Genomic DNA, 55538 nt, shown 5'->3' on the forward strand with positions numbered 1-55538 from the left:
GTGCCGGAAGTACCCGACGTACCGGAAGTACCCGAAGTACCCGAAGTCCCCGACGTACCGGAGGTGCCAGAGGTACCGGAAGTGCCCGACGTACCGGAGGTGCCCGAGGTGCCGGAAGTCCCCGACGTACCAGAGGTACCCGAAGTAGTCCCCGACGTGCCGGAAGTCCCCGAGCTGCCCGAACTACCCGACGTCCCCGAACTACCGGAAGTCCCCGAAGTCCCCGAGCTGCCGCCCGTCCCGGACGTGCTCGGCTTGATCGTCGGCGGGGTCGTCGGTCCATCGACCGAGCCGCAGCCGTACAGCGCGAGCAGTGACGAGACGGCCATCGTTACCGTCGTCTTCTTGAAGAATTTATGCATGTTGGCCTCGACATTGGAAGTGTGTCCAAGCCTCCTCTGCAAATTCCGCGCCACGAAAGGTTTAGCGAAACGGTGTCGCGCTTTGTTGCGAAAATCGGGAATATCGACGCGATTTAAACGGAGTAATGGCGGTTTCCCGCGACGGGCACGTACGGTGCGCGGGCGAGGCCGTCGCGATGTTCCCGTCAGTCGACGTAACGCACGGTGCGATGTTACGTAGCGTCCGACATAGCGGGACACGGGCGGCCGCGAACCGAGGGCCGCGTCTTTGACGAAACGCGCGGGGCCCGGGAACATGGCCGGACAACGCCCGGCTGCCGGCGAAGCCGAAGCGGCCACGACTTCAACCAGGACACGGACATGAGCGAACAGGACAGGGAATCCGGCAAGGCGCGGCGGATCGACGTGATGGGCGAGGCATTCGTCGAGCGCGCGATGCGCGACCTCGACGGATTTTCGCGTCCGTTGCAGAACTGGCTGAACGAACATGCGTGGGGCAGCACGTGGCAGCGGGGCGGGATCGACCTGAAGACGCGCAGCCTGTGTACGTGCGCGATGCTGGCGGCGCTCGGCCGCAGCACGGAACTGAAGGGCCACATTCGCGGCGCGCTCAACAACGGCGCGAGCCTCGTCGAGATCCGCGAGGTGCTGCTGCACAGCGCGCTCTATGCAGGCGCGCCGGCTGCCGTCGAGGCATTCCGCAGCGCGCGCGAGGTGATCTCGGATCTCGGGCTGTCGGTGCCCGACGACGAAGCCTGATTCCGCCCGCGGCGTTGGTTGCCGGGCACGGAATCAGGCGTTGCCGTGCGGTCGCGGCTTACGCGATGCGTACCGTCGGCGCGGCTTCCTCGGCCGGTGCTGCGGCGACCTCGAGCAGCCAGTCGGCCGTCGCATCGGGAATCGTGACCGGCAGCATGTGGCCGCCCTCGACGACCTTCAGCCGCACGCGCGCCGACTTCTTCGCGAGCGCGTCGCCGTGCTCGCGCCAGTTCAGGATCGGATCGGCGCGGCCGTACAGCACGTCGACCGGCAGCGCGAGATCCGCGTAGCGGCGCTCCATCGCGGGCAGGTCGGCGGGTGCCGACAGCAGGTCCGTCGCCGTCGCGTAGAACACGTGCGGGCGCATCCCGAGCAGGCCGCCGCCCTTGACCGGGAAGTCGCGCGGCACATCTTCCGGCGCGAACACCTGGCGCACGGCCTTGCGGCCGGTCAGGATCGTGAGCGGGATCGCGAAGGTCCACGACACGAAGCGGTGCACGAGCGGCGACGGCAGCATCAGCGGCCGGAACGGTGCGGGCGGCTCGGTTTGCTCGTGCGACAGCGGCGCGATCAGCGCGAGCCGGCTCACGCGGTCCGCATGGTTGAGCCCGACCGCCAGCGCGATCGCGCCGCCGAGCGAATGGCCGACCAGCACGGGCTTGTCGAGGTGCAGCGCGTCGATGAACGCGGCGACCGTGCGGGCCTGCGCGTACACGTTCGCCTGCGAGCTCGCGCCGCGCAGCGAGCGGCCTGCGCCCGGCCGGTCGATGAGGATCACGCGATGCTGCTGCGCGAGCCGCGTGAGCGGCAGGTACGCGAAGTTGCGCCAATTCCCCGCGAGCCCGTGAACGAACACGATCGGCGGGCCGTTGCCGTATTCGACGTAATGGATGCGGTCGCCGCCGATGTCGACGAAGCGGCCTTCGGGCGGAAACGCGCGCGTCACGCGCCGGGCCACGTAAGCGGTGAACAGCGCGAGCGCGGCGAGTACCGCGACGACGCCGAGCAGTACGTTCTGGATCAGATGGAGCACGGGGGTCATGTCGGCCTCAACGGGTTTCGAGTGCGGGTTCGGCGACCTGCGTGGTGGTGGCCGGGCCGGCTTTCGCGCGGCGTTCGAAATGCATCGCCGAATCGGCGAGCGCGCTGAATTTCAGCGAGGCGAGATCGCGCACGTAGTTCTGGTGGAATTTCCACGGCTTGTGACGGCCTTGTTTCGGCAGGATGCCGGCCGCGCGCTGGATGTAGCCCGAGCTCAGGTTGACGGCCGGCACGTCGCCGAGTTCGCCGGCACCGAGCCGCGGCACGCACGTGTCGTAGTCGTTCGCGCGCATGTGGTTGAGCAGCCGGCACACGTAGCGCGCGATCAGCTCGGCCTTCAGCGTCCACGACGCGTTCGTGTAGCCGAACGACGACGCGAGGTTCGGCACGTCGCTGTACATCATCCCCTTGTACGACACGGTCTCCGGCAGGTCGACCACGCGGCCGTCGACCGTGACGCGCGCACCGCCGAGCATCTTCACCTTCAGCCCGGTCGCGGTGACGATCACGTCCGCGTCGAGCTGCTGGCCGCTCTTCAGCTTGAGTCCGGTCGGCGTGAAGCGCTCGATCTCGTCGGTGACGATCGACGCGCGGCCCGCGCGGATCGACTTGAACAGGTCGCCGTTCGGCACGAGGCACACGCGCTGGTCCCACGGCATGTAGCGCGGCGTCAGGTGCTTCGCGACGTCGAAGTCGGGGCCGAGCTGCTTGCTGGCCGCGCGGATGATGAACTTCTTCGTCTGGTCGGGCTTGCGGCGCGACACGTTGTACAGGTAGATCGTCAGCAGTACGTTCTTCACGCGCACGAGCCGGTGCGCGAGCCGCGACGGCAGCACGCGGCGCAATGCATTCGCGATCTTGTCGCGCGCGGGCAGCGACACGATGTAGGTCGGCGAGCGCTGCAGCATCGTCACGTGCTGCGCATCGGCCGCCATCGACGGCACGAGCGTGACGGCCGTCGCGCCGCTGCCGATCACGACGACGCGCCGGTTCGCGTACGACAGGTCCTTCGGCCAGTGCTGCGGATGCACGAGCTTGCCTTCGAACGTCTCCATGCCGGGCCAGTCGGGCCGGTAGCCGGCATCGTAGTCGTAGTAGCCGCTGCACATGAACAGGAAGCGGCAGGTGTAGACGAGCGTGTCGGTCGCGCCGTCCTGCGTGCGCTCGATGCGTACCGTCCAGCGTGCGCGGTTCGAATCCCAGTCGGCCGCGACGACCTTCTGCCCGTAGCGGATCGTCTTGTCGATGCCATGCGCGCGCGCGGTGTCTCGGATGTAGTCGAGAATCGTCTGGCCGTCGGAGATCGCCTTGTCGCTGTGCCACGGGCGGAAGCTGTAGCCGAGCGTGAACATGTCGGAATCCGAACGGACGCCCGGATAGCGGAACAGGTCCCAGGTGCCGCCGATCGCGTCGCGCGCTTCGACGATCGCCACGCTCGCATGCGGGCAGCGCTGCTTCAGGTGATACGCGGCGCCGATGCCGGACAGGCCGGCGCCGACGATCAGCACGTCGAGGTCGCGATTGTCGCGATTATCGCCGCTGTCGCGGCGGGCGGCGGGGGCGGGCGGCGCATCGCGCCGGTCGGTCGTCGTCGAGGTCATGCGGGTTCCTTGGCGGGCGTGGTCGGGCGCGTGGCCGGGGTGTGCGCGCGGTCGAGGTTGCGTGCGCGGGCGCGGCGCACGTGGCGCAGCATCAGCCACTGGTAGCCGGCGCCGAGCAGGCGCGCGATCCGGTCGAGCCGGCGCGCGTCGGCGCCGACGAGCACGCGGCGCGCATTGCGCTCGACGCCCGCGAGGATTTGCCGCGCGGCGTCGTCGGCCGTCGTCGCGTTGATCAGCCGGTTCGCCTGGCGGCGGTGGGTTGCTTCGTCCTGGCCCGTCAGCGCGTGGATGCTGGTGTCGACGCGGCCCGCGTCGACGATGCCGGTCGCGACGCCGCCCGGATGCACGCAGGTCGCGCTCACCGGCGCGCCGTCGAGTTCGAGTTCCATCCGCAGCGCCTCGGTGAAGCCGCGCACCGCGAACTTGGTGGCGTTGTATGCGCTTTGCGTCGGCATCGCGATGAGGCCGAACAGGCTCGACGTGTTGACGATGTGACCGTCGCCCGACGCGCGCAGGTGCGGCAGGAACGCCTGCGTGCCGTGCACGACGCCCCAGAAGTTGATGCCGACGATCCATTCGAGATCGGCGAGGCGCGCGGTCTCGGCGCTGGCGGCCAGCGACACGCCTGCGTTGTTGAAGATCAGGTTGACCTTGCCGTGCTCGGCGCGCACGAAATCGGCCCATGCGAACACCGCGTCGCGGTCGGCGACGTCGAGTCGCCGCGTGCTCACGTGCACGCCGTGCTGCGCGCACGCGGCCGCCGTGCCGGCGAGCCCGGTTTCGTTGACGTCGGCGAGCGCGACCTCGCAGCCGCGCCGCGCGAGCTCGACCGCGAGGCTGCGGCCCATGCCCGAACCGGCGCCCGTGATCGCGGCGACCTTCCCGGAAAACCCCTTCATCCGTCGTTCCTCCCGTTCCGCTTGCGCTGCACCGGCGGCGCGCCTATTGTGGTGTTTGTCGTCACCACTTTAGTTTTCGGGTGTCCTGATGTCAAATAGCGGAATGGAGAAAGCACTCGAAACGGAAAAAAGGGGCCGGTCGTATGGCGGCGTGGCGCCCGAGGTACGGGCTGCCGAGCGGCGCGACGCGCTGATCCGCGCGGCGACGCGCGTGTTCGGCACGGTGGGTTTTCGCAAGGCGACCGTGCGGTCGATCTGCCAGGAAGCGAAGCTGAACGATCGCTATTTCTACGCGGCGTTCGACAGCACCGAGGATTTGCTGCGCTGCACCTACCTGCACCACGCGCAGCAACTGCATGACGCGGTCGCGCAGGCGGTCGCCGCGCGCGGCGGCGATCTGCGCGAGAGCGTCGACGCGGGGCTCGCCGCGTTCTTCGCATTCCTGCGCGACCCGTGCGCGGCGCGCGTGCTGCTGCTCGAGGTGATGGGCGTGAGCGCGGATACCGACATGACGTACCAGCGCATGCTGATCGATTTCGGCAAGCTGATCATGGCGATCGGCGCGCCGCATGAAGCGGCGACGCCCGCGGAGCGCACCGAGCAGCGGCTGATCGGGCTAGCGCTCGTCGGCGCGATGACGAACGTCGGCGCGGCGTGGCTGCTGACCGAATATCGCGATCCGGAGGCGCAGATGATCTCCAGTTGCAGGAAGGTGTTGCTGGGGACGTTGGGAACGGGCAGGTAGCTGGCGCCGGAAACTGTGGCTCGGGCATGAATCCGTCGAAACGACTCAGGCATATTTGCACGCGCATCGAGCCATGAAGGGGGGCAACGCCTGCGTCTCGATGTTCTGCCGATCGTCGAGCGGCGTGGCAGCGCTACATCCGATGGAAAGAGACATCATGATGCCCAGCGTCATCATCAAGGATCTGTCCATGCTTCGACCTCACTGAATACGTTTCGCCAAGCTGCAACTGCTAAAAACAACTTTGCACGACGCGTCTTCACACAGGCCTATCACGGATTTCTCCGCCTCTGGCCGAGTCAGGCTAGTTGCAACGCTATAGTGAGTATCGGCCTTCGCTACCGCCACGCACCTGTTGGAGTAAGCGGAGACCAATTCGCACTTCCTGGAGCCCAGGTCGAGACAATTTTTCATGGCGATCTGCTCCGCCTCGGATCGGCTTGCTTTGTCATGCGACGCGCCAATGTTGTGGGTTTCCTGGGCGTCCAACGCGACCGCGCCCCAACGCTCGATATAAGTGACGTTGAGCGGTGCGCCCGGTATGGCCTGATTCCCCGGCTGGCCATAACCAGGGATAGGGCGGCAAGAGGTCGTTCCTTGCCCACCTTGTGGAACCGTGCCAGGAGGACAGCCGCCCTCTGCATAGGCGTGAGTACAGAATGAGAATGCAGTGACCATGAAAGCCAAGGCGAGTTTGCTTTTCATCGGAGTATCGACCTCAAGAAGTCACCGGGACGTGTCGGTGAGGGGAGATGACGTAGGGTAGAAAACGCGATCGGCCTTTCAATGCGCCGCACCGGCACTCTGCGGGTAGCGGCTGTCCGTCAGGCAGGCGTGCAGCCAGGCGGTATCTTCGGCGCCAAGCTCGACTTCGGCATCCAGCTTGGGCAGCGCCTTGGGCGCCAGCGCGGGGCGGCCCGGGTGAAGATTCCAGCCTGCGCTCGCTTTGCGCGCCTCGTCCACGGTGTCCGGGCACGGGCTGCCGCCTTCTGAACCGTCGCCGCATGCCGCCACGGTTTCCAGCCGGCCCTGAACGACGTTGCCCACCAGGCGTGTCTGGTAGTAGCCGCCGCTCGCCCAGTCATCCATCAACGTGCAGACCCGGTCTCGGTTCTGGTAGCGGCGTGCGCTGAAGCAGCCGTAGTTCAGTTCCTGACCGCCCGGCAGGAAATCGCATCCTGTCTCGAAACCTGCGAATGCCCCACCCGTGAATTGCGCCAGGAACTTGCGCTGCTGCAGCGCCGTTTCCAGCAAGCGCGGCGTGGCGCGGTTGGCCTTGCCGGGCTCGCTCAGTGTCTCGGTGCGCTGACGGATCGCTTTGAGCAGACTCGCGCGTAGGGCCTTGCCGTTCGGCGCGCCGGCGAAATCCTGTGGATTCGCGAAACGCTGGTCACGCGCTTCGATCCAGCGCTTCTGGCCGCGGACGAGCATCGCGCGCAGATCTGCGTCGTTGCCGGCCTGCTGCATGACAATCGCGTAGGCTTTACCCATCTCGGCATCGGCGGCCTTGAGCTTCTCGTCGGCGCAGATCGTACGTTCGACAGGATTGCTGGCCTTTTTGCAGTCGATCGCGTGGGCAGCGGCGGTGCTGGCAAGCAGCGCGATGCAGGCGGCGTATCTGAGGAGGGCTTTCATGTTGGCTTCCGGGCTCGTTCCGTGAGTCAGGGTGCGGGATGCAAAAAAGTCGGGGTTGTGTCATGACGATTCATGTTTACGCGCGTAACTGTGCGGACCCGTCACGGCGATGTCATGTCGAAAATGCCGCTTGGCGGCGTCGTGCGAAAGAGCGCGCGATGGGTGAATCCAACAGCGTCGTCGACGGGCGAGCCATGCGTGTGAGACTCGGGCTTACTTCAAAAAAATATTAAGCAACGGAAATAAATCAGCGGTTGTCTCGCTGCACGTATCTCCTGATTCTGCGGAATTCTAGTCAAAGTAGATAGACTGGTATACATTGGCTGGGCGCTGTGTGGATTCGACGGTTGACAGACATATCAGTGACATCTTCGTAAGCCGATCGCTGGAGCTGGACCTCGCTAATACGAGGTGGATGCGCTTCGCGATTGGGATTTCGCGCGCCGGTTGATGGCGATGCAGTTGCCGAAATGCGCGAATCGAACGACTGGCGAGTCAACGAACATTGAGCCGTGAACAGAATGCGATTGCGTGCCGTTCGGCCTGTGACCTTCCTCAACGCATCTTATTGCGCTGTAGCGCCCCGACATCACCTATGAACGTCATCCGACTGCTTGTCCTGCTGACGCTGCTTGGCGTTGCATCGCTCAGTCACGCTCAAGTCGCCTGCCCCCCGGGCTGGATTCCCTACAGCGCGAGTGACTGCGGTCCAGATAACCGACAGCAAGGTACTAACGGGGTTCAGCCTCAACGCCAAATTCGCTGGGCCTCGCGTTGGGGTGCGGTTGTATCCAGTCAAGGTGCGTTCGGCATCGTGTCCGACATGCCGGATAAAGACAGCGCGATTTCTGCCGCGCAGCGGGAATGCCAGGCCCGCGGAGGTGTGAACTGTTCCGTCAACAACGTGTACGCGAATTCATGTGTCGCGGTCATGGCCAACGGGCAGATCATCTGGACGGAAAATGCAGGCACGTCGGAAGAGGCGAGCAGTATGGGCATGAAGAATTGCGCTTCAAAAGGGGCGGCGAAATGTTGGGTTTACTACGCCGGATGTAGTTTGCCCCAGCGACTGGAATAACACGAAAAGCGCTAGACGCGTTACAGAGAACATGCGATCCAAAATCCTTTCAATCGCTTGCCTGGTCAGTATCAGTATCACCGCGCACGCCCAGGTGGCATGTCCGTCAGGCTGGATTCCCTATAGCGCGACGTCTTGTGGCCCGGCCCCCCGCGCGCAGGCGGCACCCACACAGCAGGCGCCCACGTTCAGTTTGGCGACGACGTGGGGAGCGATCGCGACCGATGGTGTAAAGGGCGTACTCGGCACGGCCGTCGGCGGGGAAAGCGAACGCGGAGCCGCGCGCACGGCGATGGCAGATTGCCAGGCCAAGGGAGGGGCTACCTGCAAAGTTCAGTTGACCTACTCCAACGGCTGCGGAGCCATGATCGTTGGAAGCAAAGGATTCAGTACGGCCGGTGCTGGCACCAAGGAAGAAGCCATACAGAAAGGCATGGCGATCTGCCAGACGGATGGCGATACCGCGTGCCGTCTCTATTACACCGATTGCAGCCTGCCAAAAAGCGCTCACTAGCGGGCAATTGCCGACCCGGAGCTGGCGCTCGGGCATATGCGGGAACCTCAAAACATGAAGCACTTCAACACCCGCCTTCTCCTGTTGAGCGTTGCGACGTCGTTTGCATCGTCCGTTTCCGCGAGCGGCCATTTGCCGCCGGTGGATATGCCGCCGCAATCGTTCGCCAGCTTCGACGCGTGCGTGGAGCATCTTCGTCAGTTGTACGCGGACGACCTGGCCGGCGCGAAACAGGGCCCTCAACAGATCGAGGGCGGCGCGACGCGCGAGGCCGTTGTCGATACCAAGGGCGTCGTAACCAACGAACGCGATGAAGCGCATTACGACGCCGAATTGGGTTGGTCGATTCGCAAGCCCGGCGGTGATGCCGTCGGCAATCGCTGGATCCAGACGAACTACAACTTCGAGCGCTGGAGCCGGACCTGTCGGGGCGCTTCGTTGACCGGCACAATGGAAAGCGGCTTCACGTCACCGTCGGTCGAGCCGTTACGTTAGGGTGTCGGCCCTTCCAAATAGGCATCTACGGCGTTTCACTTGAATGTGTATCGTGGCCGGTGTCGAAGTCGTTGCTCATGAGAAGACCCATGCAGGCGTATTGAGCGCCGCTCTCCGCGTTTCTTCGTTTTTTCCGCTACTTCGACCGTGAGCGCCTTGTCGTAGGCGCCGCCGGCATCTCCCCCAGCCTCACCTTCATCGCCTCGACAAACGCCCGCACCTTCGGCGACGGCAGCCGCGTCGACGGATACACCGCATGGATCCCGGCCGGCGCCGTATGCCAGCCCGGCAGCAGCCGCACGAGCCGGCCGGTCGCGACGTCGTCCGCGGTCGAGAAATCCGTCAGCAGCCCGAAGCCACCGCCCGCGAGCACGATCGCGCGGCACGCGGTCGCGGTGTTCGACACGACCGGCGCGACGCAGCGCACCGACGCGCGGCCGCCCCGCGCGTTGTCGAGCTCGAGCGTATGCGGGCGCGGCAGCGACGACAGCATCACGTACGGCAGCGCGGCGAGCGCATCGGGATCGCGCGGCAGCCCGTGTCGCGCGACGAACGCCGGGCTCGCGACCAGCCATTTCTCGTAGGTGCCGAGCTGCACCGCGCGATAGTTCGAATCGGCGAGGCGGCCGATGCGGATCGCGACGTCGAGGTTGTCCGCGACGAGATCGACGACGCGGTCGTTCGCGACCAGTTCGACGTCGAGCGCCGGATGCCGGTCGCGCAGCGCGACGACGGCCGGCGCGACGACCAGCGCGCCATAGTCGATCGGCACGCTCACGCGCAGCGTGCCGCGCAGCGGCCCGGCGTCGGACGACACCGCGTCGAGCGCGGCTTCGGTGGCGCGCACGATGTCGCGGCACGCGTCGTAGAACGCGCGCCCCGCATCGGTCACGCTCAGCCGCCGCGTCGTGCGTACCAGCAGGTTCGCGCCGACCTCGGATTCGAGGCGCTGCATGTGCGTGCTGACGACCGTCTTCGCGAGGCCGAGCCGCTCGGCCGCGGCCGTCAGCGAGCCGGCCTCGACCACCGCGACGAAGATCGCCAGCCGGTTCAGGTTCACGTCGCGCAGATCGGCCATCGTCGATTGTCCTATGAAAGCGGATAATGTTTCCTCGATTATCCGTCTTCTGGCGATGAACGGCGAGCGCTACGCTGGAGCCGTTCGTCGCCGACTCCCGGCGGCGCGAGATTCCGGAGTGTTTTCCATGTCTGCCGCCAGCAAGCCTGCCTCGCCGATCCGCGTCTATTCGTTCCTGCTCTCGGGGCACGCGCATCGCGTCCGGTTGTTCCTGTCGCTGCTCGGCCTGCCGTCCGAGATCGTCGACGTCGATCTCGCGGCCGGCGCGCAGCGCGAACCGGCGTTCCTCGCGCTCAATCCGCTCGGGCAAGTGCCGGTGATCGACGACGGCGGCACCGTGATCGCCGATTCGAACGCAATCCTCGTGTACATCGCGAAGCGCTACGGCGATGCACACTGGCTGCCCGACGATCCGGCCGGCGCGGCCGTGGTGCAGCGCTGGCTGTCGTATGCGGCCGGCCCGATCGCGTCGGGGCCGGCCGCCGCACGGCTCGTGACCGTGTTCGGCGCGCCGCTCGACCCGGAGGCAGCCAAGCGCACGGCCGCGAAGGTGCTCGACGTGATCGATCGCGAGCTGGCCGGCAAGCCGTTCGCGGCCGGCGCGCAGCCGACCATCGCGGACATCGCCGCGTACACCTACATCGCGCACGCACCGGAAGGCGGCGTGTCGCTCGAGCCGTATCCGCACGTGCGTGCCTGGCTGGCGCGTGTCGAGGCGCTGCCGGGCTTCGTCGGCATGCCGGCGACGCGCGCGGGCCTGCTCGCCGCGTAACGCCCACCGAAGCCGCGCCTGTTCAGGGAGAACGCGATGAACGCGCCGACCGCCGTCGTACCGGGTTGGGAACTCGACACCGCGCCGTTTCACGCGGGCGAACTCGCCGTGCAGCAGCGCGCGGGCGTGACGGAGGCCGCGGGCGCGGCCGGCCGGCGCGGGATCCGGCGCTTCATGCCGGACCAGCACCGGGCGTTCTTCGAGCAACTGCCGTTCTTCGTGCTCGGCGGCGTCGATGCGCACGGCCAGCCGTGGGCGACGCTGCGCGCCGGCGAGCCGGGTTTCGTCACGTCGCCGGACGCCCGCACGCTGCGCATCGCGGCGCGGCCGTTGCCGGGCGATCCGCTGGCCGGCGCCTGGCAGCCGGGCGCGGCGCTCGGCGGGCTCGGGATCGAATTCGATACGCGCCGGCGCAATCGCGTGAATGGCGTCGTGCGTGCGGTCGACGGCGACGCGCTGACGATCGCGGTCGAGCAAAGCTTCGGCAACTGCGCGAAGTACATCCAGGGTCGCAAGCCCGCTTTCGTGGCACGTGAAGTCGATCCCTCGGTCGCGCCCGACGTGTCGGACGCATTGAGCGACGCCGATCGCGCGCTCCTCGCGCAGGCCGACACGTTCTTCGTTGCGAGTGCGAACACGTCGGCGGACGCGGGCGCGGCGCGCGGCGCGGACGTGTCGCATCGCGGCGGGATGCCGGGCTTCGTGCGCGTCGACGATGCGCACACGCTGACGACGCCGGATTTCAGCGGCAACCGCTTCTTCAACACGCTCGGCAACCTGCAGCACGATCCGCGCGCGGGGCTGCTGTTCATCGATTTCGACAGCGGTGACCTGCTGGTCGTGGCCGCGCGTGCGGAAATCGTCTGGGACGGGCCGCTCGTCGCGTCGTTCGACGGCGCGCAGCGCGTCGTGCGGTTCCATGTGCGGGAAGTGCGGCGCCTGCGCGCGGTACTGCCGTTCCGGTGGTCAGAGGTCGAGCGCGCGCCGCAGTTCGCGGCGATGGCGGCGCGTGCGGGCGCAGCGGCGACGGTGGCGCCTGCGCCGGTGTCGTCCGTATCCGCACCCGCCTTGGCCCCCGCATGGCGGCCGTTGCGTATCGCGAAGATCGTCGACGAAGCGCGCGCGATTCGCTCGCTTCATTTCGAGCCGGCGGATGGCGGCGCGCTGCCCACGTACGAAGCCGGGCAGCACCTGACGTTGCGCGTCGCGCTGCCGGGCAGCGAGGCGCCGTCGATTCGCAGCTACACGCTGTCCGATGCGCCGGGCGGCACCGATTACCGGATCACGGTGAAGCGCGAAGGGCGCGTGTCGGCGTGGCTGCACGATCACGCGCGGGCAGGCATGACGCTCGACGCGCAGATGCCGCGCGGCCGCTTCACGTTCGACGTCGAGAGCCCGCGTCCGGCCGTGCTCGTGTCGGCCGGCATCGGCATTACGCCGATGGTCGCGATGCTGCGCCGCGCGCTGGCCGACGACAAGCCGTCGCGCCGCGTCGTGTTCGTGCACGGCGCACGTGAAGCGGCCGACCGGCCGTTCGCGACGGAACTGACGCGCATCGCGGCCGCCGATCCACGCCTGTCGCTTCACCGGTTCGACAGTCATCCTGACGAAGGCTCGGCCGCACGGGCCGGCCGCATCGACATCGCCCAGTTGAAGCGAATCCTGCCGTTCGACGACTACGACTTCTACCTGTGCGGGCCTGCGGCGTTCATGCGCGACCTGTACGACGGGCTGCGCGCGCTGAACGTGCCGGACGAACGCATCCGCTTCGAGGCGTTCGGACCGTCGAGCGTCGCGCGCAGCGCGACCCGCGCGTCCGCGACGCCGCCGGCGGCGAGCGTGCCGGTCGTGTTCCGGCGCACGGCGCGCGAAGCCGCATGGACGCCGGCCGACGGCCCGCTGCTCGAATTCGCCGAGGGGCAGGGGATTGCCGTGCCGTCCGAATGCCGCTCCGGCTCGTGCGGCACGTGCGCGACGCGCGTGCTGTCCGGTGCGGTCGACTATGAGCAAACGCCCGACGCACCGGTCGAACCGGGCTGTGCGCTGCTGTGCGTCGCGCGGCCCGCGAAGGGCGCCGCGGAGCCGCTCGTGCTCGACCGCTGACGGACCCTGCGACATGCCGCCGCAGACGGCCTGCTGCGCGAAAAGCGCGCGCAACTGCTTCTTTTTTCGAATGCCGTCCGGATCGACGATAGCGTCAACCGATTCGATGAAAGGAGCCCATCATGAAACTGCTCGCCATGGTTCGCCTGGTCCTGTGGAGTTTCTTCGGCGTGCGCAACAGCAAGGCGCACGCGACCGATCTCGCGAACACCAACTTCACGTTGCTGCCGTTCGTCGCGATCTTGCTGGCGGTGCTGGTCGGCGCGGTGATCTACGGCGTCGTGCATCTCGTCGTCGATCCGACCGTGACGATGCAGGGGTTCTGAGCGACAGGTGAACCGATGGCGGGCCGTCATGCCCGCTCCGGTTTCCGTCCGTTCGACCGGCGCACGACTGCACCGGTTGTCGCGGGTGCAGCACACGACGCGCATCGCGATCGCATCGCCGCCGTGGTCGCACGACCCGAAGCGTATTTCCCCCGTCCCGCCGTTCCCGCCTCCCGTTCCATCCGATTCCACGGCCCTCCGTCCCGCAAGGGGTAAAATGCGCGCCACGCCGCGTTGTCGCGCGCGACGGGCAGGCCGCCGTTCCAACGAACGGCCGGCGCAAGCGCCCGCCGCCTGCGCCGGGGCGTTCGAAGCGTCCCCCGCATGACACGACCGCGCGATGCCGCCGGCCGCCCGCCCGCTCCCGACGAACCCGTCGGCCGCTGCGTCGGTGCCCGGTACGTCACCTGAATCCGATGTCCCATCCTGCGTCTTCCTGACCGACCGGCATGCGTGCATGCCGTACCGTCCGATTCGTCTGATGGATGTCGTGTCGTTGCATGCGTCCGGTCGTGGTGCGGATTTCGTCGGCGGGTGCACGCTTCGCAGCTTCGTAACGTGTTTCGACAGGGTCGAGTGGCGAGTTTTCCATCCAGAACAATGACGGTGAATAGAACAACAGCGACATCCGCACGGCGGCGTCGCACGAAGGTCGGGCTCGGAGTCGGCCTCGGCATCACGCTTTTCGCGGCGCAGGCCGCCGCGGCACCGGGCGACGCGCCCGTACCGGAGGCCGACGCGGCCGGCACCGCGACGCTGCCCGCGATCACGGTGAGCGGCGAGCGCGGCAGCACGCTGCGCGCGCGCGAAGCGTCGGTCGCAGGGCTCGACGACGCGCCGCTGCGCGACACGCCGGCGTCGGTGAACGTCATCACGCGCGCGCTGATCGACGACCAGCAGGCAAAGCGCCTGAGCGATGTCGTGCGCAACGACGCGTCGGTCGTCAACGACTATGCGCCGGTCGGCTATTTCGAAGGATTTGCGATCCGCGGCTTTCCGGTCGATCTCGCGAGCGCGATCCGCATCGACGGGATGACGGTGTCCGGCGAGCAGAACGTGCCGCTGGAGAACAAGGAGCGCGTCGAGATCCTGAAGGGGCTCGCGGGCATCGACAGCGGCGTCGTCGCGCCGGGCGGCGTGATCAACTTCGTGACCAAGCGCTCCGCCAACGTCGCGAGCGTGACGGGCGGCGTCGACAGCCGCGGCTCGACGTCGGCGGCCGTCGATCTCGGCCGCCGCTTCGGCCCCGACCATCAGTTCGGCTTCCGGATCAATGCCGCGAAGGAGAACATGCACTCCTACATCGACGGCACGAACGGGCGGCGCACGTTCGGTTCGATCGCCGCCGACTGGGACATCAGCCCGCGCGCTAGCTTGCAGCTCAACGCCGAATTCCAGCAGTGGATCCAGCGCTCGGCGCCCGGCTACCAGTTGCTCGGCGGCACCGTCGTGCCGTCGGTCAAGACGACGTCGAAGGCGCTCGGCACGCAGCCGTGGGCGAAGCCGGTGACGACAGATGCGCTGAACCTGAACGCGCGTTTCGACTATCAGTTCAACGACGACTGGAAGGCCTACATCGCCGCCGGCCGCAGCCGCACGATGATCGACGACAACAGCGCGTTCGCGTACGGTTGCTCGTACGCGGCGAGCTGCACGGCCGGCGCGACGTCGCCGTTCTTTTTCGGCGCGAACGGCGACTACGACGTCTACGATTTCCGCAGCCCCGGCGAATACCGGCGCAACGACGACCTGCGCGCCGTCACGACCGGCAAGTTCGCGACGGGGCCGCTGCGGCACGAGCTGACGCTCGGCGTGAGCGTGCAGCGCCGCGTCGTGCACATGGCGACCGCCGTGTACGACTATGTCGGCAGCGAGAACATCTACGGACCCGACGTCGCGTTTGCACCGTCGCCGAACACGCCCGGGCCGTCGTATCCGCAGCTCGATTCGTGGCAGTACGGCGTGTTCGGGCTCGACCGCATCAGCATCGGCGAACACTGGCAGGTGCTCGCGGGCGGCAAGGAAGTGCTGCTGCGCCAGCGCAGCTGGAGCAGCCTCGACGGCGACACGACGCACACCGATCGCTCGGTGTTCCTGCCGCAGGTCGCGCTCGTCTACAAGCCGGTGAACGTGCTGTCGCTGTATGCGTCGTACAGCAAGGCGCTGTCGCTCGGCGACCAGGCGCCCGTGCGTGCGACCAATGCGTATGCGTTCCTGCCGCCGGTCGAATCGCACCAGATCGAAGTCGGCGCGAAATACGACTGGCTTGACCGGTTGAGCCTCACGGCCGCCGTGTTCTCGATCAGCAAGCCGTTCCAGTTCGCCGACCCCGACCCGTCGGGCACGTCCTACACGTTCGTGCAGCGCGGCACCCAGCGCCACCAGGGGATCGAGCTCGGCGCGGCCGGGCGCGTGACCGAGCGGCTGGGGCTGACGGCCAGCGTCGCGGCGATTCGCGCTCGCGCGGTCGACTCGGGTTCGCCGGCATATGAAGGGCACCAGATCATCAACGTGCCGGCGCTGCGTGCGTCGCTGTATGCGGACTACGCGGTGCCGGGCGTCGCGGGCCTGAACGTGCTCGGCGGCGTCGAGTACAGCGCGGCGCGCAACGCGAACGAAGAAGGCACCGCACGCGTGCCGTCGTGGTTCGTGTTCAACCTCGGCGCGCGCTATACGACGAAGATCGGCGGCCATCGCACGGTGCTGCGCGTGTCGGTCGACAACCTGTTCAACAAGTTCTACTGGCGCGACGCGGGCGAGCAGCAGGGCGATGCGTACCTGTTCCCGGGTGCGCCGCGCACCGCGCGTGTATCGTTGACCTATGATTTCTGATCGTCGGGACCCGGCCGCGTGACGCGCGGCCCCGGCAGCCAACCAGGAGAGCACAGACGATGTCCCCACTCGAAATCGCCGGCGTGATCGTCAGCGCGCTCGCGATCTGGCTGACCGCGAAGCGCCGCATGCTGTGCTGGCCGGTCGGGCTCGCGTCGGTCGCGCTGTACGGCTGGATCTTCTTCGATGCGAAGCTGTATTCGGACATGCTGCTGCAGGGCGCGTTCGCGGTGCTGCAGGTGTACGGCTGGCAGCGCTGGCTCGCGCAGCGTGCGAGCGAAGCCGATGGCGGCGCGGCGCCGGCCGGCGACGTCGCGCCCGTTACCGGCGTGCGGCCGCTCAAGATGCTGCCCGACCTGATCGCGGCCGTCATCGGCAGCGCGCTGCTCGGCGGCATGATGGCGCGCTGGACCGACGCGGCGCTGCCGTTCGTCGATGCGTCGCTGACCGCGTTCAGCCTCGTCGCGCAATACTGGACCGCGCGGCGCTACATCGCGTCGTGGGGGCTGTGGATCGTCGTGAACGTCGTGTACGTCGGGATGTTCGTGTTCAAGGAACTGTATCTGACGGCCGGACTCTATGCGCTGTTCATCGGGCTGGCCGTCATCGGCTGGCGCGACTGGAGCCGCACGGCCGCTGCGTTGCGCGCGGCGGCCGGCGGCGCGCTGGCGTCGGGCGGCAGCGCGCGCTGATTCACGCACGGATTCAACCACGGAGCAACGTCGTTCATGTCATTCCCACTCGAGCCGGACGGCCCCTTGTCGCGTGACGTCGCGCCGCCTCAATTCGGCGTGGACGGCGAGCAGGCCGAACGCGACTGGCCATTGATGACGCACGACGAGGTGGCGGCCGTACTCGCGCGGATCGACGGCGCGGGCGAACCGGTGCGGCTGACGTGGCACAGCCCGCGGCAGTTCGCGGCGGCCGTGCTCGTGCGGATGGCGGACGGGCGCGGGCTGTTCGTCAAGCGTCACCACGCGAGCCTGCGCGATGTCGCGGGGCTCGAGGAAGAGCATCGTTTCATCGCGCATCTGCGCGAACGCGGCATCCCCGTGGTGGACGTGCTGGCCGATCGCCACGGCGCGACCGCGTTTGCGTCCGGCGAGTGGACGTACGAGGTGCACGTGCTCGCGCCCGGCGTCGACCCGTATCGCGGCGTGATGTCGTGGCAGCCGTTCACGCATCCTTCGCACGCGTACTCGGCCGGCCGCGCGCTGGCCGAACTCCATCGCGCGTCGGCCGGCTACGACGCACCCGCGCGGCCCGTGCGCACGCTGCTGTCGAGTTTTCGCGTGCTGTCGTCCACCGATCTGGCGGGTGCGCTCGAACGCTGGGTCGAAGCGCAGCCGCTGCTCGTGCGTGCGCTCGGCTCGCGCGACTGGCGCGGCGACGTGGCCGAGGCGATCGGCCCGTATCACGCGCGTCTCGTGCCGCTGCTGCCTGCGTTGCCGCCGCTGTGGACGCACGGCGACTGGCATGCGTCGAACCTGCTTTGGACCGATGCGGAGCCCGGCGCGCAGGTGCGGACCGTGCTCGATTTCGGCTTGTCGGATCGCACCTGTGCGGTGATGGATCTCGCGCTCGCGATCGAGCGCAATACGGTCGACTGGATGGCGCCGGCCGAGGCGCGACGCATCGAGTACGCCCAGATCGACGCGCTGCTCGACGGCTATGAATCGGTCGAACCGCTGGGCGACGACGCGTACGCGGCACTCGTCGCGCTGCTGCCGATCGTGCATACGGAGTTCGCGCTGTCGGAGGTTGCGTATTTCGGCTGCATCATCGATGCGCCGGCGATCGTCGACATTGCGTACGACGGCTACCTGATCGGGCACGCGCGCTGGTTCGGCGAGCGCGACGGGCGGCAACTGCTCGACTGGCTTGTGCAGCGGCGGCGGGGGAAGCAAGGGCGCGCTTGATTCTCGAGAATGCGCGGATAGTTTCCCGGGTTCGGTGATCGACATATCGCTCGAATCGAACATCGAGATCTCGTTCGGATGGATTCGATGGACCGGCGCACGCGAGCGTTGGAGGTACACGGGTCAACGCAAGCGCGGCGGCGGTAAATGAGCCGACTGCATGTCAATGGCTGGTACAGCAGTTGTCGAGGCAGCCGGGACTCACTTGGATGGTGACTTCACGTGTTTCCGACGTCGATCCGGCTGCGCTGCCGGCTGGATAAATTTGCGTTTTTATCTGAAGCGGTGCGTTTATCAGACCGTCGTCTATGACGACTTTCGCCGTCGCGGAAGCTCGTTTCGTTGCAAGTCGTTCCGAATCGTCCTCAATCTTGGAAGCGCTCCCAATTATAGTGATCCAGTTTTGAATTGGATGCTCGGAATTCATTGCTGAAACCCATTGTCCAATTCGTATTTTTTCGGATTCGGATATCTCGTGGCTGTTGTGGGGGAAGGCTACGAAAAATTGCTGTGACGGCAGATTCTGTGCTCCCTGGCATTCTGCCGCAGAGCTTGCCGGTAAAAGGAGTGACGTTACGATAGGAAAGATCAGTGACGTGATAAAAATTCTCATGGTGAATTCGGCTCCTTAATCCGCAAACAATTCTTCACCGTAGATCACGAACCCTGTGAGGGTATCCGCGTTCCTTAATGCTTGGTCAGGATTGGCCCTTGCCCATGCGGCCGCCGTGGGATCGAGCCCGTAACGAGGATCGCCGCTACCGAAGGTGTCGACGAAGTGAGTGACTTCGTGAATGAGCGTGGATAGGCGGGAATCTCCGAACATATTCTGATCGCGTAAGCCGGTACAAAACTTCATCGCAATACTGATAAGCCTGCGCTCCGTATTGGGCCCGCAAACGTGAGCGGCTTCATTCTCGATATCGATCATGTTCGGAACGCAACCTAACATTCTATCGAGATTCGGATCGCTTCGAACGAAATGGTGTGGTGTTAGCGTTTTTAGAACCGAGAGATGTCGTGAGAAGCCGTCGAGAAGGTATTGTCGTGTTTCTTCATCGCATCGATTGAACCAATGGATCATTCTGTCTTGAGTCGTTTTGTCATACCGCTTCAGGTCATTGATTCTGCGTTCAATTAGAATTATGGACCATTTAAGCAGTCGCGACACCATAATTCTAAATTCTCGATTGGTCATGTTGGGGCAAATGGGTGTTGTGTTGATGTAAACATCAACCATTGATCCCGGGTTTGTGTTGGTGACGGCTCCGGAGTGAACGAGAAACCATTCTTTGTCTTCGCCAGTGTCAAAGTCATACTCGTTGTGATCGAAGAGGTTTTTCATTGATTTAAAGTCTCGATTCGTAGGTTTTCAAGGAGGCAGCACGACCTTGAGGTCATAAAGCAGCATGATTTCGTTCGTGTTGCCGGAGCCTTGAACAGTCATCTTTTCGAGCGACTACGTCTATAGAACTAGTTCTAAATTTCGAAACATATTTTTATTCTGACGTGATCGTCCGAGCAGATATGCACGTCGAATCGGCGAGTACACCGCGCCCAACATGACGGAAATATCATCTTCGCCTCATGTTCGCACTGCGGCCCGACCGTAGCATCGGTCGCAAACCGTTACCGCAGAACCGAACATGCTCAAGCTCTCTCTCGCCGTGGCCGTCGCCTTCGCGACGGCCGCGACGGCTTATGCGCAGCCGTCGCTGTCGCCGGGGCCGACCGCGGCTGCCGCGGGCCCCGCCGCACCGGTCGGCGAATCGCCATCCAATGCGCTCTCTGCGTCGTCATTGACGCTTCCCGATGCGCTCGCCGTCGCGGCCCGCAACAATCCGGCGCTGCGCGGTGCACGCGCGGACGTCGATGCCTCGGCCGGCGCGCTGATGCAGGCCGGCGCGCGGCCCAATCCCGAAGTGTCGTTCCTGCAGGAAGGCTTCAGCCGCGCCGAGCGCACGTCGACCGCGCTGATCAACCAGACCATCGAACTCGGCGGCAAGCGCCGCGCGCGGCTCGACGTCGCGTCGTACGGCCGCGAGTCGGCCAGCGCATCGCTCGACGAACAGGGCGCCGTCGTGCGCGCGGACGTGATCGCCGCGTTCTACGGGCTGCTCGCCGCGCAGCGACAGCTCCAGGTCACCGAGGAATCGGCTGCGATCGCCGCGCGCTCCGCGGATCTTGCGGCACGTCGTGCACAGGCCGGCAAGGTGTCGCCGGTCGAGGCGACGAAGGCGCAGGTGGCGGCGGCCGGCGTGCAGATCGAAGTCGTGACCGCGCGCGGCCGTGTCGAGGTCGCGCGCGAGAAGCTCAACGCGGTGATGGGCGAAGCGCGCGGCGGCCGGCTCGCGGTGCTCGGCGACCTGGAAGCCGTGCCGCCGGTCGAGCCGCTTGCCGCGCTGGCCGCGCAGCTCGACGATTCGCCGCTCGCGCGGATCGCGCGCGCCGAGATGCTGCGCTCGAATGCGGCGGTGTCGCTCGAACGTGCACGGCGCATGCCGGACGTGACGGTCAGCGCGGGCGTGAAGCGCGTGACGACGGGCGGCGTGCCCGACAACCAGGCCGTGGTCGGCGTATCGATCCCGATTCCGCTGTTCAACACGAACAAGGGCGCGCTGCTCGAGGCGACGCACAAGGCCGAGCGCGCGAACGCCGATCTCGATCGCGAACGCACGCGCCTGCGGCTGGAACTCACGCAGGCCTACGCGAATTTCGAGGCCGCCGAGCAGGAAGCACAGCGGTTGAAGTCCGACATCCTGCCGGCCGCGCGCCTCGCGCTCGACGCGATGTCGCGCGGCTACGAACTCGGGAAGTTCAGCTTCCTCGACGTACTCGACGCACAGCGCACGCTGTTCCAGGGGCAGTCGCAATACGTACGCGCGCTCGCCGACGCCCATTCGGCCCGCGCCGATATCGGCCGGCTCGTCGGCACGCCGCTCGCGGCCGTCGCGCAATGAGCGCCCCTCTTACCTGAAGGATCATCATGTCACGCAGCAGAATCTTCGTTATCGCGGCGGCCTTGCTCGGCGGCGCAGGGATCGTGATCGGCGCGCTCGCCGTTACCCGGAGCGGGAGCAACGCCTCGGCGCCCGCGGGCGCGGAAGCCGCGCAGCCGGCCGACGGCGCCGGCGCGCACGGCGGTGTCGTGCTCAAGCGCGGCAAGCTGTCCGTCGAGATCGTGATGACGGAAAAGCCCGGCGACGCGCGGCTCGTCGTCTATCCGTTCGTCGACGGCAAGCCGGCGACCAGGGACATGACCGTCTCCGGCACGCTGGTGCGGTACGACCGCACGCACGAGCCGCTGCGTTTCGACGCGTCCGGCCAGAAGTTCGTGTCCGCGCAGTCGATCGCGAAGCCGCACGTGTTCGACGCGACGATCGACGTGAAGGCCGGCAACGACGCCGCCTCATTCCCGTTCGCACGCACCGACGGTGCGATCGCGCTGACCGATGCGCAACTGGCGACCTCGAAGATCGCACTCGCGAAGGCCGGCCCCGCGCAGATCGCGACGCCGTTCCAGCTGCCGGGCGAGATCAAGTTCAACGAGGACCGCACCGCGCACGTGGTGCCGCGCGTGGCCGGCATCGTCGAGCAGGTGTCGGTGTCGCTCGGGCAGAACATCGCGAAGGGGCAGGTGCTCGCCGTGATCGCGAGCACCGATCTCGCCGACCGCCGCAGCGAACTGCTGACCGCCGAGCGCCGGCTGTCCGGCGCGCGTGCGACCTACGAGCGTGAACGTACGCTGTGGAAGGAGCGCATCTCGGCCGAGCAGGATTACCAGCAGGCGCAGGTGCAGTTGCGCGAGGCCGAGATCGCCGTGCAGAACGCGCGGCAGAAGCTCGCCGCGCTGAACGCGCCGGTCGGCGCGGGCGCGCTGAACCGCTACGAGCTGCGCGCGCCGTTCGCGGGCACGATCGTCGAGAAGCATGCGACGCCGGGCGAGGCGATCGCCGCCGATGCGAGCATGTTCGTGATCTCCGACCTGTCGACCGTGTGGGCCGAGATGGCCGTGCCGGCTCAGCGGTTGAACGACGTGCGCGTCGGCCGCGACGCAACCGTGATCGCGACCGCGTTCGAATCGCGTTCGAGCGGCCCGATCGCATACGTCGGCTCGCTGCTCGGCGAACAGACGCGCACCGCGCCGGCGCGCGTCGTGTTGCCGAACCCGGACGGCGTGTGGCGTCCGGGGATGTTCGTGAACGTGTCGGTCGACGCGGGCAAGCAGGGCGTGCCGCTGGCGGTGGCGAGCGACGCGCTGCAGGACGTCGACGGCGCGCCTTCCGTGTTCGTGCGTTCGCCGAAGGGGTTCGTCGCGCAGGCGGTCGAAACGGGGCGGCGCGACGAGCGCGCGACCGAGGTGCTGAAGGGGCTCAAGCCGGGCCAGGAGTACGCGGCGTCGAACAGCTTCGTGCTGAAGGCCGAGCTCGGCAAGGGGAGCGCGGAACATGAATGAGTGTGACGTATGCGCCGTCGCGCGATTTGCAGCCCGGCTCGCGGCCCGCTTTCCGGCCCGCCGTGTGACCGGCCGGGCGGCCCGCCCGGTGCGGGCGACCGTTCCCCGTTTCAAGGAATCCCGACATGTTTGAGCGCCTGATCCGCTTTGCGATTGCGCACCGCTGGCTCGTGATGCTGGCGATCGCGGCCGTGGCCGCGCTGGGCGTGTTCAGCTACCAGAAGCTGCCGATCGACGCGGTGCCCGACATCACGAACGTGCAGGTCCAGATCAACACGTCCGCGCCCGGCTATTCGCCGCTCGAGGCCGAGCAGCGCATCACCTATCCGGTCGAAACCGTGATGGCCGGGCTGCCGGGCCTCGAGCAGACGCGTTCGATCTCGCGCTACGGGCTGTCGCAGGTCACCGTGATCTTCAAGGACGGCACGGACATCTACTTCGCGCGGCAGCTCGTCAACGAGCGCATCCAGGAAGCGAAGGACAAGCTGCCCGCCGGCATCGCGCCCGCGATGGGGCCGACGTCGACGGGCCTCGGCGAGATCTACCTGTGGACCGTCGAGGCCGACGCCGCCGCGCGCAAGCCCGACGGCACGCGCTATACGGCGGCCGACCTGCGCGAGCTGCAGGACTGGGTCGTCCGGCCGCAGTTGCGCAACGTGCGCGGCGTGACCGAGGTCAACTCGATCGGCGGCTACGTGAAGGAATACCGTGTCGCGCCGAACCCGGCGAAGCTGATGTCATATGGGCTGACACTCGCCGACGTCGTGCGCGCGCTGGAACGCAACAACGACAACGTCGGCGCCGGTTACATCGAAAAGCGCGGCGAGCAGTATCTCGTGCGCGTGCCGGGCCAGGCGCGCAGCGTCGACGACATCGCGAACATCGTGCTGACCAACGTCGGCGGCGTGCCGGTGCGGATGAAGGACGTCGGCGTGGTCGACATCGGCCGCGAGTTGCGCACCGGTGCCGCGACGTCGGACGGCGAGGAAGTCGTGCTCGGCACCGTCTTCATGCTGATGGGCGAGAATAGCCGGACGGTGTCGAAGGCCGTCGCCGCGAAGATGGAGGACGTGAACCGCACGCTGCCGGCCGGCGTGAAGGCGATTCCCGTGTACGACCGCACGGTGCTCGTCGAGAAGGCCATCGCGACGGTGAAGAAGAACCTGCTCGAAGGCGCGATCCTCGTGATCGCCGTGCTGTTCCTGTTCCTCGGCAACATCCGCGCCGCACTGATTACCGCGCTGGTGATTCCGCTGTCGATGCTGATGACCTTCACCGGCATGGTCAACGCGAAGGTGAGTGCGAACCTGATGAGCCTCGGCGCACTCGACTTCGGGATCATCGTCGACGGCGCGGTCGTGATCGTCGAGAACTGCGTGCGGCGGCTCGCGCATGCGCAGGCGGCCGCCGGCCGGCCGCTCACGCGCGACGAGCGCTTTGCGGAAGTGTTCGGTGCGTCGCAGGAGGCGCGCCGGGCGCTGATTTTCGGGCAACTGATCATCATGGTCGTGTACCTGCCGATCTTTGCGCTGACGGGCGTCGAAGGCAAGATGTTCCACCCGATGGCGATCACTGTCGTGATGGCGCTCGCGGCCGCGATGGTGCTGACCGTCACGTTCATTCCCGCGGCCGTCGCGCTGTTCATCGGCGAGCGTGTCGAGGAGAAGGAGAACCGGCTGATGGGCTGGGCGCGGCGCGCGTACGAACCGGTGCTCGCCGCGTTCATGACGCGCCCGGCGCGGGTGATGATCGGTGCCGGCGCGATCGTGCTGGTCACGCTCGGGCTCGCCACGCGGCTCGGCAGCGAGTTCATCCCGAGCCTCAACGAAGGCGACCTGGCTGTCTCCGCACTGCGGATTCCCGGCACGAGCCTGTCGCAGTCGGTCGAGATGCAGAAGTCGATCGAGAAGACGCTGAAGGCGCGCTTCCCCGAGATCGAGCGCGTGTTCGCGCGTACCGGCACGGCCGAGATTGCCGCCGACCCGATGCCGCCGAACCTGTCGGACGGCTACATCATGCTGAAGCCGGCCGACCGGTGGCCCGACCCGAAGAAGCCGCGCGACCAGCTCGTGCGCGAGATCGAGGAGGCGCTCGCCGAGCTGCCGGGCAACGCGTACGAGTTCTCGCAGCCGATCCAGCTGCGCTTCAACGAGCTGATCTCGGGCGTGCGCAGCGACGTCGCGGTGAAGATCTTCGGCGACGACATGGCCGTGCTGAACCAGACCGGCGAACAGATCGCGGCCGCGCTGCAGAAGGTGCCGGGCGCGTCGGAGGTGAAGGTCGAGCAGACCACTGGCCTGCCGGTGCTGACGGTCAACCTCGACCGCGACAAGCTCGCGCGCTACGGCGTGAGCGTCGCCGACCTGCAGGACTCGGTGGCCGCGGCCGTCGGCGGGCAGAAGGCCGGTACGCTGTTCCAGGGCGACCGCCGTTTCGACATCGTCGTGCGGCTGCCCGACGAGCTGCGCTCGGACATCGAGGCGATCAAGCGGCTGCCGATCGCGCTGCCCGTGCCGGCCGCCGGCGCCAGCGCGCCGCTCGCGGCGGCACCGTACGTGCCGCTGGCCGAACTCGCGACGATCGACGTCGCGCCGGGCCCGAACCAGATCAGCCGCGAGGACGGCAAGCGGCGCGTGGTCGTCAGCGCGAACGTGCGCGGCCGCGACGTCGGTTCATTCGTCGCCGATGCGCGCGAGCTGTTGCAGCAGGACGTGCGCGTGCCGGCCGGCTACTGGGTGTCGTGGGGCGGCCAGTTCGAGCAGCTGCAAAGCGCGAGCGAGCGCCTGAAGCTCGTCGTGCCGCTCGCGCTGTTCATGGTGTTCGTGCTGCTGTTCGTGATGTTCAACAACGTGAAGGACGGGCTGCTCGTGTTCACCGGCATTCCGTTTGCACTGAGCGGCGGTGTCGTGTCGCTGTGGCTGCGCGGGATTCCGCTGTCGATTACCGCGGCGGTCGGCTTCATTGCGCTGTCGGGCGTCGCCGTGCTCAACGGTCTCGTGATGATCTCCTTCATCCGCAACCTGCGCGACGAAGGCGTGCCGCTCGACGCTGCCGTGCGCGACGGCGCACTCACGCGACTGCGGCCCGTGCTGATGACCGCGCTGGTCGCGTCGCTCGGCTTCCTGCCGATGGCGTTCGCGACCGGCACCGGCGCCGAGGTGCAGCGCCCGCTCGCGACGGTCGTGATCGGCGGTATCCTGTCGTCCACGGCGCTGACGCTGCTGGTGCTGCCCGTGCTCTACCGCGTCAGCCATGCGGTGTCGTGGCGCGCGGTGTTGCGCGGCGCCCTCGGCGCGGGCGTGCTGCGCCGGCTGGGTTTCTTCAAGGGTAATGCGTGATGCGAATTCTGATTGTCGAGGATGAACCGAAGACGGGCGCGTACCTGCGCAAGGGCCTCACCGAGGCCGGCTACGTCGTCGACTGGGTCGAGGACGGCATCACGGGCCAGCACCAGGCCGAGACCGAGGAGTACGACCTGCTCGTGCTCGACGTGATGCTGCCGGGGCAGGACGGCTGGACGCTGCTGCAGAACCTGCGGCGCAGCAAGTCGACGCCCGTGCTGTTCCTCACCGCGCGCGACGACGTCGGCGATCGCGTGAAGGGGCTCGAGCTCGGCGCCGACGACTATCTCGCGAAGCCGTTCGACTTCGTCGAACTCACCGCGCGCATCAAGTCGATCCTGCGGCGCGGCCAGCCGCGCGACTCGAACACGCTGCGCGTGGCCGATCTCGAACTCGACCTGACGCGCCGCAAGGCCACCCGGCAGGGCGACACGATCCTGCTGACCGCGAAGGAATTCGCATTGCTGTGGCTGCTGATGCGCCGCGAAGGCGAGATCCTGCCGCGCGCGACGATCGCGTCGCAGGTATGGGACATGAACTTCAACAGCGACACGAACGTCGTCGATTCGGCGATCCGGCGACTGCGCTCGAAGATCGACGACGCGTACGAACCGAAGCTGATCCACACGGTGCGCGGGATGGGCTACGTGCTCGAAGCGCGCGGCGGCGCGGCTGCATGATCGCGCGCCTGCTGCCGCGCACGCTGCGTGGACGCCTGACCACGCTGATCGTCCTGTCGACGTCGGTGATCCTCGCGTCGAGCGGTGTCGCACTCTACGAAGCGCTGAGCAATCGCGTCGAGACGACGGCGGCCGAACAGATGGCCGGCATTTCCGCCGCATTGGGTGCGCACCTGGCCGAGGCGCGCACGACGGCCGATGTCGCGCGCAACCCCGACATCTGGATCGACCAGTTGCACGGCCATCCGAACATGGATCTCGCGATCTTCGACGCCACGGGCACGCGCCTCGTCGGCACGCCCGGCTTCCGCCCGTATGCGCCGCTGATGTCGCTGAATGCAGGGCGCGTGCCGGTCGGCGTCGCGCCGCCCGGCGCACGGCATCAGTATCTGGTGACGACCGTGCCGCTCGCCGGCGGCAGCGGCGGCGCCGGCGCGCCCGCGGTGCGCGTCGCGGTGCAGTACGACCGCAGCGCCGACGTCCTGCTGCTGCGCACGCATGCTTATACGATCGTCGTGATCGAGGTGTTCGGCGTGGTGCTCGCGGCCGCGATCGCGTATGGCATCGCGGCGCTCGGGCTGAGCCCGCTGCGGCGCTTCGCGGCGCGCGCCGAGCAGATGTCGACGAGCCGGCTGGCCCATCCGCTGCCGGAACTCGATACGTCGGGCGAGCTGAAGGAGCTCGAGCACGCATTCAACGGGATGCTCGAGCGGCTGAACGAGTCGTTTACGCGGCTGAGCCAGTTCTCGTCGAATCTCGCGCACGACATGCGCACGCCGCTCACGAACCTGCAGGCCGCCGCGCAGGTCGTGCTGTCGCAGCCGCGCAGCGCGGATGAATACCGGAACGTGATCGAGTCGAGCATCGACGAATACCAGCGCTTGTCGCGGATGATCGAGGACATGCTGTTTCTCGCGCGCTCGGAGCAAGCCGGCACGTCAATCGGCGTGCGGCGCCTGAATGCGGCGGAGGAGGCCGAGCGGGTGGCCGGCTACTACGAGTCGCTGGCGGAAGACGAAGGCGTGACGATGAAGGTCGACGGTCACGCGTGGGTCGATGCGGACCTGACGTTGTACCAGCGCGCGCTGAGCAACCTGCTGTCGAATGCGCTGACCTATGCGCCGCGCGGCAGCGTCGTGACGATCGATTGCGTCGAGCAGCGCGGCGCGACGACGATCGCCGTGTCGGATACGGGGCCCGGCATTGCCGCGGAGCATGTCGGGCGGATCTTCGAGCGCTTCTACCGTGTCGATCCGTCGCGGCACAATTCCGCGTCGGGCACGGGGCTCGGCCTCGCGATCGTCCGGTCGATCATGGACAATCACGGCGGCGAGTGCGGCGTCGACAGCGATCCCGGCCGGCGCACGACGTTCTGGCTGCGCTTTCCGCGCCGGCCGGCCGAGCCGAACCGGCCGGCGGCCATCAGCACCTGACATCGCGGGCGGGCACGCGCGCGCGTTCGCCATGAGGCGGCCGCGCGCGGCGCGCTGCCCACGGTCGCGTGACCGAGCGTCATTGCCGCGCGGTCAGGTTGTCGTGGTTATCGGCCTGCGGCTTCTTCTCGCCGCCATGCACCGAAATCCCGTGAAGCTCCTTGTTGCGCGCGACCATTTCGCCGCTCGGCGGGTATTGCGTCTTGCCGGCCGGCACGACGCCGTCGTGCTGCGCCTGTTTCAGTTCGTTGACGACCTGCGTGCGGCTCTTGCCCTGCGTTTGCGTTTCCGCGAATGCGGCCTGCGCGGCCATGCCGAGCGACAGCGTGGCGGTGACGAACAGTGCTGCGAGTTTTGCCGTTTTCATCGAGTGCTCTCCTTGATCAGGTCGCCGGGTGGCGAACCATGGACCCAGTATGCGAAAGCAGCCGTGCGTGACCGTGATCGCGAGATGAAAAAACCGTCAGATTGCGCAAGCAGGCAGCGTGTCGTTGGGACCTGACCGACATGACGCAACCGTCATGTTCGCGTCACGGGCGCGATGAGCGGGAAGCGGAACATGAAGTCTGCCGTTGGCCGACAGCGCCGAAGGTATTCGTGCCGTCCGCGGCAGCAACATGGAAAGCGGGCGGCCCTGTTCAGACTCTCGTTCCGGATCGAAAAGTGGATTGTCCCGCCATCCGTCTAGCCTTGATCGCAGTCCTGATCGTCCCGCTGTTCGCGGGTTGCGCATCGACACGTTCCGGCACCACCGCAGCCGCGCCGGCCGCTGCACGCAAGCCGATGCCGGTCGACCTGATGCCCGGCGAGCAGATCGACTATGCCGGCCATCGCTGCGGCAATCCGAACCTGTATGTGAAAACGCATGCGTGCCTGTTCCCGCAACGCAATGCCGCACCGTGATCGTCGGCCGTGCGACAAAAAAAGGCCCGGTACTCGACGAGTCCGGGCCTAACGCGTGATCGTCGCCGTGCGACAACGACCCGCTGCGTGGGTGGGAACGGGCATAGCCCGTTACCGTTCCGATCGTAGCGACATCACGCATCGCGAACCTGATCGCAACATGAAATTTTCGTCACGCAGCGAGCCGGGCTGGCCGCTGCGCTCAGAACCGGTGGCGCAACCCGAGGTTGACGATGCCCTGCGTGCGTGTGCCGCCGTAGCCGTATGAGCCGATCGATGCCTGCGCCGTTTGCGTGCCGCCGTCGAGCGTGCGCTGTTCGCCGTTCGCGCGCTGCCACGCGCCGACCGCATAGAGATCGGTGCGCTTCGACAGCACGTAGTCGGCGCCGGCGGACACCTGATGGTAGGTCGCGCCCGTATCGCCGCGGGCGCGCGTGTAGCTGTAGCCGACGCCGACGAGCAGGCTGGGCGTTGCCTGATAGTTGAAGAAGCCGCGCGCGGTGTCGTACTTCTGCGTGCTGCGGAACGCGGACATCGCGTCGGCCTTGTACAGTGCATTGCTGTAGTCGATGCCCACCGCGAACGGCGCGAAGTTGTAGCGCAACGCACCGCGCGCGATGCCGATCGCTTTCGCGGAAATGTAGCCGCCGTTGACCAGCGATCCGTCGAACGTGCCGTCGGACGTGCCGTTCCAGCCGGTGCGGATGCCGTCGGCGAGCGCTGAACGGTTGGCCGCGTAATAGTAGCCGCCCGCGACGTCGACGGGGCCGTTGCTGTACGACAGGCCGGCCGACCAGGTCTGGCCCGCACCGCTCTTGCCGGCCACGCCGCCGAGCGCGTACATGCCGACGAACTGGAATCCGCCGATCACGGGTGACGTGTACTTCACCGCGTTGTCGGTGCGCGACGACGTGTCGTAGTTGTCGACGTCGCCAGGTGTCGCGTACACGCTGCCGAAGTAGAAGTCGCCGGTGACCGGCCATGCGACGTCCGCCAGCGCGTCGTACTGGCGGCCGAGCGTCAGCGTGCCCCAGCGCGCGCTTTCGAGGCCGACGAACGCCTGCCGGCCGAACATCCGCTTGCCCTGGCCGAGTTCGCCGGTGTTCGGGTTGAAGCCGTTTTCCAGCGTGAAGATCGCTTTCAGCCCGCCGCCCAGGTCTTCCGCGCCTTTCACGCCGAAGCGGTTGCCGAGCAGATTGCCGTTGCCGAGGCCGACGAGATTCCTGCCGTCCGCGTTGGCGTTCCACACGTAGGTGAGCGACGTATCGAACAGGCCGTACAGCGTGACTTCCGACGCATGCGCCGCATGGGCGGCCGCGAGCAGCGTACCCGACATCATGACGAGCCGAACTGGAGTTTTCATGGTGTGCCCCTGAAGTTCAAGAAGATCGTTTCGTGGATCGCTCGATGCCGGCGCGGAGCCTGTGGTGGCAGGCCGGAATATCGCGATCGCGCTGGCGATTCTGGAAAGCGTTCGGATCGTGGAGGTGAGCGACAAATGAGAAAAATGTCATCGCCGTGTCATGTGTGCTGCATCGAGCGATAAATTTCATTCGGACTGCGATGAAGGGGATGAGGGGGCGGTGACGAAACCGTCATGCTGCGATCACGATTCCGCACCGGCGCCGGCTCAAAGTGAACGCTCCCGTCACGGATTTCCAGCAAGGAGCAAGCAACATGAACATTCCGCGCCCGGTGATCGCCGTCGCAGTTGCCGCACTATCGATTGCGGCCTTCTCACAGGCGGTGGCCGCCCAATCCAGGACTCGGCAGGAAGTGCGTCAGGAACTGGTGCGCGCGCGCCACGACGGCGTGATCCCGAGCCCGAATCACGATTACCCGACGAGCCCGGCTGCTATCGCGCGGAATCAGGACATTCATCGCTCGACTGTTCACCGCGGCGAGCAGGCGCCGATGGTCGATGCGCACGACAACCGTTTTGCGGTTCGTTGATCGTTCATTCACGGCCGGGCGGCGCGATGCGCGTCGGCCGTATCCATATGTGGAAAGGAGCGTGTCATGCGCAATATCGCGAAAGGAATCGTGCTGGCGGCGTGTCTTATGTCGACGACGGCGATGGCGGCCGGCTGGCCGGAACGTGCGCTGTCGCACGCGCCCGCCCATGACGTCGGCAGCCGTGCGAACGAGCGGATGCGCTGCGAATTCGCGGCCGTGCCCGCCGGCGCGTGGACCGCGACGTTCACGCGAGGGCAATGCGAGGTCGGCAACGGCCGGCTGACGTTCGTGCCGGCCGATGCCGGAAGCGAGTCGACGATGACGGAGAAGCGGATCGTGCTCGGCGATGTCCGTACCGCATCGCATCAGTCGCGCAAGCTGAAGGAACAGCTGCAGTTGACGACGCGCGATGAAGTCATCGCACTGAACGTGCTGACAGACGACGGCAGCCGCAAGTCGCGCGAACATGCGATCGACCTGTGGGCCGCGTTGCGCAACGCGGGCGTCACGCCCGTGAACGGCATGCGTATCGTCGATACGTATCCGACGGGCGCGACGACGTGGTAGCCGGCGCGTACGGCTTATCCGGCCTTCACCGACCCTTCGAGCAGGAAGAACACGATGAAGCCGATGAAGAACGCGGCCGTTGCGAACGGCGTTTCGGGCACCTCGTGGGCTTCGACCAGCAGTTCTTCGGTCACGAGGTACAGCAGCGCGACAGTGCCGAGCCCGAGCAGCGCCGCGTAGAGGTTCGCCGGCAGGCCGGCAAACGCGGCGTTGCCGGCCACGGCCGCGAGGCTCAGCAGCGCCGCGAGCCCGACCGGCACGGCAATGGATAACAGCCGGCCGATGCCTGCGGCGGCAAGCGCCGCGCTGACCGACAGCGCGAGGAACAGCACTTCGAGCGTCAGCGCGACGGTCAGGATGATGCCGCTTTCGTCGCTGGCCGAGAACGCGATGCCGAGCACGAGGCCGTCGACGACGAGGTCGATCGCGGTGACGACGATCAGGCTCACGGGCAGCCGCGTTTCCTCGAAGCGCGTCTCGATCGCGCCCGACAGCGCGCGGATCGCGAGCATCAGCGCGAGGCCGAGCACGAACCCGACGACGACCGGAAACAGCGCATGCGCGCGGTCTTGCGGCAGCAGTTCGAGCGCGGCGGCCGCGAACACGATGCCGCCGGCGAAATGCTGGATGACGCTCGACGTCTTCGGGCCGGGCGCACGCCACGCGGCCGCGAGGGCGCCGAAACAGGCCGCCAGCACGGGCGGTAACGTGAGCAGCGCAAGCTTCGCGGTCGGTGTCATGAGGCCCCTCGGCGGTTGGCGTGCCGCAGCGCAGGCTGCGTCGCACGATCGTACGCGCCGGGCGTCGCCCCGGCATCAACCGGCGATTGAACACCTTGAAGCCGCTTCAAGGTCAAGGCATTTGACGCGGGGCGCACCGGTCGGCCGGCACGCCCGTTCCGGTCAAAGCTGCGCGAGCGCCTGGTCGAGGTCGGCGAGCAGGTCGTCGATATGCTCGATGCCGATCGACAGCCGCACCGTTTCTTCCTTCACGCCGGCCTTCGCGAGTTCGGCCGGCGACAGCTGCCGGTGCGTCGTCGACGCGGGGTGCGTCGCGAGCGACTTCGTGTCGCCGATGTTGACGAGCCGCGTGAACAGCTTCAGCGCGTCCTGGAACTTCGCGCCGCCGTCGCGGCCGCCTTTCACGCCGAACGTCAGGATGCCCGGCGCGCGGCCCGACAGGTAGCGTGCGACGAGCGGATGGTCGGGGTGATCGGGCAGGCCCGCATAGTTCACCCACTCGACGTGCTCGTGGCGCGCGAGATGCTGCGCGATCTTCAGCGCGTTGTCGCTGATCCGCTCGATACGCAATGCCAGCGTCTCGATGCCCTGCAGGATCTGGAACGCGTTGAACGGCGAGATCGCCGCGCCCATGTTGCGCAGCGGCACCACGCGCGCGCGGCCGATGTAGGCGGCCGGCCCGAACGCTTCCGTATAGACGACGCCGTGGTAGCTGACGTCCGGCTCGTTCAGCCGCTTGAAGCGGTCGGCATGGTCGGCCCACGGGAACTTGCCGGAATCGACGATCGCGCCGCCGAGGCTCGTGCCGTGCCCGCCGAGATATTTCGTCAGCGAGTGCACGACGATGTCCGCGCCGTGCTCGAACGGGCGCAGCAGGTACGGCGACGGCACCGTGTTGTCGACGATCAGCGGGATGCCGTGGCGATGCGCGACTTCCGCGAGCGCGGCGATGTCGGTGACGTTGCCGAGCGGGTTGCCGACCGATTCCGCGAAGATCGCCTTCGTGCGCGCATCGATCAGCGGTCCGAACGACGCGGGGTCGCGCGGATCGGCGAAGCGCGTGGTGATCCCGTACTGCGGCAGCGTGTGCGCGAACAGGTTGTAGGTGCCGCCGTACAGCGAACTCGCGGACACGATGTTGTCGCCGGCTTCGGCGATCGTCTGGATCGCGTACGTGACGGCGGACTGGCCCGATGCCAGCGCCAGCGCGCCGATGCCGCCCTCGAGCGCGGCGATCCGCTGCTCGAGCACGTCCGTGGTCGGGTTCATGATCCGCGTATAGATGTTGCCCTGGACCTTCAGGTCGAACAGGTCGGCGCCGTGCTGCGTGTCGTCGAATGCGTATGCAACGGTCTGGTAGATCGGGACGGCGACCGCGCGCGTGGTCGGGTCGGGGCGATAACCGCCGTGCACGGCGATGGTTTCGAGACGCCAGTTCGGATTGGCCTGATCGGTCATGGGTGCTCCGTTTGTTGTTGTGAAGGTCGAGGGTCCTGCCGTCGGGCGATTATAGGAGCACGTGCGCTGCGTTCCTTAGAACGAATGGTTGGTTGCTTATGGGGGCGTCGCGCATAGAATGCCCTTTTCCCGCAGACGAAAGGTGCGCGATGGATCAGGACCAGTGGAACCAGGTGGATGCGTATTTCTCCGCGACGCTCGTGCCGTCCGACGATGCGCTCGACGCCGCGCTGGCGGCAAGCGACGCGGCCGGGCTGCCCGCGATCAACGTCGCGCCGAACCAGGGCAAGCTGCTGCAGCTGCTCGCGACGATCCGCGGCGCGCGCCGCATCCTCGAAGTCGGCACGCTCGGCGGCTACAGCACGATCTGGCTCGCGCGCGCATTGCCGCCCGGCGGCACGCTCGTGACGCTCGAGCTGAATCCCGAGCATGCGAAGGTCGCGACGCGGAACATCGCGCACGCCGGGTTCGCAGAGGCGGTGTCGGTGGTAGTGGGCAGCGCGAAGGAGAGCCTCGCGCGGCTCGTCGACGCCGGGGAGGCACCGTTCGATTTCATCTTCATCGATGCGGACAAGGACAACAACGCGGTCTATCTCGACGCGGCGCTGAAGCTGTCGCGGCCCGGCACGGTGATCGTCGTCGACAACGTCGTGCGGGGCGGGCGCGTGGCCGATCCGGACAATCGCGAGCCCGACGTGGTCGGCGTGCGCGCCGGGTTCGCACGCCTCGTGGCTGAACCGGCGCTCACGACGACGGCCGTGCAGACGGTCGGACAGAAGGGCTGGGACGGGTTCTCGATCTCGATCGTCGGCGCGTGACCTGACGCGTCAGTGCGCGCTGGCGGCCGCGTCGGCGCGGCGGTACAGGCGCGGCCACTGGTCCTGGAACAGCCCGTTGCAGGTGCCGTGCGTCGCGATGTCGTCGAGCAGGAAGCGCCGACCGTCGAAGATCCACGACGCGGTCGAGCCGCAATCGCCGGCACTGCGCAACCGCACCTTGCTCGACAGCATCGCGCTGGCCGGATCGTAGCCGGCATCGGTCAGTTCGTTCGGGAACGATGCCGAATCGAGGCCTGCGTTCGCGTTCTCGCCGAAGTTCATCGCCGTCGGCGCGTACGGTGCGGTGCGCCGGATGCGATACCACAGGTCGGTGTGGTTATACATGCTGCTGGTCTGGCACGGGATCGCGACGAGCGCCTCGTCGGCCGAGATCGCGACGGCGCTCGACGCCTTCCTGCGATCGGCCGCGGACATTTCGTCTTCGACGTCGGCCGCGCATTGCTTCACGTCGGCGCCGAATTTTGCGAGCACCGCGTCGACGAGCGGACGCTGTTCGGCCGCCGACAGGTTCGCGACGGGCGGCGGCGCCGGCGTGACCGCGGGCGGCAGCGCCGGTGCGGGCGGCACCGACGACGCAGGCTTGGTGCCGGGGCGCAGCAGCGCGGTGACCGTGCCGATGCGGCCCTGCGTATCGTCGATCAGCAGCAGCGCGGCATTCAATCCCGACAACGGCGTACGCGCGGTGTGCGCCGATGCCGGATCGCCGAAGCTCAGCGCTTGTGCGTTGCGCGACGCGGAGAGCCAGGCGGCCACCGTCGCCGGATCGTTCGTGCGGACCCGGAACGGGTGTGCCTGGTCGTCGCTCTTGTCGCCGAACGCATGCCATTGCGCCGGCACCGCGTCGAACGGGCGGCCGTCGACGCGTGCGGTACGCAGGTCCAGCGGCGCCGACGCGTAGAGGTCGAGCGACGGTTGCGCATCGGGGCCGGCATCGCGCGTCAAGCGCAGGATGAGCGTGGGGCGGGCATCGTCGATATCGTCCGCATGGCTTTCGGCCACGCAGCGATTGCCGTTGTCGCAGACGACCGACCAGCTCTTGAAATCGCGCTCCACCGGCGGCCGCGCGAGCGGGCGGGCCTGTGCAGCGATCGGGAAAACGGCGAGGAGGACGGCGAGGGCAAGCGGAAAACGGTGCGGCATGACGGTTCGTATCGACGGTGAAAGGGCGGGCGGAAGATGCCGGACTGCAAGCGCATCGTCAGCAAGCGGTGCAGGTCGAGTGCAACGACGCGAACGGCAACAAGTATACCGCTGCCGCGAAGTGCGATCGATGTCACGACCCGTCGCAGGCGGGTACGCGTGTTGCCGGCCGGCCGGCAACAGCGGCAGATGGACCGACGGCGCGATGCCCGCAGGCACCGCGCCGTCCGTCTTTCAGCGACAGTCGACCACGTCGCGCAGGAACGTGTCGAGCATCGCCACGTCGCCCCACGGCCGCTTGTATTCGCGGTCGTGTTCGGCATCGGCAAGCATCGACTCGACGAGCGCGTGGATCGCGGGCCGGCGCGGCCCGTACTCGCTTTCGTTCGCGCGCATCTTCAGCGCGAGCAACGCATCGAGTTCCATGCGCACCGCCAGCTCGTGCACGGTGCCATCGACGAGATCGGCGAAGCGCATCGGCGGCATGCCGAGCCCCATGTCGATCCAGCGCACCGCGAGCAGCGGCCGCAGCACGTACAGGTACTTCTTGTAACGCACGGTGTCGCCTTGCAGATAGCCGCGAAAGTTCTTCTTCGCCATCGCGAGGTAGTGATGGCGCCCGCGCACCGGCGAGAAGAATGCCGCCGCCAGCGACCGGAGCCGCGGCGCCCAGCGTGCATCTTCGCGATACACGACCGGCGAGTCGAGCCATTCGAGCAGCGTCGGGTTCGAGCGGCGCAGCAGTTGCAAGGCCTTGCGCAGCTCCCAGCCGCTCACGTCGAGCTCGTCGTCGAGCGGCCGCTCGATCACGTCGCGTTGCGCTTCGACGCTCAGGTACCAGTCGCGCCGATGCACGTACACGAAGCGCACGTCGTAGTCGCTGTCCGGTGACGCGAAGCCCCAGCCGCGGCTGCCCGATTCGCACGCGAACAGCACGCTCACGTCGTGGCGGCGCTCGACTTCCGCGAGTTCCGCCATCACGCGCGCCCGCACGGCCGGGGCGACCGGATGCGCGCTGCGCACGGGCGTCATGGTGTTTTCCGTTTTCATGGTTGTCGTTTCCCTTTCTTCGCGCGCGGCCGCCGGCCATCGGCCGCGCACCGCGCTATCCCTTCACGCACACCACCTGGCGCAGCGTGTACACCACTTCGACGAGGCTGCGCTGGGCCGCCATCACCGCGTCGATGTCCTTGTAGGCCATCGGGATTTCGTCGACGACGCCCGCGTCCTTCCGGCATTCGACGCCCTGCGTGGCCTTCACCTGGTCGTCGGCCGTGAAGCGGCGCTTCGCTTCGGTGCGGCTCATCGTCCGGCCCGCGCCGTGGCTGCACGAGCAGAAGCTTTCCGGGTTGCCGAGCCCGCGCACGATGAAGCTCTTCGCGCCCATCGAGCCCGGAATGATCCCCAGCTGCCCCTTCTGCGCGGACACCGCACCCTTGCGCGTCACGAGTACGTCTTCGCCGAAGTGGCGTTCGCGCTGCACGTAGTTGTGGTGGCAGTTCACCGCGTGCTCGTCGACCGCGAACGGCTTCGCGATCACGCCGCGCGCCGCAGCGATCACCGCGTCCATCATGGCCTGCCGGTTGCGCCGTGCGTAGTCCTGCGCCCAGCCGACCGCTTCGACGTAATCGTCGAAGTGCCGGCTGCCTTCGGTGAAATACGCGAGGTTGCGGTCCGGCAGGTTCGCGATGTGCTGGCGCATGTCGGCCTGCGCGAGTTCGATGAACAGGCTGCCGATCGCATTGCCGACGCCGCGCGAGCCGCTGTGCAGCATGAACCACACGTGGTCCGCTTCGTCGACGCACACTTCGATGAAGTGGTTGCCGGTGCCGAGCGTGCCGAGATGCGCGTAGTGGTTGGTCTTTTCCAGCCTCGGATACTTGTCGACGATCCGCTGGAAGCCCGGCTGCAGCGACTTCCACGATTCGGTCACGGCGGCCGGCGTGCGATCGCCCCACGCGCCCGGATCCCGGCGGCCCGGCGCGCGGCCGTGCGGCACCGCGCGTTCGATCGCGCTGCGCAGCCCGCCCAGCGAATCCGGCAGGTCGGACGCCGTCAGCGTCGTGCGTGCGGCCATCATCCCGCAGCCGATGTCGACGCCGACCGCGGCCGGGATGATCGCGCCCTTCGTCGGAATCACGCTGCCGATCGTCGAGCCCTTGCCGAGGTGGACGTCCGGCATCACCGCGATGTGGCTGAAGACGAACGGCATCTGCGCGGTGTTGCGCAGCTGCGCGCGCGCTTCGTCCTCGACGGCGACGCCTTGCGTCCACATCTTCACCGGCTTGCCGTTCGCCAGTTCCATTACCTGATAATCCATGCGATTCATTTGCTCACCTGATTCATTCGATCGTCCGGCGCGACACGCGTGTGCCGCGCCGGGTCCTGCATTACGCGCCCTTGATGCTGACGAGTCCGTTCAGCACCTGGTCGAGGCCGCCGAACACCGAGATGCGATCGATCCGTTCCGCGACGCGCTCGAGCGTTTCCAGCTCCTTGAGCCGTAGCGCGGTCGGGTTTTCTTCCATCACCTTCGCGGTGTTCAGCAGCGAACGCGTCGCCGCCGTTTCCTCGCGGCGGCGAATCACGTTCGCCTGCGCGGACTTCTCCGCCTCGACCACCTGCGCGAGGATCGTCTTCATGTCGCCCGGCAGCACGATATCCTTCACGCCGACGCTGCGCACGTCCACGCCCGAATCGCCGAGACGGGCACGCACCTGCGCGATCACGACCTCGTCGATCGACTGCTTGTCCTCCAGCAGCTCGTCGAGCGAGCGCGTGCCGACCGCCGAGCGCAGCGCGAACTGCAACTCGCGGTACAGGTGCTCGACCGGCTTCTGCAGCTGGCCGAACGCATGCAGCACGTCCGCATAGCACCACGTCGCCGACAGGTTCAGCCGCAGCGCGACCTTGTCGCGCGTCAGGATTTCCTGTCCGCCGACTTCGATCGCCTGCAGGCGCAGGTCGACGAGCTCGACCGCGACGTCGCGGTTGAAGCGCCAGAACGCCGAGGTACCCGCGTCCAGCAACCGCTCGATCTTGCCGTCGATCTTCAGCACACCGACGTGGTACGCCGGCACCTGTGCCAGCAGCACGCCCGTCAGGCCCGCCACGCCGCGCGCCCGCAGCGCCGGTTGCGCGATGCGCTTCACGAGCGCGGCCGGCAGCAGGCTGTCCTGCGTGAGGTCGACGCGTTCGAGACGGTGCGCGGCCAGGCCGCGCCAGTACAGCCGGCGCGTGCCGGGCGCCAGGATCTCGACGAGCACGTCGTCTTCATAGCGCAGGCCCGCTTCGTCGTCGGCGAGATCCATCGCGACGAAGTACCGCGCGAGCACGTCCGGTGCGTCGTGACGCAGGTAGTCGGCCAGCGCGGCGTCGGCGAGCGGCGCGTCGAGACGCGCGGTCTGCACCGACAGGCGCTTGAACGGATCGAAGGCCTTGAACACGCCCGGTTCCAGCACCTTCACGAAATCGCCTTCGCTCATCAGCAGCGCGCGTTCGTTCTTTTTCACTACATGACGCATCCACATATTCTTGTCCTTTTTTTCAATGACCGCCGGGTGACGCGCATCGTGCGGATCGCGGTGCGACGCAACCGGGCGGGCGGCGCGCCGGCCCGGCGTCGAAGTGCACGGCGACGCATCCTGCATCGCGTCGTCGTGCGCCTTCGCGCCGGCCGTGCGGCCGCCCGGCCGATCGCGCGGAACCGCAACCGGTCCGACGCGCGGCGGGCCTGTCGGCCCGCACCGGCGGGTACTGCTTTCATAACGAGACTGTCCTTGCGGACAGTGTTCGAGCGGGATTCGAACCCGCCACCGGCCGGCTTTCGCCGGCTGCTCCACCTGACTGAGCTTCCGAACAATGGGCGCTCCGGGATTCGAACCCGGACGAGGCATCCTGGCGCGCGCCCCTTTGCCTTCATCTGTCCATGGCGGCATGCGCTGCCGCGACGAACGAGGTTCGGCGGCGGCGCACCAGCAGGGCTTGTTGAACCCTGGCTCGCGGGCCAGCGGGACATCCGGCGTCTTCTATTTAGCGAGGAGCGTGCCAGTGGGCGTGTTTGCGCGTTGAATATTTTTAATTCATTGAAAGTAAAGGGGATTTTTCGAGGCGGGTTTCTTTGGGGCGATGCTCTGTGGATATGTCATCCAGGGAATCCGATACAATGAGATCGCTTCTTATCCCATGAGATAAATATGCGAAAGACCGTCGCCATCGGTTTCCTCGGCACCGTGCTCGACCAGGGCGGCCGCGCGCCGCGCCGTTACCGCAAATGGCGGCCGACGATTTCGCTGTGCGAGCAGCCCGACCTGCCGATCGACCGGCTCGAACTGCTGCATCCGCAGGACTACACGCGTCTCGCCAACCAGGTGCGGGACGATCTTGCGCGGCTGTCGCCGCAGACCGACGTGCGGCTCACGCCGGTCACGCTCCACGACCCGTGGGATTTCGAGGAGGTCTACGCGACGCTCCACGACTTCGCACGCGCGTATCCGTTCGACCTCGAGCACGAGGATTACCTGATCCACATCACGACCGGCACGCACGTCGCGCAGATCTGCTGGTTCCTGCTGGCAGAAGCGCGCTACCTGCCTGCGCGCCTCGTTCAGACGGGGCCGCCGCAGCGGACCGACGAGGGGCCGAGCGGGCCGGGCACGATCTCGGTGATCGATCTCGACCTGTCGCGCTACAACCGGATCGCGCAGCGCTTCACGCGCGAGCGCGACGAAACGGTGTCGTTCCTGAAGGCCGGCATCGCGACGCGCAACGCGCGCTTCAACGCGCTGATCGAGCAACTGGAGCGCGTGGCCGTGCGTTCGCGCGCACCGATGCTGCTGGTCGGCCCGACGGGCGCCGGCAAGTCGTTTCTCGCGAAGCGCGTGTACGAGCTGAAGCGCGGCCGCCATCGGCTCGCGGGGCCGTTCATCGAGATCAACTGCGCGACGCTGCGCGGCGACGCGGCGATGTCGACGCTGTTCGGGCATGTGAAGGGCGCGTTCACGGGCGCGCAGACGGCGCGCGCGGGGCTGCTGCGCGCGGCCGACGGCGGGCTGCTGTTTCTCGACGAGATCGGCGAACTCGGGCTCGACGAGCAGGCGATGCTGCTGAAGGCGATCGAGGAGAAGCGCTTCCTGCCGGTTGGCGCGGACGTCGAGGCGACCAGCGATTTCGAGCTGATCGCGGGCACGCATCGCGACCTGCTGCAGATGGTGGCGGCCGGCACGTTCCGCGAGGATCTCTATGCGCGGATCAATCTATGGACGTACGAATTGCCGGGGCTCGCGGAACGCCGCGAGGACATCGAGCCGAACCTCGAATTCGAACTCGACCGCTTCGGCCGCGAGCAGGGCGAGCAGGTGCGTTTCAACGTGGAGGCGAAGCGGCGCTATCTCGCGTTCGCCGCGTCGCCGCGCGCGGCGTGGGCCGGCAACTTCCGCGAACTGTCGGCGTCGGTCACGCGGATGGCGACGCTGGCCGATGCGGGGCGGATTACCGAGGAACTCGCCGAGCAGGAAGTCGAGCGGCTGACGCGCACGTGGTCGTCGCCGGCGGGCGCGGGGGCGGTCGACACGTGCGTCGACGCAGTGTTCGGCGCGCGTGCGGCGGAACTCGACCTGTTCGACCGTGCGCAGCTCGAACGCGTGCTCGACGTGTGCCGAGAATCGGCGAGCCTGTCGGAAGCCGGGCGCACGCTGTTCGCAGTGTCGCGGCAGAGCAAGAAGCAACCGAACGATGCGGACCGGCTGCGCAAGTATCTCGCGCGGTTCGGGCTCGATTGGGAGGGCGTGCGGCAGGCGCTCGATGGGGCGTGACGAACGCGGTGGCGCGGCTGGCGCGATTGGTCAGGCTGCCGCAGTCGCCGCGTCGTGAAACGGTGCCAGGAATCCCCAATCCGGGTGAGCCGCCGCGATATCCGCAAGTCCGCTCGCGAACGCATGCGCCGGCAGCCACGGATATCCGAACGCCGCGTGCAGCGTGCCGAGCTTCAGTGACTGCGGATCGTCGACCGTATCCATCCGCGCGATATGAATATGCAGCGCGGCAATTCGCGCGACGTCTTCGCTTGCGTCATCACCCGCGAACTGCCAGCGATACGTGCCATGCCCGATCCGCAGCGCGCCGCTGTCCTTCTGCCGCATCACGACGAGCCACGGCATGCGGCTGACGCCATGCGCGTCGACCTCCGGTTCCGTGCAGACGTAATAGGTCCGGCACTGCTCGAACCGCTCGCCGAATTCCTCGACCAGCGTGCGCGCAATGGCAGACGCGCCGGTCACGCGCGGCGGAAAATCGATATCGTCGCTCGCGAGCGAAAAGCTCAGCTCGGCATCGGCCGCGAAGCACTCGGCGATCAGTGGCGGATGGTTCAGGTCTTTCGCGCGCAGATAGCATTCGAGCAGCGCGCGAATCGTCGCGGGATGAAGCGGGAAGGGCATGGTCGAACCTCCAGTGTCGGAAAATCGGGCCGCACGATCCGGCATGCGTATGCGGTGGATACGCTGCCTGTCGTGGGCTGATGCGTGCTGGATAAAAGCGCCGTCACGCGCGGCAGATCGCGATGATCTCCGCGCTGGTCGCTTCGTCGAACGGTGCGCGTTGCCAGTTGCCGCACCACTCGGCCGACGCGAAACCGGCTGCCGCCACGCGTGCGAGCAGTTCGGGTTGCGCGATGAAACGCAGCCGGCTCGTGTTCGTCAGGAGCGTGTCGTCGCGGCGGAAGCGGTAGTGCGTGTCGAACGTCACGATCGCGCCGTCCACCGCACGCACCGCGTGATGGAGATCGACGCGTCCGAAGTCGTGCGATTCGACGCTGCTTGCCGACTGCGAGGGCGTCCATGCACGCCACGGCTCGACGCGCGGATTGCGGGTGTCGAACAGGAAGCGGCCGCCATCGGCGAGCACGCGTCGCACGCCATGCAGCGTCGCGTCGATTTCATCGTCTGTCAGCAGGCACTGGAACGCGTGCCCGGTCATCACGACCGCATCGAACGGCGCGCCGGGCGGCAGGCTGCCGAGTTCGCATGCGAGCCAGCGCACGGTGTCGGCGCCCGCTTGGCGTCGTGCGTACTCGATCATCGCCGGCGCCGGGTCGATCGCGATAACGTCATGCCCGGCCGCCGCGAGCCGGCGCGCGAACGTGCCGGTGCCGCAGCCGAGATCGAGGATGCGCCGCGGCGCGGCGCCGATCACGGCGGCATAGAACGCGAAGTCCTGATCGCCCGCGTTGAACAGGTCGTAGACCGAGACGAGGCGCGGGTCGGTGTAGAGGCGGTCCGGGTCTGCGGGCGTCATGCGGCCGCGCGGATCAGCGCTGCTGCACGGCCACACGCAGCCCGAGCGCGATGAAGATCGAGCCGATGATCTTGCCCTGCCAGCGCGTGAGCCACGTGAGCCGCTTCACGATGCGGCCGAGCGGGCGGATCGAGCACGCGATCAGCGTCGTATAGAGCGAGCTGAGCACGACGAAGATCAGCCCGAGCACCGCGAACTGCACGAACGTCGAGCCGCGCTCGGGGTGGACGAACTGCGGCATGAACGCGAGGAAGAACAGCGCGGTCTTCGGATTCAGCACTTCGGCGGGAATCGCCTGTAGGTACGCCTTGAGCGGCGTGACGGGCGACACTTGCGGCAGCGACGGATCGGACGCCTTCTCCAGCAGCGCGCGCACGCCGAGATAGATCAGGTAGGCGGCGCCGACCAGCTTCACGACGTTGAACGCGAGCGCCGACGTCATCAGCAGCGCGGACAGCCCGACGGCCGCGAACAGCGTGTGCACGAAGTCGCCGCTGGCGACGCCCAGGCCGGTCAGGATGCCGGTCTTGCGCCCGCCCTGCACGGTGCGGCTCAGCACGAGCAGCACGGCGGGGCCGGGGATCAGGAACAGGCCCAGGACGACGGCCGTGAAGGTGGTCAGCGTGGTCAGGTCGAACATGGCGGCTCCGGCAGGTTGGCGCGGCGGCGGGGATCGGGGCATTGTATTCGGTTCGGCGTGCGGCTGCCGACGCGGCGCCCGAACGGCCCGACCATGCCCGCGCCTTTCTGGTATAAGCACGAAACGACGCGCGGCACGGCGTCCGGCTTCTTCCACCGCCTACCGTTCCATGCGCGAGCTTCCACCGACTACCGATCCTGCCGCGGACGCCGAGATCTATCATGTGCCGCGTCCGCTCGTCGTGTTCGGCGGCTCGGTCGTCGAACCCGAATGGCGGCTGGAGCGGCACCGCCATCGCCAGGCGCAACTGCTCTATACGCTGTCGGGTGTCGTCTATTGCGAGATCGACGGCGGCGTGTGGAGCGCGCCACCCCAATGCACGGTATGGATTCCCGGCGACGTCCCGCATGCGGCGCGCGGCTCGGCCGGCGCGACCTACTACGCGGTGCTGGTCGAACCCGATGCCGCGCTCGACCTGCCCGCGCACTGCTGCACGCTGTCCGTGTCGCCGCTGCTGCGCGAACTGCTGCTGAAGGCCGCGAGCTTCCCGAACCTGTACGACGTCGACGGGCCGCAAGGGCGGCTGATGGCGACGCTGCTCGACGAACTCGCCGCGGCGCCGGTCGAGGACCTGTACCTGCCGATGCCGGCCGATCGCCGGCTGCGCAAGCTGATCGACCATCTGCTCGACGATCCGGCCGACAGGTCGCCGCTGCCCGAACTCGCGCGGCGCGCGGGCATCAGCGAGCGCAGCCTCACACGGCTCGCGGCGAAGGAGCTTGGAATGAGCCTCGGCGACTGGCGCCGGCGGCTGCACGTCGCGCTGTCGCTGCGGATGCTGACGACCGGCCGCCGTGTGCACCAGATCGCGATCGACCTCGGCTACGAGAGCGCGAGCAGCTTCGTGACGATGTTCCGCAAGGCGACCGGCAAGTCGCCGACGCAGTTCCTGACCGATCGGCAACGCTGAACGACCGGGTCGCGCCGATGTCCACGCGCGTTTGGCCGGATTGGAAAAGCAGTTGGCCGGGATGAGAAATGACGCGTTCGACCTCGATTCATAAAATGAGAATCGTTCTCATCTGGAGGTCGACATGCACATCAACACGACGGAATTCCCGTTTGTCTGGCTGCGTTACGGCGGTTCGACGCACCTCGAGCCCGTCCGACTGATCGCCGAACTCGACGCGTTGCTGGCGCGCGGCGAACGCTTCGTTCTTCTGACCGACGATGCGCCGTCCGGCGGCGATCGCGGCGACACCGACCACGAGATGCGCAAGCAGCTCGCGAGGTGGAGCAAGGCCCACCGCGCGCAGTCGCGCGAATGGATCCCCGCGATGATCGCGATCGAGCCCGATGCGGCACGGCGTGCAGCACTCGATGCATTTTCGGGGGCGTTCGAGAAGGTCTGGGGCTATCCGTTGAACGCGGCCGCGACCCGCGACGACGCGCTGGCGCTCGCGCAGCGGCTGCTCGCCGAACCCGCGCGCAGCATGGCGGCGGCGAACGCCTGAACCGGCCGCCGCGCGAGCCGCGCGGCTTTCATCGACATCGACACACATGCATGGCGCACGCACGCGCGCGCCGCGGCATGTCGCAACCACGCAGGGGTGACCGGTGGACAATCCGATCCGCGCGATGCGCATCTTCACGCGCATCGTCGAAATGAAGAGCTTTACACGCGCGGCGCTGGCGCTCGGCATCTCGCGCGCGACCGCGACGCGGACCGTGCAGGAACTCGAAGCGGCGCTCGGCACGCCGCTGCTGGTGCGTACGACGCGCGCGCTGCGGGCGACGTCCGAAGGCGACGCGTATTACCGGCGCTGCGTGAGCATCACGGCGGACGTCGACGAGCTCGAAGCCAGCATTCGCGGCGCCGCGCGGCATCCGAGCGGGCCGCTGCGCGTCGAGGTGCCGGCGTCGGTGGCCGGCGCGATCGTGCTGCCTGCGCTCGACGCGTTTCATGCACGGCATCCCGATCTCGTGCTGATGCTGGGCGTGGCCGGGCGCGCGGGCGATCGCGATGCCGATGCGATCGACTGCGCCGTCCGGCTGGGCGCGCTGCCCGATTCGTCGCGCGTCGCGCGCCGGCTCGGCTCGCTCGAACGCGTGACGTGCGCGAGCCCCGCGTATCTCGATCGCTTCGGCGTGCCGCGCACACTCGACGCGCTCGAGGCCCACCGCGCGGTCGGCGGCGCGCTGGTGTCCGGCCAGCGCACGGCCGAACTCGATTTCATCGCGGACGACGTCGTGCGCAAGGTCCGGCTCCACAGCATCGTCAGCGTGGACGACGAGCAGGCGTATCTGGCCTGCGGCGTGCATGGACTCGGGTTGATCCAGCCCACGCGCATCGCCGCGCAGGCGCTGATCGATCGAGGGCAGCTGCGGGAAGTACTGCCGCACTGGCAGCCCGAGGCGGCAGCCGTGTCGGCGGTCTACGTGAAGCGCCCGCATGTATCGCCCGGTGTGCGTGCGTTCGTCGACTGGATCGCCGAGCGTTTCGTGCAGGCCGCGCACGAACATGAAGGGATCGCGGCGGCGGGGGCGGTGGGGTGGCGGCCGGCGCTGCCGGGTGCAGCCGCTACCGGCGATCGCTACAGCGGGCTGGTGGCGGTGGCGTGACGGCAGCAGACCGACGGAAAGATCTCGAGCAGCGTTCGCGAGGCGGAACGCGCCGGCCATCCATCCGATCTGTATCGAACGGTGTAAATATTTTGGCGATTTAGCACGAAATTCGCCGGAATATTTTCATCGGAGGCCGAACGGCCAGCAGTGCAGCCGTATAGGGCGAGTCGGGCTGTGCGCGTGCATCGCGCATCGACAGCCGACACACACGGCGTATGGAACGGGCGCGCTACACCGCCCTGAGGCGCCCCAATTCCTCCGCCAGAAAATCGACGAACGCGCGAATCCGCGTGGACATCTGGTGACGCTGCGCGTACACCGCGTAGATGTCGGCGCTCGGCGTCTCGTGATCGGGCAGCACGACGACGAGCCGGCCGTCGGCGAGATAGTCGCGCAGGTCCCACTCCGCGCGCATCAGGATTCCGTGCCCGTCGAGCGCCCACTTCACGGCGATCTCGCCGTCGTTCGTCGTCAGGTTGCCGTTGATCCGCACGGCTTCCGTGTGGCGCGCCGAGCCGCGTCCGCTCGTCAGGCGCCAGACGCCGTAACCCTCGTCGCCTTGCCGGATGCCGATGCAGTTGTGCCGCGCGAGGTCGTGCGGCGTGCCGGGTGTGCCGTGGCGCGCGAGATACGCGGGCGCCGCGCACAGCAGCCGGCGGTTCGGCGCGAGCCGCCGCGCGACGACGCGCGTGTCGGGCGGCTCGCCGAAGCGGATGCACACGTCGAACGCGTCGTCGGTGAGCGGCGGCGGCATCACCGACAGCTGCAGCTGCACCGACACCTCCGGATAGCGCGCGACGAAGCGCGAGATCGCGGGGCCGATGTGGCTGCGCCCGAACCCGAGCGTCGCGTTCACGCGCAGCAGCCCTTTCGGCCGCTGCTTCGCGCTGCCGAGCAGTTCGCCGAGTTCGTCCATCTGGTCGAGGATCCGGCGCGCGTAGTCGAGGTACACGTCGCCTTCGGGCGTCAGCATCATCCGCCGCGTCGTGCGGTTGACGAGCGTCACGCCCGCGCGCCGCTCCATCTGGGTGAGCCGCTTGCTGACGGCCGCCGCGGTCAGTCCGAGTTCGCGTGCGGCCGCGCTCAGGCTGCCCGACGCGGCCAGCGTCGAGAAGAAGCCGAGATCGGCCGGCTGGACGGTATCCGTCATGACGGGATTCATGAATTTTAGTTAAAGATGCTTTGAGTATAGCCCCGGTTTCTGCACTTCCGGTTCGGTAAAGTGCGGTCACGCTCACGATCAATCGAGGATGGCCGCATGAAGACTTACCGTATCGCAACGATTCCCGGCGACGGCATCGGCAAGGAAGTGGTGCCTGCGGCCAAGCAGGTGCTGGCAGCGCTGGCCCGCGGCAGCGACCGCTTTGCCTTCGAGTTCGAGGATTTCGACTGGGGGGCCGATTACTACCGCCAGCACGGCGCGATGATGCCGGCCGACGGCCTGGACGCACTGCGCGGCAAGGACGCGATCCTGTTCGGCTCGGCGGGCGACCCCGGCGTGCCCGACCACGTGACGCTGTGGGGGCTGCGCCTGAAGATCTGCCAGGGCTTCGACCAGTACGCGAACGTGCGCCCGACGCGCATCCTGCCGGGCATCGATGCGCCGCTGAAGCGCTGCGGGCCGAATGACCTGAACTGGGTGATCGTCCGCGAGAACTCCGAAGGCGAATACGCGGGTGTCGGCGGCCGCGTGCACCAGGGCCATCCGATCGAGGCCGCGACCGACGTGTCGATCCTCACGCGCGCCGGCGTCGAACGCATCATGCGCTTCGCGTTCCGCCTCGCGCAGTCGCGTCCGCGCAAGCTGCTGACGGTGATCACGAAGAGCAACGCGCAGCGGCACGCGATGGTGATGTGGGACGAGATCGCGAAGCAGATCGCGCAGGAATTCCCGGACGTGACGTGGGACAAGGAGCTCGTCGATGCGGCGACCGCGCGCATGGTCAACCGCCCGGCGTCGCTCGACACGATCGTCGCGACCAACCTGCATGCGGACATCCTCAGCGATCTCGCCGCCGCGCTCGCCGGCAGCCTCGGCATTGCGCCGACCGGCAACATCGATCCCGAGCGCCGCTATCCGTCGATGTTCGAGCCGATCCACGGCTCCGCGTTCGACATCATGGGCAAGGGGCTCGCGAATCCGGTCGGCACGTTCTGGTCGGTCGTGATGCTGCTCGAGCATCTCGGCGAAACGGATGCAGCCGCGCGCGTGATGCAGGCGATCGAGGCCGTGACGGCAGACCCGTCGCTGCATACGCGCGACCTCGGCGGCAACGCGACGACCGCGCAGGTGACGGCGGCCGTGTGCGAGCGCGTCGCACACGCGGCGGTCGCGGCCTGACGACCGGACGGCAAGCGTCGAACGGCAATCGGCGCCCGCCCGTTCATCGCCCCGGATTTTTCTGCCCGAGACTCGCGCATCCGACGCGAGCCGGGCTCCCGTCGCTCGTCGCCCGTTTCAGCGCGGTGCTGCCGAGCATTCACGGACAGAGCACGGCTCGACCTCGAAGGAGGAGACACATGCAAGCGGATCTGGAAACGCGCGTCGCGCGGAAACTGATGTGGCGCATCATTCCGTTCGTGATGCTGCTTTACTTCGTCAGCTTTCTCGATCGCGTCAACGTCGGCTTCGCCGCGATGACGATGAACAAGGCGATCGGCCTGTCGCCGACTGCGTTCGGGTTCGGCGGCGGCCTGTTCTTCATCGGCTACTTTCTGTTCGAAGTACCGAGCAACCTGATCCTCCATCGCGTCGGCGCGCGCATCTGGATCGCGCGCGTGATGATCACGTGGGGGATCGTGTCGGCCGTGTCCGCATTCGCGGCGGGGCCGACGAGCTTCTACGTGCTGCGCTTCCTGCTCGGCATGGCCGAAGCCGGATTCTTCCCCGGCATCATCCTGTACCTGAGCCTGTGGTTCCCCGCGAAGCAGCGCGCGGTGGCCGCCGCGTGGTTCATGGCGGCCGCGCCGATCTCGACCGCGATCGGTTCGCCGCTGTCGGGCGCGATCATGCAGATGCCGCCGATGTTCGGGCTCGCGGACTGGCAGATGCTGTATATCGTCGAAGCGCTGCCGGCCGTCGTACTCGGCTTCGTCGTACTGAAGTGCCTGACCGATTCGCCGTCGAAGGCCGCGTGGCTGCGTGCCGACGAGCGCGACTGGCTGATCGCGAAGCTGAAGGCCGAGGCCGACGCGCGCCACACGCAAGCGCGGCACACGGCCGGTGCGTGGCAGGCACTGCGCGATCCGCGCGTGCTGGCGCTCGCGCTGATCTACTTCGGCACGTCGGCGGGGCTCTATACGCTCGGACTGTGGGCGCCGCTGATGGTCAAGCAGTTCGGCTTCACCGCGCTGCAGACGGGCTTGCTGACCGGCATCCCGAGCATCGCCGCCGTCGTCGCGATGATCGGGTGGGCGCGGCATTCGGATCGCACCGGCGAGCGCACGTGGCACGTCGTGATCCCGTGCGTGCTCGCATGCATCGGCTTCGTGTTCGCGGGGCAGGCGAGCACCGCGCTGCTGACCGTGCTCGCGCTGGTCGTCGTCAACATCGGGATCAGCGCCGCGAAAGCGCCGTTGTGGGCGATGCCGAGCGCGTTCCTGTCGGGGGCCGGCGCGGCGGCGGGCATCGCGATGATCAACTCGATCGGCAATCTCGGCGGATTCGTCGGGCCGTTCGCGATCGGCTGGCTGAAGCACGCGACAGGCGGGTATGCGGCGGGGCTGTATGTGGTGGCCGGCACGCTCGCGGTGTCGGCGGTTGTCACGCTGATGCTGAGCCGCAAGAGCGCACGGGAAGCAGTCGTGCCGGGGGTGCGGCATCCCTCGTAAGCGCGGCACGTGCGCGGTGCAGGGCAGCCGGACGGACGCGTGGCGCATCCGTCCGGCTTCATGCATCGTGACGCGCGCTCAACTTCAGCTGTGCGTGAGCGTCAGCGCATAGAACTTCACGACGGTGCCGGGCGTCGTCAGCGGCGTGCCGGACACGGCCGTCTGGTCGTAGTCGCCTGCCTTGAAGTAGAAACTCTCGCCGTCGAAGCTCGAATCCATCGTGAAAGTCTTGGTCGTGCCGTTCGCGGTGACGGTGATCGTCGTGCCGCTCAGGCTCATTGCGTAGCTGAACTTCTTGCCGACGCCGACCGTCGTGATCGGCGTGGTCGTCGACTTGCCGCCCTGGTTGGTGCTTTCGAGCAGCAACTGTACGACGCCACCGGACGTGAATTGCAATTCGCACAGCGGCTTGCTCGGGCCGGTGCCCTGGAAGATCTGGCCGATCGTCGTGTGATCGGGCACCTGCGTGACGGCCACCGTCGCATTCAGGCGATTGGTGCCGGACGTCGACCAGATCGCGTTCTCGCGCAGCTCCGTGCGCGGATGCAGCGAGCCGGACGTCGTCCAGCCCTGCGTCGGGTCCATCATCACCATCGCGCCGTCGCTGCCGTCCGTGTAGAAATACGTCGGGTTCACGTAGCCGCCCGCGAGCGACGAACCGCTCACGGTGTCGACCTTGCCGGACGAGCCGGTCGGCAACTGCAGCGTGAACGGCGCAAGGTTGAAGTTCGAGCCGGGCGGGTTAGACGGACTGAGCGCCATCGCAGTGGCCTGCTGGCGTGCGGCCGCGGCCGGGCTGGCCGGGTCGTCACCGCCGCAGGCGGAAAGGAACGCAACGGACAGTACGGCGACGACGCTCGGGATGATCCGGTTCTTCATGATGTCTCTCTCTGATGGTCCGTGGCGGGGCGCCACGTCGTGGATAACGTTTTCCTTTTTAGGCATTCGATCGCCATGCGGGTGATCGGTTGCCTGTAGAAAGCACTCCAAAATACAGAAAGCAGGTATGGCTCGAAGACGGCTGGGAAAATGGGAACGAAAAGCAGGAAATGCTGAAAAATCGTAATGCTTTCGATCGGCTTTCCGCGTGGCCTGGGCAGTCGATCGGAGACGATGCTAGCAAGAAGCCTTGAAAGAGTAAACGTTTTCCTTCCGGGCGTGAAAGCACGGCTGGCTGCAAGGTCGCGGCACGGCAGCGCGTTCGCAACTTGCCATGACTGGCGCGACGGTACAGTGCCGTTGGTGCGTGACGCGGCGTGATGCGAATGCGGAGGGAAAGCGGAAAGGCGGGGAGAGGGGAAGCGGCAGGCCGTGTGCATGATGATGCGCCACACACGACCTGCCCGACCGTGCCGCATCGAGCGATGCGGCACGGCGTCGAGCGAAGCGACTTACTTGTCGTCGCCCTTGATCTGCGGCAGCGCCGACGCCTCACCCGGCGTCAGCAGCCCGACTTGCGAGTACACGCGCAGCTTGTCGCGCGTATCGGTGATGTCGAGGTTGCGCATCGTCAGCTGGCCGATCCGGTCGCGCGGCGAGAACGTCGATGCCACCTTCTCCATCGACAGGCGTTCCGGCTGGTACGTGAGGTTCGGCGACTTCGTGCTCAGGATCGAGTAGTCGTTGCCGCGGCGCAGTTCGATCTTCACTTCGCCGGTGATCGCGCGTGCGACCCAGCGCTGGGCCGTCTCACGCAGCATGATCGCCTGCGGGTCGAACCAGCGGCCCTGGTACAGCAGGCGGCCGAGGCGGCGGCCGTTCTCGCGGTACTGTTCGATCGTGTCTTCGTTGTGGATGCCGGTGACGAGACGCTCGTACGCGATGTACAGCAGCGCGAGGCCCGGGGCTTCGTAGATGCCGCGGCTCTTCGCCTCGATGATCCGGTTCTCGATCTGGTCGCTCATGCCGAGGCCGTGGCGGCCGCCGATGCGGTTCGCTTCCAGCAGCAGCTCGACCTGATCCTTGAACTCGACGCCGTTCAGCGCGACCGGCTGGCCGGCTTCGAAGCGCACCGTCACTTCTTCCGCGGCGATCTTCACGTCGTCGCGCCAGAACGCGACGCCCATGATCGGGTTCACGATCTTGATGCCGCTTTCGAGGCTTTCCAGATCCTTCGCCTCGTGCGTCGCGCCGAGCAGGTTCGAGTCGGTCGAATACGCCTTCTCGGCCGACATCTTGTACGCGAAGCCCGCCTGGTTCATGAACTCCGACATTTCGGCACGGCCGCCGAGCTCGTCGATGAACGTCTGGTCGAGCCACGGCTTGTAGATCTTCAGATCCGGGTTCACGAGCAGGCCGTAGCGGTAGAAGCGCTCGATGTCGTTGCCCTTGTACGTGCTGCCGTCACCCCAGATGTTGACGCCGTCTTCCTTCATCGCGGCGACGAGCATCGTGCCCGTCACGGCGCGGCCGATCGGCGTCGTGTTGAAGTACGTGACGCCGGCCGTCGTGATGTGGAACGCGCCGCTTTGCAGCGCCGCGATGCCTTCGGCGACGAGCTGCGCACGGCAGTCGATCAGGCGGGCGCCGGCTGCGCCGTATTCGATCGCGCGTTTCGGGATCGCGTCGTAATCGTCTTCGTCGGGCTGGCCGAGGTTCGCCGTGTATGCGTACGGGACGGCGCCCTTCAGTTTCATCCAGTGCAGCGCTGCGCTGGTGTCCAGGCCGCCGGAGAAGGCGATGCCGACCTTCTGGCCGGTCGGGAGGCTTTCGAGAATCGTGCTCATAGGAATAACCGTGGATTGAAGCCGGTGGGATCGTATTTCGCGGAATATGCGAGTATCGGCTGTCCGGGAAGTTGGGGCAAGGGCTGATTTTCGCGCGAAATGGTCGTCCGGCCTGTCGCGGCGGGCCTGACGGGCGGTTAACCAGGCGGAGAACGCGATGCGGAAAGGCGCGAAATCGCGGCCGAAACGGGCGTCGACGCGCGCCGTCGCGGGCCGGATTGGCGGGGCCGGATCGGCCGAAACGCACGGCCACCGCTGCCAGGGTGCCGGCCGATCGATTCGAAAGGGATATGAAAGTTTTCGGCTGGAAACCCGGAATCCGTCAGAACCTCAGATATTCCACGACTGCGCGGTATCCAGCAGCTTCTCGCGCAACTGATCGACTTCACCGGCCAGCTTGGCCGTGATCGACACATAGCCGGACAGCTGCGGCGGCGGCGCGTCGTGCAGCGGGTCGACCGGCCGGCGGCGCGGCGCGAGCCGGCTCGGCGTGCCGAACTTGAGCGCGCGGCTCGCGCCGACCAGCGTGTCGCGGATGCGCCGGTTCAAGGTCTTCATCTCGACGCGCATGTATTCGCGGGCCACCACGTCGTCGCGGGCCGGCAGCGCGCTCGACAGGATCTCCAGATAGCCGATGCACAGGCGCAGGCTGCGCTGGATCGCCTCGAGCTGCATCATCGACGTCTCGCATTCCTTCGACACCGACGGCATCAGCGAGCGCAGCTGCACGAGCAGCGCGCTCAGCGCGGCCATTTCCTTCAGGTGCGCGTCGTCGCCGACCTGGCGGTCGCCCGCGAGCCGCGCATGCACGGCCGCGCACGCGCGCAGCGCGTCGGCGAGCTTGTAGCGCCACGAATAGGTCGCATAGAGCGGCAGCGCGAACGAGAACGCCAGCGCGATCGCGATGCCGGCCAGCACGTTCACCGCGCGCCACAGGCCGTCGACGATCTCGTTGTCGCCGTGCCCGGCGACGATCACCATCGTGATCGCCGACAGCAGCGCGATGTAGCCGGCCTTGCCGATCGCGTGATACGCGCAGACGCCGCACCAGACGGCCATCAGCAGGTAGATCGCGAACGGCGCGTGCAGGAACGAGTAGAGGAGGATCAGTCCGAGCCCGGCCAGTGCGCCGATCGACGTGCCGAGCGCGCGCTCGGCCGCCTTCTTGCGGATGTTGCCGTGGTGCTGCAGCCCGCCGACGACGATCAGCACGGTGATCGTCGACCACTCGCCGTGCGGGACGTGCAGGCCGGTGGACAGGGCGATCGACACGAGGACGGCGAGCGCGACGCGCGCCGCGTGGATCAGCTTCGCGTGCCGGTAGCGGCGGTACGGGTCGAGCAGCGGGCGGAGCGCGTTGCGCAGCAGGGGCGGCAGCCGGGTAGGGAGCGGGGTGGTCATGACGGAGCGGGGGTGGCGGGAACGCGCACGGCGGCGTGCGCGGGCAGGCGCCGCGCCGCTTGCGCAGCAGACGTCACGCTAACCGAACACGCGCGGGCTGTCCACGGCGCGGGCGCGCACGGCGCGGGCGCGCGCCCGGCCGCGACGCGGGACATCACGCGTCGGCCGTGGCCGGCGGCGCGTCCAGCACGCGGTTGCGGCCGCCGGACTTCGCGCGGTACAGCGCTTCGTCGGCGCGCCGGAGCAGCGTCGCGGCGTTCAACCGGCCGTCGGCGGCGGTCGCCGTGCCGATGCTGGCCGTGACGCGCCCGTACGGGCTCTTCACGTGCTCGATGCCGAGCCCCGCGATCGCGCGCCGGATGCCTTCGGCAACGGTGACCGCGCCTTGCGCGTCGGTGTCGGGCAGCGTGACGACGAATTCCTCGCCGCCGTAGCGCGCGACGTGGTCGCCGTCGCGGCGCAGGCAGCCCGACGCGGATTGCGCGACGCGGCGCAGCACGTCGTCGCCGGCCGGGTGGCCGTAGTAGTCGTTGAACGCCTTGAAGTGATCGACATCGACGAACAGCACGGACAACGGCCGGCCGCTGCGCGCCGCGCGCTGCGCCTCCTTCGCGAGCACCGTGTCGAACGTGCCGCGGTTGTCGAGGCCCGTCAGCGCATCGGTGCGCGCGAGCCGGTACAGCTTCGATTCGGCGACCTGCCGCCGCTTCAGTTCGCGCGACAGCGCGAGCGAGCCCCACGCGATGAACCCGGTGAACAGGCACATCAGCACGACGGTCCAGACCGTGCGGTGGTGCCACGACGCGTAGATGTCGATCTCGGCCGGCGCGACGTCGACGACCAGCGGCAGGCCGGCGAGATGCTTGTAGACGTAGATGCGCCGGACGCCGTCGATCGCGCCGGTACCGGTCAGCTCGCCGGTGCGGCTGCGCTGCGACTCGATGAACAGCGGCGAGTCGTGCAGGTCGAGGCCGACCACGCGCGTGTCGTACGGCAGCCGCGACACGAGCGTGCCGTTGTCCTCGACGATCGCCGCGCTGCCGTGCCGGCCGACCGCGAGGCCGTCGAGCAGCGCACGGAAGTAGTCGATGCTGAGCGTGCCGACGACGATGCCGCCGAAACTGCCGTCGGACCGCGTGATCCGGCGGCTGAGCGCGATCGTCAGCGCGCCGCCGCGCAGCCGGGAAGCGTACGGCCGGCTGATGTAGAGGCCCTGCGCGAGCCGGTCGCGATGCACGGCGAAATAGTCGCGGTCGGCGAAATTGCCTTGCCGGGCCGGCGACGCAGTCGAATCGATCACGATATTGCCGTGCGGATCCATCACGAAAATCGAGCCGAGATACTCGCCGG

51 protein-coding genes, 1 tRNA gene and 1 pseudogene (1 of these 53 running past the window's edge) are annotated in these 55538 nt (G+C 67.4%); 27 read left to right on the forward strand and 26 right to left on the reverse strand.

Going from position 1 to position 55538, the window contains the following annotated elements:
* Positions 1 to 582: pseudogene (locus DIE03_RS39020) on the forward strand (highly repetitive protein); the annotation flags it as partial.
* A gap of 140 nt (positions 583 to 722) precedes the next feature.
* Positions 723 to 1121, forward strand: a complete 399-nt coding sequence (locus DIE03_RS29825; RefSeq protein WP_124455817.1) for a carboxymuconolactone decarboxylase family protein — start codon at positions 723 to 725, stop codon at positions 1119 to 1121.
* A 58-nt stretch (positions 1122 to 1179) separates the two neighbouring features.
* Here the strand turns inward: DIE03_RS29825 and DIE03_RS29830 are convergent, their stop codons facing one another.
* Genes DIE03_RS29830 through DIE03_RS29840 form a run of 3 tightly spaced genes read right to left on the reverse strand, consistent with a single transcriptional unit; the run spans position 1180 to position 4662 of the window.
* Complete coding sequence (locus DIE03_RS29830; RefSeq protein ID WP_124455818.1) at positions 1180 to 2163, reverse strand: alpha/beta fold hydrolase; 984 nt, start codon at positions 2161 to 2163, stop codon at positions 1180 to 1182.
* A 7-nt stretch (positions 2164 to 2170) separates the two neighbouring features.
* On the reverse strand, positions 2171 to 3763 hold the full coding sequence (locus tag DIE03_RS29835; protein ID WP_124455819.1) for an NAD(P)/FAD-dependent oxidoreductase: 1593 nt from the start codon (positions 3761 to 3763) through the stop codon (positions 2171 to 2173).
* On the reverse strand, positions 3760 to 4662 hold the full coding sequence (locus DIE03_RS29840) for an SDR family oxidoreductase (RefSeq protein ID WP_124455820.1): 903 nt from the start codon (positions 4660 to 4662) through the stop codon (positions 3760 to 3762). Before DIE03_RS29840 ends, DIE03_RS29835 begins: the two co-directional genes overlap by 4 nt.
* 88 nt (positions 4663 to 4750) lie before the next feature.
* Between DIE03_RS29840 and DIE03_RS29845 the strand changes: the two genes are divergently transcribed.
* The gene (locus DIE03_RS29845; protein WP_124455821.1) at positions 4751 to 5407 is read left to right on the forward strand and encodes a TetR/AcrR family transcriptional regulator; all 657 of its coding nucleotides are present in this window, start codon (positions 4751 to 4753) and stop codon (positions 5405 to 5407) included.
* 45 nt (positions 5408 to 5452) lie between these two features.
* Here DIE03_RS29845 and DIE03_RS38850 read toward each other — a convergent pair whose 3' ends face one another.
* The 3 genes from DIE03_RS38850 to DIE03_RS29855 all read right to left on the reverse strand — a co-directional run bounded on the left by DIE03_RS38850 (position 5453) and on the right by DIE03_RS29855 (position 7042).
* Positions 5453 to 5587 carry a hypothetical protein gene (locus tag DIE03_RS38850; RefSeq protein WP_260434975.1) on the reverse strand — a complete coding sequence of 45 codons (135 nt, stop codon included), beginning with the start codon at positions 5585 to 5587 and terminating at the stop codon, positions 5453 to 5455.
* A 21-nt stretch (positions 5588 to 5608) separates the two neighbouring features.
* Positions 5609 to 6112: a DUF4189 domain-containing protein gene (locus DIE03_RS29850; RefSeq protein ID WP_124455822.1), complete on the reverse strand. Its 504-nt coding sequence runs from the start codon at positions 6110 to 6112 to the stop codon at positions 5609 to 5611.
* 78 nt (positions 6113 to 6190) lie between these two features.
* Entirely contained in the window at positions 6191 to 7042 is an 852-nt protein-coding gene (locus tag DIE03_RS29855) for a lysozyme inhibitor LprI family protein (protein WP_124455823.1), read from the reverse strand.
* A gap of 595 nt (positions 7043 to 7637) precedes the next feature.
* On the opposite strand from DIE03_RS29855, the gene DIE03_RS29860 reads away from it, so the two are divergent.
* From DIE03_RS29860 to DIE03_RS29870, 3 genes are read left to right on the forward strand one after another with little or no spacing between them, the layout of a single operon-like run.
* Positions 7638 to 8120 carry a DUF4189 domain-containing protein gene (locus tag DIE03_RS29860; protein ID WP_124455824.1) on the forward strand — a complete coding sequence of 161 codons (483 nt, stop codon included), beginning with the start codon at positions 7638 to 7640 and terminating at the stop codon, positions 8118 to 8120.
* A 31-nt stretch (positions 8121 to 8151) separates the two neighbouring features.
* A complete protein-coding gene (locus tag DIE03_RS29865; RefSeq protein ID WP_124455825.1) occupies positions 8152 to 8634 on the forward strand; it encodes a DUF4189 domain-containing protein in 483 nt (160 codons plus the stop codon).
* 54 nt (positions 8635 to 8688) lie between these two features.
* On the forward strand, positions 8689 to 9129 hold the full coding sequence (locus DIE03_RS29870) for a hypothetical protein (protein ID WP_124455826.1): 441 nt from the start codon (positions 8689 to 8691) through the stop codon (positions 9127 to 9129).
* A gap of 136 nt (positions 9130 to 9265) precedes the next feature.
* On the opposite strand, the gene DIE03_RS29875 is transcribed toward DIE03_RS29870, so the two are convergent.
* Positions 9266 to 10207, reverse strand: a complete 942-nt coding sequence (locus DIE03_RS29875) for a LysR family transcriptional regulator (protein ID WP_124455827.1) — start codon at positions 10205 to 10207, stop codon at positions 9266 to 9268.
* 127 nt (positions 10208 to 10334) lie between these two features.
* Between DIE03_RS29875 and DIE03_RS29880 the strand changes: the two genes are divergently transcribed.
* The 6 genes from DIE03_RS29880 (at position 10335) to DIE03_RS29910 (ending at position 18159) form a co-directional block, all read left to right on the forward strand.
* Positions 10335 to 10979: a glutathione S-transferase family protein gene (locus tag DIE03_RS29880; RefSeq protein WP_124455828.1), complete on the forward strand. Its 645-nt coding sequence runs from the start codon at positions 10335 to 10337 to the stop codon at positions 10977 to 10979.
* Between the two features lie 36 nt (positions 10980 to 11015).
* Positions 11016 to 13082: a pyridoxamine 5'-phosphate oxidase family protein gene (locus DIE03_RS29885; RefSeq protein ID WP_124455829.1), complete on the forward strand. Its 2067-nt coding sequence runs from the start codon at positions 11016 to 11018 to the stop codon at positions 13080 to 13082.
* 122 nt (positions 13083 to 13204) lie between these two features.
* The gene (locus DIE03_RS29890) at positions 13205 to 13408 is read left to right on the forward strand and encodes a DUF2970 domain-containing protein (protein WP_124455830.1); all 204 of its coding nucleotides are present in this window, start codon (positions 13205 to 13207) and stop codon (positions 13406 to 13408) included.
* A gap of 600 nt (positions 13409 to 14008) precedes the next feature.
* The gene (locus DIE03_RS29900; protein WP_124455831.1) at positions 14009 to 16240 is read left to right on the forward strand and encodes a TonB-dependent siderophore receptor; all 2232 of its coding nucleotides are present in this window, start codon (positions 14009 to 14011) and stop codon (positions 16238 to 16240) included.
* Between the two features lie 59 nt (positions 16241 to 16299).
* Positions 16300 to 16932, forward strand: coding sequence for a nicotinamide riboside transporter PnuC (gene pnuC, locus DIE03_RS29905; RefSeq protein ID WP_124455832.1), 633 nt, complete (start codon positions 16300 to 16302; stop codon positions 16930 to 16932).
* Positions 16933 to 16968: 36 nt separating this feature from the next.
* Positions 16969 to 18159: a phosphotransferase enzyme family protein gene (locus DIE03_RS29910; protein ID WP_124455833.1), complete on the forward strand. Its 1191-nt coding sequence runs from the start codon at positions 16969 to 16971 to the stop codon at positions 18157 to 18159.
* Between the two features lie 163 nt (positions 18160 to 18322).
* Here the strand turns inward: DIE03_RS29910 and DIE03_RS29915 are convergent, their stop codons facing one another.
* Both DIE03_RS29915 and DIE03_RS29920 read right to left on the reverse strand, forming a co-directional pair.
* Positions 18323 to 18772, reverse strand: a complete 450-nt coding sequence (locus tag DIE03_RS29915; protein ID WP_124455834.1) for an OmpA family protein — start codon at positions 18770 to 18772, stop codon at positions 18323 to 18325.
* Between the two features lie 15 nt (positions 18773 to 18787).
* Positions 18788 to 19504, reverse strand: a complete 717-nt coding sequence (locus tag DIE03_RS29920; RefSeq protein ID WP_124455835.1) for a M35 family metallo-endopeptidase — start codon at positions 19502 to 19504, stop codon at positions 18788 to 18790.
* 301 nt (positions 19505 to 19805) lie between these two features.
* Between DIE03_RS29920 and DIE03_RS29925 the strand changes: the two genes are divergently transcribed.
* The 5 genes from DIE03_RS29925 (at position 19806) to DIE03_RS29945 (ending at position 28069) form a co-directional block, all read left to right on the forward strand.
* Positions 19806 to 21119 (forward strand): TolC family protein, encoded by a 1314-nt coding sequence (locus tag DIE03_RS29925; RefSeq protein ID WP_124455836.1) that lies wholly within the window; start codon positions 19806 to 19808, stop codon positions 21117 to 21119.
* A 26-nt stretch (positions 21120 to 21145) separates the two neighbouring features.
* Complete coding sequence (locus DIE03_RS29930; RefSeq protein WP_124455837.1) at positions 21146 to 22615, forward strand: efflux RND transporter periplasmic adaptor subunit; 1470 nt, start codon at positions 21146 to 21148, stop codon at positions 22613 to 22615.
* 125 nt (positions 22616 to 22740) lie between these two features.
* Positions 22741 to 25953, forward strand: coding sequence for an efflux RND transporter permease subunit (locus DIE03_RS29935; RefSeq protein ID WP_124455838.1), 3213 nt, complete (start codon positions 22741 to 22743; stop codon positions 25951 to 25953).
* Positions 25953 to 26636 (forward strand): heavy metal response regulator transcription factor IrlR, encoded by a 684-nt coding sequence (irlR, locus tag DIE03_RS29940; RefSeq protein ID WP_006490455.1) that lies wholly within the window; start codon positions 25953 to 25955, stop codon positions 26634 to 26636. Before DIE03_RS29935 ends, irlR begins: the two co-directional genes overlap by 1 nt.
* On the forward strand, positions 26633 to 28069 hold the full coding sequence (locus DIE03_RS29945; protein ID WP_124455839.1) for a heavy metal sensor histidine kinase: 1437 nt from the start codon (positions 26633 to 26635) through the stop codon (positions 28067 to 28069). Before irlR ends, DIE03_RS29945 begins: the two co-directional genes overlap by 4 nt.
* 79 nt (positions 28070 to 28148) lie before the next feature.
* Here DIE03_RS29945 and DIE03_RS29950 read toward each other — a convergent pair whose 3' ends face one another.
* Complete coding sequence (locus DIE03_RS29950; RefSeq protein ID WP_124455840.1) at positions 28149 to 28436, reverse strand: DUF4148 domain-containing protein; 288 nt, start codon at positions 28434 to 28436, stop codon at positions 28149 to 28151.
* A gap of 140 nt (positions 28437 to 28576) precedes the next feature.
* Between DIE03_RS29950 and DIE03_RS29955 the strand changes: the two genes are divergently transcribed.
* A complete protein-coding gene (locus tag DIE03_RS29955; RefSeq protein WP_260434976.1) occupies positions 28577 to 28972 on the forward strand; it encodes a hypothetical protein in 396 nt (131 codons plus the stop codon).
* A gap of 202 nt (positions 28973 to 29174) precedes the next feature.
* On the opposite strand, the gene DIE03_RS29960 is transcribed toward DIE03_RS29955, so the two are convergent.
* Positions 29175 to 30335, reverse strand: a complete 1161-nt coding sequence (locus tag DIE03_RS29960) for a porin (protein ID WP_124455841.1) — start codon at positions 30333 to 30335, stop codon at positions 29175 to 29177.
* Positions 30336 to 30649: 314 nt separating this feature from the next.
* Here DIE03_RS29960 and DIE03_RS29965 point away from each other — a divergent pair, with 314 nt between their 5' ends.
* Together DIE03_RS29965 and DIE03_RS29970 are read left to right on the forward strand one after the other, a co-directional pair.
* Entirely contained in the window at positions 30650 to 30925 is a 276-nt protein-coding gene (locus DIE03_RS29965; RefSeq protein ID WP_124455842.1) for a DUF4148 domain-containing protein, read from the forward strand.
* Between the two features lie 66 nt (positions 30926 to 30991).
* Complete coding sequence (locus DIE03_RS29970; RefSeq protein ID WP_124455843.1) at positions 30992 to 31495, forward strand: hypothetical protein; 504 nt, start codon at positions 30992 to 30994, stop codon at positions 31493 to 31495.
* Between the two features lie 14 nt (positions 31496 to 31509).
* Here the strand turns inward: DIE03_RS29970 and DIE03_RS29975 are convergent, their stop codons facing one another.
* Together DIE03_RS29975 and DIE03_RS29980 are read right to left on the reverse strand one after the other, a co-directional pair.
* A complete protein-coding gene (locus tag DIE03_RS29975; RefSeq protein ID WP_124455844.1) occupies positions 31510 to 32235 on the reverse strand; it encodes a ZIP family metal transporter in 726 nt (241 codons plus the stop codon).
* Positions 32236 to 32397: 162 nt separating this feature from the next.
* On the reverse strand, positions 32398 to 33693 hold the full coding sequence (locus DIE03_RS29980) for an O-acetylhomoserine aminocarboxypropyltransferase/cysteine synthase family protein (protein WP_124455845.1): 1296 nt from the start codon (positions 33691 to 33693) through the stop codon (positions 32398 to 32400).
* 149 nt (positions 33694 to 33842) lie between these two features.
* On the opposite strand from DIE03_RS29980, the gene DIE03_RS29985 reads away from it, so the two are divergent.
* The gene (locus tag DIE03_RS29985; protein ID WP_124455846.1) at positions 33843 to 34511 is read left to right on the forward strand and encodes an O-methyltransferase; all 669 of its coding nucleotides are present in this window, start codon (positions 33843 to 33845) and stop codon (positions 34509 to 34511) included.
* A gap of 9 nt (positions 34512 to 34520) precedes the next feature.
* On the opposite strand, the gene DIE03_RS29990 is transcribed toward DIE03_RS29985, so the two are convergent.
* The 5 genes from DIE03_RS29990 to DIE03_RS30010 all read right to left on the reverse strand — a co-directional run bounded on the left by DIE03_RS29990 (position 34521) and on the right by DIE03_RS30010 (position 39533).
* Positions 34521 to 35672, reverse strand: a complete 1152-nt coding sequence (locus DIE03_RS29990; protein ID WP_185658251.1) for a DUF1176 domain-containing protein — start codon at positions 35670 to 35672, stop codon at positions 34521 to 34523.
* Positions 35673 to 35906: 234 nt separating this feature from the next.
* Entirely contained in the window at positions 35907 to 36722 is an 816-nt protein-coding gene (locus DIE03_RS29995; protein WP_124455847.1) for a nucleotidyltransferase domain-containing protein, read from the reverse strand.
* A 55-nt stretch (positions 36723 to 36777) separates the two neighbouring features.
* Positions 36778 to 38001 carry an RtcB family protein gene (locus DIE03_RS30000; protein ID WP_124455848.1) on the reverse strand — a complete coding sequence of 408 codons (1224 nt, stop codon included), beginning with the start codon at positions 37999 to 38001 and terminating at the stop codon, positions 36778 to 36780.
* A 61-nt stretch (positions 38002 to 38062) separates the two neighbouring features.
* A complete protein-coding gene (locus DIE03_RS30005) occupies positions 38063 to 39202 on the reverse strand; it encodes a slipin family protein (RefSeq protein WP_124455849.1) in 1140 nt (379 codons plus the stop codon).
* A gap of 258 nt (positions 39203 to 39460) precedes the next feature.
* Positions 39461 to 39533: transfer RNA gene (locus DIE03_RS30010), tRNA-Phe, on the reverse strand.
* Positions 39534 to 39868: 335 nt separating this feature from the next.
* Here DIE03_RS30010 and rtcR point away from each other — a divergent pair.
* Positions 39869 to 41485: an RNA repair transcriptional activator RtcR gene (gene rtcR, locus DIE03_RS30015; protein ID WP_124455850.1), complete on the forward strand. Its 1617-nt coding sequence runs from the start codon at positions 39869 to 39871 to the stop codon at positions 41483 to 41485.
* Between the two features lie 30 nt (positions 41486 to 41515).
* Here the strand turns inward: rtcR and DIE03_RS30020 are convergent, their stop codons facing one another.
* From DIE03_RS30020 to DIE03_RS30030, 3 genes are all read right to left on the reverse strand, one after another.
* On the reverse strand, positions 41516 to 42109 hold the full coding sequence (locus tag DIE03_RS30020; RefSeq protein WP_124455851.1) for a nuclear transport factor 2 family protein: 594 nt from the start codon (positions 42107 to 42109) through the stop codon (positions 41516 to 41518).
* A 103-nt stretch (positions 42110 to 42212) separates the two neighbouring features.
* A complete protein-coding gene (locus tag DIE03_RS30025) occupies positions 42213 to 42965 on the reverse strand; it encodes a bifunctional 2-polyprenyl-6-hydroxyphenol methylase/3-demethylubiquinol 3-O-methyltransferase UbiG (protein ID WP_124455852.1) in 753 nt (250 codons plus the stop codon).
* 13 nt (positions 42966 to 42978) lie between these two features.
* Entirely contained in the window at positions 42979 to 43605 is a 627-nt protein-coding gene (locus DIE03_RS30030) for a LysE family translocator (RefSeq protein WP_059237464.1), read from the reverse strand.
* 169 nt (positions 43606 to 43774) lie between these two features.
* On the opposite strand from DIE03_RS30030, the gene DIE03_RS30035 reads away from it, so the two are divergent.
* From DIE03_RS30035 to DIE03_RS30045, 3 genes are all read left to right on the forward strand, one after another.
* Positions 43775 to 44575: a helix-turn-helix domain-containing protein gene (locus DIE03_RS30035; protein WP_124455853.1), complete on the forward strand. Its 801-nt coding sequence runs from the start codon at positions 43775 to 43777 to the stop codon at positions 44573 to 44575.
* A 124-nt stretch (positions 44576 to 44699) separates the two neighbouring features.
* Entirely contained in the window at positions 44700 to 45119 is a 420-nt protein-coding gene (locus DIE03_RS30040) for an ATP--cob(I)alamin adenosyltransferase (protein ID WP_124455854.1), read from the forward strand.
* Between the two features lie 103 nt (positions 45120 to 45222).
* On the forward strand, positions 45223 to 46227 hold the full coding sequence (locus tag DIE03_RS30045; RefSeq protein WP_124455855.1) for a LysR family transcriptional regulator: 1005 nt from the start codon (positions 45223 to 45225) through the stop codon (positions 46225 to 46227).
* A gap of 232 nt (positions 46228 to 46459) precedes the next feature.
* Here the strand turns inward: DIE03_RS30045 and DIE03_RS30050 are convergent, their stop codons facing one another.
* Complete coding sequence (locus tag DIE03_RS30050) at positions 46460 to 47380, reverse strand: LysR substrate-binding domain-containing protein (RefSeq protein ID WP_124455856.1); 921 nt, start codon at positions 47378 to 47380, stop codon at positions 46460 to 46462.
* A gap of 108 nt (positions 47381 to 47488) precedes the next feature.
* Between DIE03_RS30050 and DIE03_RS30055 the strand changes: the two genes are divergently transcribed.
* Positions 47489 to 48571, forward strand: coding sequence for a tartrate dehydrogenase (locus DIE03_RS30055; RefSeq protein ID WP_124455857.1), 1083 nt, complete (start codon positions 47489 to 47491; stop codon positions 48569 to 48571).
* A 179-nt stretch (positions 48572 to 48750) separates the two neighbouring features.
* Positions 48751 to 50061, forward strand: coding sequence for an MFS transporter (locus DIE03_RS30060; RefSeq protein WP_124455858.1), 1311 nt, complete (start codon positions 48751 to 48753; stop codon positions 50059 to 50061).
* An 84-nt stretch (positions 50062 to 50145) separates the two neighbouring features.
* On the opposite strand, the gene DIE03_RS30065 is transcribed toward DIE03_RS30060, so the two are convergent.
* The 4 genes from DIE03_RS30065 to DIE03_RS30085 all read right to left on the reverse strand — a co-directional run.
* A complete protein-coding gene (locus tag DIE03_RS30065) occupies positions 50146 to 50940 on the reverse strand; it encodes a polysaccharide lyase family 7 protein (protein WP_124455859.1) in 795 nt (264 codons plus the stop codon).
* 512 nt (positions 50941 to 51452) lie between these two features.
* Positions 51453 to 52787 (reverse strand): argininosuccinate synthase, encoded by a 1335-nt coding sequence (gene argG, locus DIE03_RS30075; RefSeq protein ID WP_044848086.1) that lies wholly within the window; start codon positions 52785 to 52787, stop codon positions 51453 to 51455.
* Positions 52788 to 53117: 330 nt separating this feature from the next.
* Complete coding sequence (locus DIE03_RS30080) at positions 53118 to 54188, reverse strand: FUSC family protein (RefSeq protein WP_124455861.1); 1071 nt, start codon at positions 54186 to 54188, stop codon at positions 53118 to 53120.
* A 154-nt stretch (positions 54189 to 54342) separates the two neighbouring features.
* Positions 54343 to 55538, reverse strand: the 3' portion of a protein-coding gene (locus DIE03_RS30085; protein WP_124455862.1) for a sensor domain-containing diguanylate cyclase. It continues 337 nt past the right edge of the window; the window shows 1196 of its 1533 coding nt (coding positions 338-1533); its start codon lies beyond the right edge, outside the window; it ends in the stop codon at positions 54343 to 54345.

It is taken from the genome of Burkholderia sp. Bp8992 (assembly GCF_003853705.1).
Lineage (GTDB): Bacteria > Pseudomonadota > Gammaproteobacteria > Burkholderiales > Burkholderiaceae > Burkholderia.

Excerpts from the sequence above, each read along its gene's own strand:
- DIE03_RS29825 (WP_124455817.1), top strand. The coding sequence starts at position 723 with ATGAGCGAACAGGACAGGGAATCCGGCAAGGCGCGGCGGATCGACGTG.
- DIE03_RS29830 (WP_124455818.1), bottom strand. The coding sequence starts at position 2,163 with ATGACCCCCGTGCTCCATCTGATCCAGAACGTACTGCTCGGCGTCGTC.
- DIE03_RS29835 (WP_124455819.1), bottom strand. The coding sequence starts at position 3,763 with ATGACCTCGACGACGACCGACCGGCGCGATGCGCCGCCCGCCCCCGCC.
- DIE03_RS29840 (WP_124455820.1), bottom strand. The coding sequence starts at position 4,662 with ATGAAGGGGTTTTCCGGGAAGGTCGCCGCGATCACGGGCGCCGGTTCG.
- DIE03_RS29845 (WP_124455821.1), top strand. The coding sequence starts at position 4,751 with ATGTCAAATAGCGGAATGGAGAAAGCACTCGAAACGGAAAAAAGGGGC.
- DIE03_RS29850 (WP_124455822.1), bottom strand. The coding sequence starts at position 6,112 with ATGAAAAGCAAACTCGCCTTGGCTTTCATGGTCACTGCATTCTCATTC.
- DIE03_RS29855 (WP_124455823.1), bottom strand. The coding sequence starts at position 7,042 with ATGAAAGCCCTCCTCAGATACGCCGCCTGCATCGCGCTGCTTGCCAGC.
- DIE03_RS29860 (WP_124455824.1), top strand. The coding sequence starts at position 7,638 with ATGAACGTCATCCGACTGCTTGTCCTGCTGACGCTGCTTGGCGTTGCA.
- DIE03_RS29865 (WP_124455825.1), top strand. The coding sequence starts at position 8,152 with ATGCGATCCAAAATCCTTTCAATCGCTTGCCTGGTCAGTATCAGTATC.
- DIE03_RS29870 (WP_124455826.1), top strand. The coding sequence starts at position 8,689 with ATGAAGCACTTCAACACCCGCCTTCTCCTGTTGAGCGTTGCGACGTCG.
- DIE03_RS29875 (WP_124455827.1), bottom strand. The coding sequence starts at position 10,207 with ATGGCCGATCTGCGCGACGTGAACCTGAACCGGCTGGCGATCTTCGTC.
- DIE03_RS29880 (WP_124455828.1), top strand. The coding sequence starts at position 10,335 with ATGTCTGCCGCCAGCAAGCCTGCCTCGCCGATCCGCGTCTATTCGTTC.
- DIE03_RS29885 (WP_124455829.1), top strand. The coding sequence starts at position 11,016 with ATGAACGCGCCGACCGCCGTCGTACCGGGTTGGGAACTCGACACCGCG.
- DIE03_RS29890 (WP_124455830.1), top strand. The coding sequence starts at position 13,205 with ATGAAACTGCTCGCCATGGTTCGCCTGGTCCTGTGGAGTTTCTTCGGC.
- DIE03_RS29900 (WP_124455831.1), top strand. The coding sequence starts at position 14,009 with ATGACGGTGAATAGAACAACAGCGACATCCGCACGGCGGCGTCGCACG.
- pnuC (WP_124455832.1), top strand. The coding sequence starts at position 16,300 with ATGTCCCCACTCGAAATCGCCGGCGTGATCGTCAGCGCGCTCGCGATC.
- DIE03_RS29910 (WP_124455833.1), top strand. The coding sequence starts at position 16,969 with ATGTCATTCCCACTCGAGCCGGACGGCCCCTTGTCGCGTGACGTCGCG.
- DIE03_RS29915 (WP_124455834.1), bottom strand. The coding sequence starts at position 18,772 with ATGAGAATTTTTATCACGTCACTGATCTTTCCTATCGTAACGTCACTC.
- DIE03_RS29920 (WP_124455835.1), bottom strand. The coding sequence starts at position 19,504 with ATGAAAAACCTCTTCGATCACAACGAGTATGACTTTGACACTGGCGAA.
- DIE03_RS29925 (WP_124455836.1), top strand. The coding sequence starts at position 19,806 with ATGCTCAAGCTCTCTCTCGCCGTGGCCGTCGCCTTCGCGACGGCCGCG.
- DIE03_RS29930 (WP_124455837.1), top strand. The coding sequence starts at position 21,146 with ATGTCACGCAGCAGAATCTTCGTTATCGCGGCGGCCTTGCTCGGCGGC.
- DIE03_RS29935 (WP_124455838.1), top strand. The coding sequence starts at position 22,741 with ATGTTTGAGCGCCTGATCCGCTTTGCGATTGCGCACCGCTGGCTCGTG.
- irlR (WP_006490455.1), top strand. The coding sequence starts at position 25,953 with ATGCGAATTCTGATTGTCGAGGATGAACCGAAGACGGGCGCGTACCTG.
- DIE03_RS29945 (WP_124455839.1), top strand. The coding sequence starts at position 26,633 with ATGATCGCGCGCCTGCTGCCGCGCACGCTGCGTGGACGCCTGACCACG.
- DIE03_RS29950 (WP_124455840.1), bottom strand. The coding sequence starts at position 28,436 with ATGAAAACGGCAAAACTCGCAGCACTGTTCGTCACCGCCACGCTGTCG.
- DIE03_RS29955 (WP_260434976.1), top strand. The coding sequence starts at position 28,577 with ATGACGCAACCGTCATGTTCGCGTCACGGGCGCGATGAGCGGGAAGCG.
- DIE03_RS29960 (WP_124455841.1), bottom strand. The coding sequence starts at position 30,335 with ATGAAAACTCCAGTTCGGCTCGTCATGATGTCGGGTACGCTGCTCGCG.
- DIE03_RS29965 (WP_124455842.1), top strand. The coding sequence starts at position 30,650 with ATGAACATTCCGCGCCCGGTGATCGCCGTCGCAGTTGCCGCACTATCG.
- DIE03_RS29970 (WP_124455843.1), top strand. The coding sequence starts at position 30,992 with ATGCGCAATATCGCGAAAGGAATCGTGCTGGCGGCGTGTCTTATGTCG.
- DIE03_RS29975 (WP_124455844.1), bottom strand. The coding sequence starts at position 32,235 with ATGACACCGACCGCGAAGCTTGCGCTGCTCACGTTACCGCCCGTGCTG.
- DIE03_RS29980 (WP_124455845.1), bottom strand. The coding sequence starts at position 33,693 with ATGACCGATCAGGCCAATCCGAACTGGCGTCTCGAAACCATCGCCGTG.
- DIE03_RS29985 (WP_124455846.1), top strand. The coding sequence starts at position 33,843 with ATGGATCAGGACCAGTGGAACCAGGTGGATGCGTATTTCTCCGCGACG.
- DIE03_RS29990 (WP_185658251.1), bottom strand. The coding sequence starts at position 35,672 with ATGCCGCACCGTTTTCCGCTTGCCCTCGCCGTCCTCCTCGCCGTTTTC.
- DIE03_RS29995 (WP_124455847.1), bottom strand. The coding sequence starts at position 36,722 with ATGAAAACGGAAAACACCATGACGCCCGTGCGCAGCGCGCATCCGGTC.
- DIE03_RS30000 (WP_124455848.1), bottom strand. The coding sequence starts at position 38,001 with ATGAATCGCATGGATTATCAGGTAATGGAACTGGCGAACGGCAAGCCG.
- DIE03_RS30005 (WP_124455849.1), bottom strand. The coding sequence starts at position 39,202 with ATGTGGATGCGTCATGTAGTGAAAAAGAACGAACGCGCGCTGCTGATG.
- rtcR (WP_124455850.1), top strand. The coding sequence starts at position 39,869 with ATGCGAAAGACCGTCGCCATCGGTTTCCTCGGCACCGTGCTCGACCAG.
- DIE03_RS30020 (WP_124455851.1), bottom strand. The coding sequence starts at position 42,109 with ATGCCCTTCCCGCTTCATCCCGCGACGATTCGCGCGCTGCTCGAATGC.
- DIE03_RS30025 (WP_124455852.1), bottom strand. The coding sequence starts at position 42,965 with ATGACGCCCGCAGACCCGGACCGCCTCTACACCGACCCGCGCCTCGTC.
- DIE03_RS30030 (WP_059237464.1), bottom strand. The coding sequence starts at position 43,605 with ATGTTCGACCTGACCACGCTGACCACCTTCACGGCCGTCGTCCTGGGC.
- DIE03_RS30035 (WP_124455853.1), top strand. The coding sequence starts at position 43,775 with ATGCGCGAGCTTCCACCGACTACCGATCCTGCCGCGGACGCCGAGATC.
- DIE03_RS30040 (WP_124455854.1), top strand. The coding sequence starts at position 44,700 with ATGCACATCAACACGACGGAATTCCCGTTTGTCTGGCTGCGTTACGGC.
- DIE03_RS30050 (WP_124455856.1), bottom strand. The coding sequence starts at position 47,380 with ATGACGGATACCGTCCAGCCGGCCGATCTCGGCTTCTTCTCGACGCTG.
- DIE03_RS30055 (WP_124455857.1), top strand. The coding sequence starts at position 47,489 with ATGAAGACTTACCGTATCGCAACGATTCCCGGCGACGGCATCGGCAAG.
- DIE03_RS30060 (WP_124455858.1), top strand. The coding sequence starts at position 48,751 with ATGCAAGCGGATCTGGAAACGCGCGTCGCGCGGAAACTGATGTGGCGC.
- DIE03_RS30065 (WP_124455859.1), bottom strand. The coding sequence starts at position 50,940 with ATGAAGAACCGGATCATCCCGAGCGTCGTCGCCGTACTGTCCGTTGCG.
- argG (WP_044848086.1), bottom strand. The coding sequence starts at position 52,787 with ATGAGCACGATTCTCGAAAGCCTCCCGACCGGCCAGAAGGTCGGCATC.
- DIE03_RS30080 (WP_124455861.1), bottom strand. The coding sequence starts at position 54,188 with ATGACCACCCCGCTCCCTACCCGGCTGCCGCCCCTGCTGCGCAACGCG.